Below are 45,500 nucleotides of genomic sequence, written 5' to 3'. Positions count from 1 at the left end.
GGGTGATTTGCCCCTGGTTGCACCTGGCAACACGCCCATGCCACCGCCACCCGTGTGCAAGGAATGCCTCGCCCGGGCCAAACGTAACAGCCAAGCCCTGGCGGCACGCTAAAGGACCCTGACATGTACGCAAGCAATCCGCAGTGGCACGAGCTGTTATGGGACGAAACCCAACGACTGGGCCAGGAGCATATCGACCTGCTGATCGACGCCACCAGCCTCGACTACCCGTTGCTGGAGGAACTGGCGAACCAGCCGGACGCACCGGTATTGGCCAAGCTGTTCGACAACACCCCGGAAGTGGCGATCGCCGATTTCGGCCCGCTGCTGCTGCGGGTGAACAAGGCGCAGAAGCCCTGGTTGAAAACCTTTATCAGCGCCGTTGACTGCAATCAGCATGTGCTGGCGCTGTTCAGCCCCTGGAGCTTCGAAGCCCTGGCCGGGCACCTGTGCAGCTGCACCCAGGCGCGCTGGAACCAGGGCCGTTCCGAAGGCGTGCTGCGCTACTACGACCCGCGCATGTTCGTGCCGGTGTGCGAAACCCTGACTCCGGCTCAAGGCCAGGCCTTCCACACCCCGGTCATCGTCTGGCATTGGCTCGACCGCGACCAGCAGGCCCAGAGCCTGCCCGGCAACTACGTGCGCCACGCCCCGCCACCGGTTATCGAGCCCTTCATGTTCGACCACCCGCAAGTGGCCAACCTGCTGGCCTGGACCGAGGCCGACAACTACCGCATCGAACGCTGCGCCACCCCGCAGGACTACGGCATGAGCCGCAAGGAAGGCCTGATCCGCCACCTGTTCCACAGCCAGTTGGCCGCCAATAAAAAAGGCCTCAAGGAGCCGGAAGAGCGCCAGCCTTTTATCCAGGAATGGCTGCTGGATAACTCGCCTTTCGTCATCGACGAGCCAGCGAGGCCGTTGATATGAACCGATCTTTCAAGGGGGATGCCAGCAGCCTGGTGCTACGGCTGTTGTTGGGTGTCAGCAGTGTGCTGATGATCTCGGCCTGCCAGAGCCAACCCAAGATGTTGGGCGCGCCGGTGACGGGCTATAACCACACTTCTGCGGCGATCAATCGTTTTACGGTCAATGGCGCGGGCGGGCCAAATATCGGTCCCCACCAAGGCGGGGGAAGCGAAGTTTGCTGCGGTTTGGTGCCTCGCGAGTGGGTGCCGGGGCTTCGGGCGATTGTTGAGTGGGAGAAGGATCCGGATCCTGGCGGCTACATCAAACGAGACCAGTATGGTCAGCTTGATACTGAGGACTACAAACGCCACGCCGCCAACTACTTACATCACAAGGTTACGGTTGAGATTCTTCGGTATGTTGTAGCAGGAAGTTTGAAGGTGCATTTTCTTCCGTGCGACCAAGTGCGGGTTTCTGCTGACAATATCAAACCCGGTTCTCCGGGGTATCCGTATAACTACCCGATGAACATGGAGGAGTTGAAGGTATGTCCAAATTCGTAGGTAAAAGAAGTGCGGCACGTACTTTCTTGCTATTTGCCGGTGTCTTGACGTTGAGCGCTTGCCAGGCCGAACCGAAGATGCTGTCTGCACCTGTTACGGGTTATAACCATACCTCGGCAGCTATTAACCGTTTTACCGTAAACGGTGCCGGTGGTCCCAACTTAGGGCCTCACCAAGGCGGGGGGAAGCAGAGCTGCTGTGGTGTTGTTCCTCGTGAGTGGACACCAGGACTGAGGGCAATTGTTGAATGGGAAAAGGATCCTGATCCAAATGGATATGTTAAGCGAGATCAGTATGGTCAGCTTGATAGCAAGGACTATGCACGCCATGCTGCTAATTATTCCCGTCATAAAGTTATTGTAGATATTCCAAAGTACGACGTGGCGGGAACTTTAAAGGTTCACTTTCTTCCCTGTGATCAGGTTCGTGTCTCTGCGGATAACATTAAACCAAGAGATCCGCGCTACCCCTACAACTACCCAATGAACATGGAGGAACCCAAGGTATGTCCGAATCCATGAGCAGTGGAGGAAAAATGCTCCCGAGTGCTGCAATGATCGCGCCCTCTTTTCCTTTAAACAGGCGCCTGCCGAAAGATCCCAAGCAACTTTCGGAAAATATCAGAAGGCAAAAGCGCGACGAGACAGTATTTGCTAATCAGCAGCGAAAGTTGCTCCAGGCGAAGGGTGATACGCACAGTGGTGTGCCGTGCTGTAAAGCTCTACATGTCTCGATGATATTTGATGGAACTAACAACAATAACGATGCAGACAGCGCATCGACTCCCTCTTCATGCAGTAACATGGCGCGTCTCTATCATGCGAGCCTAGGATCGGATGACACTACTCGGGGAGAAGGATACTTCAGTTATTACAGCCCTGGAGTTGGAACTGTATTCCCCGACATACGTGAATTTACACCAAGTAACATGGGCTTGATGGGGGCCAGCGGTGGTGAAAACCGGATCAACTGGGGCCTGACTCGGATGATTGCGGCGTTAAAGGATGCGCTCCCAGGACAAGATCCTCTTTCGCTGGCTGATACTCAGGCGCTGGTGGACGCCATGGCCACTAATTGGTACGGCCATGTATTCTCCGCGGGCCTTCTGGAAAATGGCGAGAAAAAACGCGAGGCCGCCATGCGTCCGTATATGGATGACTTGGAAAAAGTTCTGAAGCAACGTCAGGACTCTGAAGAGAAGCCTCATATTCTGGCCATGCGTCTGTATGTTTACGGATTCTCTCGAGGGGCGGCACAGGCGCGTACCTTCGCCAACTGGCTCCAGGCACTCACGCGCTCCCAGGGCGGTAACGGCAAGGTGGAGTATCGTTTCGCCGGATTGCCGATTTCCATTGAGTTCCTTGGTATTTGCGACACCGTGGCGGCCGTAGGTCTTGCCGACAGTGCCCCCTTTGCCGCCGGGCATATGGACTGGGCTGATGGCACCATGCGTTTGCCTGATGAGGCTGTAGAACAGTGCATGGATACATCGCTGCCGGAAGACTGCCACTTTCTAAAGCGCTGCGTGCACTTGGCGTCCGCACATGAGCAGCGTGCCAGTTTTCCACTGGACTCGATTCGTCGTCGGCCCAAAAACGCCAGCGGTCAGCGGGATACAAGCAAACCGTCCAGCTACCGCAGCGGCACCGTCGAATATCTCTATCCGGGTGTTCACTCGGATGTTGGTGGTGGGTACCCGCCAGGTGATCAAGGCAAAGCGATGGCTGGTACGGATCATCTGTTGTCGCAGATCCCTTTACAGCATCTGTACGCAGAAGCATTTATGGCAGGAGCACCTTTACAAGTTCCAGAAGCAGCACTGGAGGTCGGTGTCCATGAAGATTGGCGCAAGATGACTCTTGATACTGAAATGGAGTTCGCAGTCTCCGAGGAACTCATCCAGCGCTTCAACGCCTGGCAGTCCGAGGCAGCAGGCCAGGTTGGCCCGCTCGAAGACATGATCAAGCGCCAGCAAGCATTGATTACCGCCTGGCGTATCGACCGCTACGCGGGTGGCCTGGCACAGCGTGACTTTTTCAAAAACGTGTCTCCCGATATGCCTCAGGCCAAGATCGATGCCTGGGAGGCATTGGAGAAACGCCACAAGGCCGAAGCCACTGCGGCTGCGCAGGGCAAACCCGCGCCGACTTATTCCGAGAGCGACGAAAGAGAGCATCAGCTCAACATACAAATCGTTGGCAAGGACAAGTACGAAAGCGCCCGTTGGGAAAAAGCCTTCGAGCCTTCGCTCGATACCCGTCAGTTACTCGGTGCGGCAGCCGAGTTCCGTCATGACTATCGGCGCGAGTGGGGTTTGGTCGGCGACGGTCACACGAGTGTGGCAGTAATCGACATGCTGCTCGGCGGCACGGTGTACCTGATCAACGAAGAGGACGAAGCCGAGGAGTACGCCTACCTCCATAAAGAAGGTACGGCCCGTTACGAAAAAATGTTCAGCGCGCCCAACAAGCCGGCAGCAGGCCAGGAAGCGCTGGTGGCGCTGTTCGATGATCAGGTGCACGACTCCCGCGCCTGGTTCATGAACAGTTCCGGGGTCGTGCCTCGTGAACCCTTCACCGATTACTTCCGTATTCGTCTGGTGCATTTCGACAACGAGTCGAACAAGCAGCTGTCGTTGTTGGCCACCGCTGGCCGGGTCATCGGGCTCGGTATTGCCGTGGCCAGCGTTGGCCTGAGCATCAAGAAAAAGGACCCGCGCATGCTGCTGGGGTTGTTCTTGCCGTCCCTGGCGCTGCCAGTGCTCAGTGGCAAAGTCGGCCTGCCGGAGCTGCCGGAAATCAGCGCCTTCGATCCGCTCACCAATATTGCCCTGCCAATGATGAGCAACTTGGATTCGCTGCGGGCGTTCACCAAGGCGCCGGGAGATCTCACCGCTAAAGTCGCGGCATTGCCGCCACTGTTGCCATTGAACGAAGCGACCGCCAACACGCCAGCGTTGCAGAAAATCCTGGTGGCGCACCAGGCGCTGGAGGCTGTAGAGGCCGCGCGGAACAAGGACGCGGGATCATTGGCCGGAATGCTGGCGAAAGCTGCCAACGATGAGGACAAGCCCGGTGGCTGGAAAGACATGCTGGCGAATCAGGTTGGCAATCTGAAATTGTCCGAGAAGAAGGTGTAGCTGTAAGGCAGTAAAGGGCGGCTGTCATTGAGCCGCCCTTTACGTGCTGATTTAGATGCGCTCTTGAGCGGTAGTTGTGTCGGAGAGCATCGCAGTAGAAAGGTCATCCACCACAGCTTTGCCCATTTCGCACAGATAAAAAGCCGGCCAAGCGTAGCGCTCACCTTGTTCCTCCATTGCCGCATCGAGCATGAGCTTTTTGGCGTAGTAGAACAGGTTGGAAGCATGCTCCAAGGCTTCCCGTGCTGGGATATCTGGATTGACGCGGAACAGGCTTTGTTCTTTTTCGCCGCAGTCGGCGAAGGTAACGATGCCGATGGTTTTGATAGAGGTGCTCATTGCGCACCTCCTGCTGCTTGCAGATGGTGTGGTTGGTATAGGTGGGATGCGTACATTGGCGTAACTCCTTTTACGTTAAAGAAGCTGCCGTTTTCGTTTCCAGGCGAAGGGGTGGCAGCTGTACGCGGGCTGGAAAACCGAGGCAAAAGGAACCCGGCAGACCCGAAGGTCTCCCACGCACAGCCGCCATGACACAGAAATGCAGGCACAAAAAAAGCGCCTGCACTTGATGGTCTGGGCGCTGCTGTTGCGCCTTTTTGCTCTTCGGGTTTCCAGGCCCGGTCGCTGATTTTGCAGCGACGGCGGAAGGATAACGGGGAGGGTTGGCAGCTGCAACGTCACGATTGCCGCATTTTATGACGATGTGGTTTCGGCGTGTTCAGTGGGCTTGGGTGACAGCTTCGGCAGATCTTGAGTCGCGCATCAAATAGGAATCATCTCGCCGCTAAATTGGTGTTTTCCTACATTCGCCAAACGCTCAACTTGGTAGCGTCTTGGTTTTTTGATAAGCAACTCTTCATGGCCTCGTGGACGTAATGGATGGCTATCGACACGGAGTAAGCAATGTTCATCCTCTTCAATGAAAAGTACCCGATCAAGCGTATTTCGAGACGAGGGGAGTAACGACATGTCTCGCTCTTTGATTGACCCAATAACCCACGCCTCATTTGAAGGCACTCACCGGACCTTGGTCCTTGTGAGCTTGATGCTTTTGAGTGCGTGCAATGGCGCACCATCGAAGATGCTGGCTGCGCCTGTGATGGGCTATAACCACACTTCAGCCGCAATCAATCGTTTTACGGTCAACGATGCAGGTGGCCCCAATTTGGGGGCACATCAGGGTGGAGGAAAGCAATCCTGTTGCGGTTCCGTTCCTCGTACGTGGATGCCGGGGCTTACGGCAGTGGTTGTATGGGAAAAAGACCCCGATCCCTATTCGTATAGTGAATGGACTGAACGCCCCTATTCGGATGCCTGGGCCAAGCGTATGGAGGAGCATAAGCAACACTACTCTCGCCATAAGGCTGTGGTCGATATTCCGAAGTACGACATAGCAGGAACCCTGAAAGTCCATTTCCTCCCCTGCAATCAAGTGCGTGTCTCCGCGGATAACATGAAGCCGGGTGACCCACGTTACCCCTACAACTACCCAATCAGTATGCCGGAGCCCAACGTATGTCCGGAGTGATAAGGAGTGCCATGACGCTGTCGCGAGTTCTGTTCTTTGAAGGTAAAGCCTCCACAAGGTTTGCTATTCAGCATCCTGTCCTTGAAATATCGAAAGGCGCGTTTTCTGTAAGGCGCTTGGGAGGGCTCGGTGCTGGAGTGCTGCTCGGCGCGCTGCTGCCGATCACGATGTGCTCGGCTGAAGATGGAGCGACGGGAGAAGGCTGCTACGGCTATCTCACCGAGTTGCTCAGGAGCAGCAATTTTCCTTTTCGGGAGGTGGCCAAAGAGAAGGCCAATCTGCTGATCGATGAGGACGATGGCGAGACGATCCGGGCCAAGGTGTTTTTCGATACGCAGGGGACGGGCACGCTTGGGTGGGTGAGGTATGGCGTGAACGATGGGTTCTTGCTGGATATCACGGTGGATCCCGAGGAGCCGGTGGTGTTGAGGTATGACGAGCGTTTTGCTCGGGCTTACAGCAGTTGCCTTGAGCAACGATAGTGCTGGGTCCACATCCCTTTGCGAGTGCTGCGCACTCGATCGCAGCCTGCGGCAGCGGCTACAGGGAGTTTGAAGTGACTTGGTGGTCATTTTCGCTAAAAAGACAGTCATCTTTCTCTAACGCTGCATAACTGTGGCGTTCCCCCCTGAAGCCGCTACACTGCGCCAGCCGTTCATTTTTCCTTTGGGGCTTTGCGCATGAAACTTCGTTTTCTTCTGTGGATGCTGGGGCTGTTGATGGGCAAGGCCAGCCGGACCAATCCGGCGTTCCAGCAGCAGTTGGGTGACAAGGAACTGGTGTTCCAGCTGCAGACGCTGGATGGCAAGGTGGCGCGGCATTTTCGGGTGAAGGATCAGCGGATTACCAGTAAGTCCGGGGTGTACCCCGAGCCAGCATTCGCCATTGCCTTCAAGGATGCGGCCTATGGTTTTGCCACGATGCAGGCGAAGAACAAGCAATTGGCCTTTATGACCGGGATTCAGGACAAGTCGATCCAGATCAAGGGCAACCCGGCGCTGGTGATCTGGTTCCAGGGGCTGACCAAGTACCTGAAGCCGAGGAAGGCCAAGCCGAAGGCTTGAAGGCGAGCGGTATACCAGCTGGAAGATGATCGCGGGCAAGCCTCGCTCCTACGGGAACGGGGCTTTTTTCTGGGGTCAGTGCTGGCTGAACTGCGAGGCCAGTTCGCGCAGCAGCACTTCGGCTTCCAGGACTTTGCTGACCACGTCTTCGGCTTTGTCGCGGGACAGGCCGAGGCGTTCGAGCAGGGCGTCAGGGATGTCTTCGACAGGGCCGGAGCCGATGCCTCGGCTGCGTAGCAGACGCACGGCCAGGCACACCAGGTTCGGGTATTCGGCGTAGGCGCCGTCGTAGCTCGGGTCGTGCTGGAAGCGCAGGGCGGTGGACAACTCGTCCGGCATGTCCCAGTAGCGCATCAGCCAGGCGCCGATCTGTTCGCGGCTGATGCCCAGCAGGTGCTGTTCGACGTAGCTGTGGCACAGGTGCGGGTTGACCTCCAGGTGGCGGCAGATCAGCGAGAAGTGCGGCGGGAAGACGTGGGCCAGCAGCAGGTAGCCGAAGTTGTGCAGCAGGCCGGCGAGGTAGGTCAGGCCGGCTTCCGGGCGCTGGGCACGCGGCATGGCGCGGGTCAGGCCTTCGATGACGGCGGCGGTATAGATCGACTGCTGCCAGTACGGCGTGCTGTGTTGCGGGTGGTCCTTGGGCAGGCTCAGGGTCTTGCCCAGGGCCAGGCCCAGCGCCAGGTTGATCACCAGGTCGAAGCCCAGCACGCGGACGATGGCGTCTTCCACCGAGCGGATCTTGCCTGGCGAGGCGTAGTAGGGCGAAGCCGCCCAGCTCACCACTTGCGCGGCCAGGGCCGGGTCGGTTTCCACCACGCCGGTGATGTCGTCGATGGTGGCGTTGGGGTCGACCCGCAGCTTGATGATCTTCTGCGCGGTTTCGGCCAGCGGCGGAATCTCGATGGTCGCTTCCAGGCGTTGCTGGATGCGTCGGGCAGTGAAGGCCTGCATGGCCTGGGTGATTTCCTCGCGGTCGTCGTCCGGGCGGTCGAGGTTCGGGCGGATGCTGCTCAGGGCCTCGCCGAAATTGCCGGCGCTGGCCTTGCTCAGCATGCTCTTGAAGGCGTCGCTGGTGATTTCCAGCAGCAGGCCCGGCTCGCCGGAGTTGATCAGCAGGGTCGGCTCGCGCAGCAGGCTTTCTTCATACAGGCAGGGCGAGCTGGTGAGCGCCGGCAGGCCGGGCAGCAGGCTCAGGTTGTGTTTGCCGAGCATGCGCTCCAGGCGTTCCGTAGAGACGGCGGTCAGGCGGCGGCCGGTCAGTTCGGCGAGGCGATTGAGGTCCAGCAACTGGCTCTGTGGGAACAGCACCATCAGCGCGCCGACGGCGTCGTCCAGCAGGACGGCCTGTACCTTGCGCGCGGCCGGCAGGCCAGGATGGTCGAGGACTTCCGTGAAGCCGATGTCCAGCTTGCCGAGCAGCAGCCGGATTACAGACGGAGCGTGCGGGGCTGCGGTGGCGAGGGCAACTTCTGTCATGGTCTGTATCCGTTTTCAAACAATTTCAGGAGTATAACCAGCTTGATCGGGGCATTCGCCCCTTAACTGAGACGCTGCTCACACTTGGCCGTATTGCTGCCCGTGGCGCAGCCAGCGCTCCAGCAGCGGGCTGACGTGGTGCGGCCAGCGCTCGAGCAAGGCCTGGGCGGCATCGCGCACGGCCGGCAGCAGGTCGGCATCGCGCATCAGGTCGGCGACCTTGAATTGCAGCAGGCCGGTCTGGCGGGTGCCGAGCATCTCGCCGGGGCCGCGCAGTTCCAGGTCCTTTTCGGCGATGACAAAACCGTCGTTGGTTTCGCGCATGATGCCCAGGCGCTGGCGGCCGATCTGCGACAAGGGAGGATGGTAGAGCATGACGCAATGGCTGGCGGCGCTGCCGCGACCAACGCGACCACGCAACTGGTGCAACTGAGCCAGGCCCAAGCGCTCGGGGTTCTCGATGATCATCAGGCTGGCGTTGGACACATCGACGCCGACTTCGATCACGGTGGTGGCCACCAGCAGCTGCAATTCACCGGCTTTGAACCGGCCCATGACCTCGGCCTTTTCCGTCGGCTTCATGCGCCCGTGGATCAAGCCGACCCGCAGTTCGCCCAGGGCGCTGCTCAGGTCTTCGTAAGTGGTTTGCGCGGCCTGGCAGGTCAGCTCTTCGGATTCCTCGATCAGCGTGCACACCCAATAGGCCTGGCGCCCTTCGGCGCAGGCGGCGCGCACCCGCTCGATGACTTCGACCCGCCGCGAGTCGGTGACCAGCACGGTGTTTACCGGCGTACGGCCAGGGGGCAGCTCGTCGAGGATCGAGGTGTCCAGGTCGGCGTAGGCACTCATCGCCAGGGTCCGTGGGATCGGCGTGGCGGTCATGATCAGTTGGTGCGGGCACAGGCGTCCGCCCACGCCTTTCTGGCGCAGGGCCAGGCGCTGCTGCACGCCGAAGCGGTGTTGTTCGTCGATGATCACCAGCGCCAGGTTCTTGAACTGCACTTCGTCCTGGAACAGCGCGTGGGTGCCGACCACCATCGGCGCGCCGGCGGCGATCTGTTCCAGGGCGGCTGTGCGGTTCTTGCCCTTGAGCTTGCCGGCCAGCCAGGCGACTTCCAGCCCCAGCGGCTCGAGCCAGCGCTTGAAGGTGATGAAGTGCTGCTCGGCGAGGATCTCGGTCGGTGCCATCAGCGCCACCTGATAGCCAGCTTCCAACGCCTGGAGGGCGGCGAGGGCGGCGACCACGGTCTTGCCGGCCCCCACGTCGCCCTGGATCAGCCGCAGCATCGGCTCGGGCTGGCTGAGGTCGTAGGCGATCTCGTTGCCGACCCGTTGCTGCGCGCCGGTGGGTGGAAAGCCTAGGTTCTTCAGGTACAGCGCTGGCAGCCGGGTGGCCTTGGGCAGCGCCGGGGCGAGTTGCGAGCGCAGGCTTTCGCGCAGGCGCTGCTGGGACAGCTGATGGGTCAGCAGCTCTTCGAACGCCAGGCGATGCTGGGCCCAATGGTGACCCAGGGCCAGTTCGTCGACATCGGCATCGGCCGGCGGGTGGTGCAGGTAACGAATCGCATCGTCCAGCGGCGCCAGCTGGTAATCCCGCGCCAGCTCTTGCGGCAGCCAGTCCGGCAGGCTGCGCGGGCCGAGCAGGGCCAGGCTCTGCTGGCACAGCATGCGCAGGCGCTGCTGGGTCAGGCCTTCGGTGAGCGGGTAGATGGGGGTCAGGGTCTGGTCCACGGGCGGCGGTTCATCGCCGCTGATGGCGCGGTATTCCGGGTGGTAGATTTCCAGCCCCGACGCGCCTGGGCGGGCTTCGCCATAACAGCGCACGCGGGTGCCGCGCTTGAGGCCTTCTTTCTGCGCGTTGCTGAAATGGTAGAAGCGCAGGCTGAGCCCGCCGGTGCCGTCCTGCAGGCGCACCAGCAGGCTGCGGCGCTTGCCCATCACCACGTCGGCGCCGCTGACGGTGCCTTCGATCACCGCGTCCTGCCCAGGGCGCAGCGCGCCGATCGGCACCACGCGGGTGCGGTCCTGATAGCGCAGGGGCAGGTGGAACAGCACGTCCTGCAGGTTCTCCAGGCCGACCTTGGCCAGCTTTTCGGCCATGGCTTCGCCGACGCCCTTGAGTGCCGTGACCGGCACGTTCGACAGCTCAGTCATCGCGACGGCTTAGCTCGCGGCAGGCGGCTTGGCCACCGAACACAGGCGGATCGAGTCGGCGAGGATTTCGATGGCTTTCGGCCGCGGGAAGCTGGCACGCCAGGCGATCGCCACGGTGCGGAACGGCACGGGCGCGGTCAGCGGCCGCACTTCGATCACGCCCGGGGCGTAGTGATGGCTGTCCACCGCCGAGAGCGGCAGGATCGAGACGCCAAGGCCGGAAGCGACCATATGACGGATGGTTTCCAGGGAACTGGATTCCACCGTGGTGTGCTTGGCGCCGTCGTTGCCCTTGGTCAGGGTCGGGCAGGCTTCCAGGACCTGGTCGCGGAAACAGTGGCCTTCGCCCAGCAGCAACAGGCTCTTGTCGTTGAGCAGGTTGGCGTCGATGGTCTCTTTCTGGGTCCAGGGGTGGGTGCTGGGCATCAGCACGTAGAAGGGTTCGTCGTACAGCGGCAGGGTCAGCACGTCGGCTTCGTTGAACGGCAGGGCGATGATGATCGCGTCCAGTTCGCCGTTGCGCAGCTTGTCGCGCAGCACGTGGGTGAAGTTCTCTTCGATATACAACGGCATCTGCGGGGCGACCCGGTGCAGTTGCGGGATCAGGTGCGGGAACAGGTACGGGCCGACGGTGTAGATCGCGCCGACCTTCAGCGGGGCGGTCAGCTGGTTCTTGCCGGCCTGGGCCAGTTCGCGAATGCCCTGGGCCTGTTCGAGGACCTTCTGCGCCTGGGCGACAATGCCTTCGCCGACCGGCGTCAGACGTACCGCACTCTTGCTGCGCTCGAAAATCAGCACACCGAGTTCGTCTTCAAGCTTCTTCACGCCCACCGACAGGGTCGGCTGGCTGACATGGCAACGCTCGGCCGCGTGGCCGAAGTGCTGCTCTTGGGCGAGGGTAACGATGTAGCGTAATTCAGTAAGAGTCATAGCGGACGTCCATGAGGTTGCGGGCCAAGCATACCGGCTGCAATCGATAGACGCACGTTATCAGACTCAATGCTCGCTGTGACACCGGGCAATGCATGCCGGTCATGCCTGGAAAAGCAAAAAGGCACCTTTGGGTGCCTTTTTGCTGGGGATTGCCTGGGCATCATGCTCAGCGGCGACGTTTCTCCAGGGAGTAGACGAAGGGCGCGACGATCTCGATCGAGCCGTTGTTGAGCATGTCCGCCGGTGGCTTGGGCAGCGGCTGGGCGCGGCGGATCATTTCCAGGGTGGCCCGGTCCAGATCGGCGTTGCCCGAGCGTCCTACCAGTTCATAGGACAGCACGTTGCCTTGCGCGTCGACCACGAAGCGCAGCCGGTTCAGGCCTTCCTTGCCGCGCGCCTGGGCACCCGGCGGGTACTTCTTGTACTTGGCCAGGTGCGCCAGCAGCGTGCCTTGCCAGCTTTCCTTGGCGGCGATCTGCGCCGGCGACGGGCCCGGAGCCGGTGCCGAGGACGGTGCCGCGGTGGGCGTCGGCGGAGCGTCGCTAGGTTTCTCTTCGCTCGGCTTTTCCTTCGGCGGCTCCGGCTTTTTCTCCACCGGCTTGGGCGGTTGCGGCTTGGGCTTGGGTTTGACCGGCTTGGGCACGGAAATCGTCGGTTTCGGCGCTTCCGCGAGTTTGGGCAGCGGCAGCTCTTCGACCGGAGCCGGCGGCTGCGGTGGCGTCACGACCTTGGGCGGCGCGGGAGGAGGCGGTGCCGGAAGCGGCGCCAGCTCGACCATCATCGCCTGCGGTGGCAGCTCGACCGGCATGGGGGAGCTCCAGTTGAGCGCGAGCAGGATCGCGACCGCATGGACCCCCAGTACGATGGCCAGGCTACCGCTGTAACGCGTCAGTTTTTGGCGCGTCGTGATCATTTCTTGGTAGCCGTCTCAAGTCCGACCAGGCCGACCTTCAGGTATCCGGCGGCCCGCAGGGCATCCATCACGCTCATCAGGTCGCCGTAATCCACGCCTTTGTCGGCCTGGAAGAAGATCGTCGTGTCTTTCTTGCCCTGGGTCTTGGCGTCGAGGGTGGCGCCGAGGGCTTCGGCCTTCACTTCGTCGTCGCCGAGGTACAGGCGTTGGTCGGCCTTGACGCTGAGAAACACCGGTTTCTCGGGGCGTGGTGCCGGTTTGGCCGTCGAGGCCGGGAGATCGACCTTGATGTCCACGGTCGCCAGCGGCGCCGCGACCATGAAGATGATCAGCAGTACCAGCATCACGTCGATGAACGGCGTGACGTTGATTTCGTGGTTTTCGGCGAGATCGTCTTCTGCGCCTTCTTTCAAATGCAGGCCCATGGCGGATTACCCTACTTTGGCCACATGAGGTTGCGCAGAGCGCTCGGCGGTCGGCAGGTGATCGAGATCACGGCTGACCAGCAGCAGGACTTCTGCGGAAGCGTCGGAGACCTGGGCCTTGTAGCCGGCGATGGAGCGGGCGAAGACGTTGTAGATGACCACCGCCGGAATGGCCGCGACCAGACCCAGCGCGGTTGCCAGCAGAGCTTCGGCGATGCCGGGGGCGACGACGGCGAGGTTGGTGGTCTGGGTTTTGGCGATGCCGATGAAGCTGTTCATGATGCCCCACACGGTACCGAACAGGCCGACGAAGGGCGCGGTGGAACCGATGGTGGCGAGCACGCCGGTGCCGCTGCTCATGTTGCGGCCGCAGGCGGCTACCAGGCGCTCGAGGCGGAAGCTGACGCGTTCCTTGATGCCTTCTTTCTCGCGGCTGTTGGCCGACAGGCGCATTTCTTCCAGGGCGTCGTGGACCAGCAGGTTGGCCAGGGTGCCTTCTTTGGCGGCGGTGACGCTGGCTTCCTTGAGGGTGGTGGCCTTTTTCAGGTTGAGGATTTCACCGCGCAGGCGACGCTTGGCGCCCATCAGCTCGAAGCCTTTGGCGATCCAGATGGTCCAGGTGATGATCGAGGCGATGGCCAGGCCGATCATCACGAGCTTCACGATGATGTCGGCGTTCTGGTACATGCCCCAGGGAGACAGGTCGTGGGCCATGCCCAGGGAGTTGTCCGCTTCGAGGACTTCAGGTGCATCGACGGCTGCTTCGCCTTCGGCAGGTGCCGGCGCTGCGGCGACCGGAGTGGCTACCGGCGCCGTGGCGTCGGCCGGCGCGTGGGCTGCCGCAGGTGTCGCGGCGCCAGCCGGGGCCTGCTCATCGGCGAAGGCCGCGGTCGGTGCCAGCAGCAGGCTGAACAGCAACGCTGCGGCCGCGCTCATGGCGCGCAGCGGGCTTGGGCGTTGGGTTGGCGAAGCGGAGAATTGATTGCGTGTCATGCTGGCCGGACCTGAGAGGGAAAAGGGTAAGTGTCCTTCTAGGCCTCGCAGGGCCGAGAACAAATGGGCCGTCATTATTGCAACTAATTCTTGTTAACAGAAGTAATAGAGTATCTTTTTTTCTTTGATTGCTAGCCGCTCGTCCATTGCCGACGCTAGTCTGTGCCTTTCTGATAGGAGTTTTCTGATGTCCGCCCCTTCTGTTCTGATCGCTGGCTGCGGTGATGTCGGCAGCCGTCTGGCGAAGCAACTGCTGGCTGAAAACTGGCAGGTCTACGGCCTGCGGCGCACGGTTTCGCAATTGCCGGAAGGGGTGATCGGCGTGGCGGGCGATCTTTTCAGTGAGCAGTGTCCGCCAGCCTGGCCCACCACGTCGCTGGATTACCTGGTGTACAGCGCGGCCGCCACCGAGCATGACGAGGCGGGCTATCGTGCGGCCTATGTCGAGGGGCTGACCCATGTCCTGGGCTGGCTCAAGCAGAACGGGCAGTCGCCGAAACGCTTGCTGTTCGTTTCCAGCAGCAGCGTATACGGGCAGAAAAATGGCGAGTGGATCGACGAGACCTCGTCGGCCCAGGCCGACGGCTATTCCGGGCGGCTGATGCTCGAGGCCGAGCAAGTGGCCTTGCAGAGTGGCATTCCAGCCAGCCTGGTGCGGTTGACCGGGATTTACGGCCCGGGGCGGGAATGGCTGTTGAATCAGGTGCGTCAGGGGTATCGCGTCGCCATCGATCCACCGCTGTATGGCAACCGCATTCATGCCGACGATGCCGCGGGGTTGCTGGCCTTCCTGTTGCAGGCCGATCGGCGCGGCGTGGTGCTTGAGGATTGCTATATCGGGGTCGACGATGCACCGGTGCCTTTGGCCGAGGTGGTGGGCTGGTTGCGGGAGTACCTGGGCGTGACCGAGTGGGCAGACAGCTCGAGCGTGCGGCGTTCCGGCAGCAAGCGCTGCAGCAATGCCCGCGCCAGGGCCCTGGGCTGGGCGCCGCGTTATCCGAGTTTTCGCGAGGGGTATGCGCAGATTATCGAAGGGTAGGGCTGAGCCGCATCATGGATAAAGAAAAAGGAGCCTTTCGGCTCCTTTTTGCTGGATCACTGTTTTTCCAGTAGCCACTGGCGCGTACCCGGGGTGAGGGAAGGTACCTCGTTCGCCTGGGAGGCGTTGATGGGCTGGAAGATCTCCAGTTGCTTGCCGTTGCGCGCAAAGATCCACGGGTTGCCCTGGCCGTTGAGCTGCAGCCACAGGTTGTCGTAGCCGCCGCTCATCGAGGCGCAGTCGCCGGCGAGGCACAGTGCGTAGCGATCGGCACCCGGCAAACCCATGACCTGGCCGTTGGATTGGAACAGCACGGTGCCGCCTTCGCCCGGGCCGTTGACGATTTTCCATTCGCCACCCAGGTAAGCCGAGTACAGGGCGCGCTCGAAGTTGGCGCCCAGTGGCGCGCCTTCCGGGGCCGGGTCCTTGGGACGATCGAAGACCTGCTCCGGCTCGTTGTCGTTGGCTTCTTGCAGCAGCTGTTTGCCGTCGCGTTTCAATTCGCTGGCGGAGCTGCCGTAGAAATCGATTTTCCAGGCGCCGGACTCTTCAGCCAGCACCTTGCCTTCGACGTTTTCGAAGCCGTTGGTGTAGCGCGCCTGGCTGGCCTTGGTGTTGACGTCCCATTCCAGGTTCGGGCCGTAGCCTTGCAGGGCTTCGCGCAGCGGTCCGCCTTTGGCGGCGGCGTCGATGGCGACCTGATTGATCCAGGTGCCACTGATGTCACGGTCGGCGGGATCGCTGGCGCAGCCACCGAGGAACAGGGCGCACAACGAGAGGGCTAGCGCTTTGCGCATGAGAAAATCCTTTCAGAACGGAGACGGCGCGGCCTGGGTAGCCGCGCCGGACGTGTTACTCGATGACCAGGATGGCATCCATTTCAACCTGCGCGCCTTTTGGCAGGGCGGCAACGCCGATGGCGGCGCGGGCAGGGTAAGGCTGCTGGAAGTACTTGCCCATGATCTCGTTGACCTTGGCGAAGTGGCTCAGGTCGGTGAGGAAGATGTTCAGTTTGACGATGTCCTTGAACGAACCACCGGCAGCCTCCGCCACGGACTTGAGGTTCTCGAATACCTGGACGGTCTGGGCTTCGAAGCCTTCCACCAGTTCCATGGTCTTTGGATCGAGCGGGATCTGGCCGGACATGTAGACGGTATTGCCTGCCTTGATCGCCTGGGAGTAGGTGCCGATCGCGGCGGGTGCCTTGTCGCTGGTGATAACGGTCTTGGTCATGAATGACTCCTTGTAATGGGCGGGCTATATAGCGAGCTATGCACGCATGCGAGTGATGCGAATGACGCCGGTCAGGGCGCGCAGTTTCTTGATCACGCGGGCCAGGTGCACGCGGTCGTGCACGCTGACCACCAGTTGGACCACGCTGATGCGACCATCCCGTTCGTCCATGCTGATTTTCTCGATATTGCCGTCGGCCGCGTTGACACTGCTGGCCAGCAGGGCGATCAGGCCGCGCTGGTGCTCCAGCTCGACGCGCAGCTCGACGTTGAATTCGCCGGTGACATCCTTGGCCCACGAAAGCTGGATGCATTTTTCCGGGTTGTGGCGGATTTCGCTGATGTTGCGGCAGTTGTCCAGGTGCACCACCATCCCTTTGCCCGCGGACAGGTGGCCGACAATCGGGTCGCCCGGGATCGGCGTGCAGCACTTGGCGTAGCTCAGGACCAGGCCTTCGGTGCCGCGAATGGCCAGCGGACCTTCCGGGCTTGGCAGCTGTTCGCCTTCGCCAAGCAGGCGGCGGGCGACCACATAAGCCATGCGGTTGCCCAGGCCGATGTCTTCCAGCAGGTCTTCGATCAGCTCCAGGCGGTACTCGGTGAGCATCGCTTGCACGCGTTCGGCGGGGATCTTTTCCAGCGCGCTGTCAAAACCGTTGAGCACCTTGTTCAGCAGGCGTTCGCCCAGGCTGATGGACTCGGAGCGGCGTTGCAGTTTCAGTGCGTGGCGGATATGGGTGCGAGCCTTGCCGGTGACCACGAAGTTGAGCCAGGCCGGGTTGGGGCGTGCGCCCGGGGCGCTGACGATTTCCACGGTGGAGCCGCTTTGCAGCGGTTCGGACAGCGGCGCCAGGCGGCGATTGATCCGACAGGCGATGCAGCTGTTGCCGACGTCGGTGTGTACCGCATAGGCGAAGTCCACCGCCGTGGAGCCTTTGGGCAGCTCCATGATCCGGCCTTTCGGCGTGAACACGTAGACCTCATCCGGGAACAGGTCGATCTTCACGCTTTCGATGAATTCCAGGGAGTTGCCGGCGCGTTGCTGCATCTCCAGCACGCCCTTGACCCATTGACGAGCCCGGGCGTGGGTGCCCTTCGGCTGCTCGTCGCCGCTGGATTTGTACAGCCAGTGGGCGGCGATGCCGTTGTTGGCCATCTCTTCCATTTCGCGGGTGCGGATCTGGATCTCGATCGGCACGCCGTGCATGCCGAACAGCGTGGTATGCAGCGACTGGTAGCCGTTGGCCTTGGGGATCGCGATGTAATCCTTGAAGCGACCCGGCAGCGGCTTGTACAGGTTGTGTACGGCGCCGAGCACGCGGTAGCAGGTGTCGACCTTGTCGACGATGATCCGGAACGCGTAGACGTCCATGATCTCGTTGAAGGCCCGGCGTTTGCCGCGCATCTTTTTATAGATGCCATACAAGTGCTTCTGGCGGCCGCTGACCTCGCCCTGGATACCGTCGATGGCCAGGCAGTGGCTCAGGGATTCTTCGATCTTGTTGACGATTTCCTTGCGGTTGCCCCGGGCGCGCTTGACCGCCTGGTAGATCCGCGCGGAACGCATCGGATGCATGGCCTTGAAACCGAGGTCTTCAAATTCGATGCGGATGCTGTGCATGCCCAGGCGGTTGGCGATGGGTGCATAGATCTCCAGGGTTTCCTTGGCGATCCGCCGGCGTTTTTCGCCGGACAGCACTTCCAGGGTGCGCATGTTGTGCAGGCGGTCGGCCAGCTTGACCAGGATCACGCGAATGTCGCGCGCCATGGCCATGGCCATCTTCTGGAAGTTTTCCGCTTGGGCTTCGGCCTTGGTCTCGAAGTTCATCTGGGTCAGTTTGCTGACCCCGTCGACCAGTTCGGCCACGGTTTCACCAAACTGCGCTTGCAGCGCTTCCTTGGCGATACCGGTGTCTTCGATCACGTCATGCAGCATGGCCGCCATCAGGCTCTGATGGTCCATATGCATGTCGGCGAGAATGTTTGCGACCGCTAACGGGTGCGTGACGTACGCCTCGCCGCTGCGACGGCGCTGACCGTCATGGGCTTGTTCGGCGTAGAAATACGCTCGGCGGACCAGATTGACCTGGTCCGTGCCGAGATAGGTCGATAAGCGATCGGCGAGGGCGTCTATGCTCGGCATGATGACTCCTGCCGTAAGCTGTGATCCCGCGCCGTGCTACGTCGACCAGGCATAGGCTTAGACGGCCTCGTTGGACTCGTCCTCGAATGCAGCAAAAAGCGGTTCATCTTCAACGATTTCGGCTTCGGCGATAGCTGCGTAGTCGATCAGGCCTTCAGCGATTTCGCGCAGGGCGACGACGGTAGGCTTGTCGTTTTCCCATGCTACTTTCGGCTCTTTGCCGCCGGTTGCCAGTTGACGGGCACGCTTGGTAGAGAGCATGACCAGCTCAAAGCGGTTATCCACGTGTTCTAGACAGTCTTCAACGGTTACGCGGGCCATGGTCTTCCTCGTAGCAAATGCAATATGCGCGCTGCCCGGATGGGCGAGCGGACTCAACAGTTTAAAAAATCACCAGCGATTAGGGAAGCGCTGATTTTTTAACCAAGCTTTCCGGCCCGCTACAAGTGCCAATGTAAAGCCCTTGCAGCGGTTTTGGGAAGTGCTATTCAGCCCAGCAATTCGGCGAGCAATTTGCCGAAACGCTGCTGCTGGCGCTTCTGCTGCAGCTGGTTGGTGCGGAAAATCGCCTTCAAGTCGTCCAGCGCATGGGCGAAATCGTCGTTGATGATCAGGTAGTCGTAGTCGACGTAGTGGCTCATCTCGCTGACCGCTTCGCGCATCCGGCCTTCGATGATCTCGTCGCTGTCCTGGCCGCGGTTGGTCAGGCGCTGGCGCAAGGCCTGCTGGGACGGCGGCAGGATGAAGATCGAACGAGCCTGGGGCATCAACTTGCGCACCTGCTCGGCGCCTTGCCAGTCGATCTCCAGGATCAGGTCGTGACCTTCGTCCAGGGTCTGCTGCAAGTGGCTTTGGGAGGTGCCATAGAGATTGCCGAAGACTTCGGCGCGCTCGAGGAAGTCGCCGTGTTCACCCATCTTCACGAACGCTTCGCGCGAGACGAAGTGGTAGTTCACGCCGTCCACTTCGCCCGGGCGCATGGCGCGGGTGGTGTGGGACACGGAAACGCGGATCGACGGATCGGCGTCGATCAGGGCCTTGACCAGGCTGGTCTTGCCCGCGCCCGAAGGGGCGGAAATGATGTAGAGGGTGCCGGTGCTGTGGTTCATGTCGGGGTAGCCTTACTCAATATTCTGTACTTGTTCGCGCATCTGCTCGATCAACACCTTGAGGTTGACCGCAGCCTGGGTGCTGCGCGGGTCGAAGGCCTTGGAGCCCAGTGTGTTGGCTTCGCGGTTGAGTTCCTGCATCAGGAAGTCCAGGCGCCGGCCGGCAGCGCCGCCGGACTTGAGCACGCGGCGAACTTCGATGATGTGGGTGCTCAGGCGGTCCAGTTCTTCGGCGACGTCGCTCTTCTGGGCGAGCAGCACCATTTCCTGTTCCAGGCGCGTGGGGTCCAGTTCGGCCTGCATGTCGGCGAAGCGGTCGAGAACCTTCTGGCGCTGGGTGGCGAGCATCTGCGGGACCAGTTCGCGCAGGGTCACGACGTCTTCCTCGATGGAGGTCAGGCGGTCGTTGATCAGGCGGGCCAGCTCCGCACCTTCGCGCTCGCGGCCGCTCTTCAACTCTTTCAGCCCTTGGTTGAACAGGCTCAGGGCTTCGTTGTTCAGCGCCTGCGGGTCGCTGGCATCGGCCACCAGGACGCCGGGCCAGGCCAGCACTTCCAGTGGGTTCAGCGCTGCCGGCTGCTTGATCAGGCTGGCAACGGACTCGGCTGCCGCCACCAGTTGCGCGGCGCGCTCCCGGTCGACCTGCAGTGGTTTTCCGGTGGTTTCTTCGGTGAAGCGCAAGGTGCATTCGAGCTTGCCGCGCGACAGTCCCTGGCGCAGCGCCTCGCGGACCGCGCCTTCCAGATCGCGAAAGGATTCCGGCAGGCGCAGGTGCGGTTCCAGGTAACGGCTGTTGACCGAGCGCAGTTCCCAACTCAGGGTGCCCTGGGTGCCGGCCCGTTCTACCCGGGCGAAGGCGGTCATGCTGTGCACCATGGAGGTACCTCCGATACAGGTCCGCCGCCAACCGCGGAGGGTTGCACGGGCCCGATATGAATGAATTGAAGCCGACAGGCTGTGAAGGCGCAGGATTGTAGCGCAGTGCGGTGGATGCTCCCAAACTGCGGGTGTGACAAAGCGCTGCGGGGCGACCGGAGGGCCGTTCCAGAGGTGTCGCCGACGGGCCGGGGTTTTTAGAACTGCCCAGGCAGGGCCGTGGGCTCTATAATGATCGGCAGTTTTCCGTCCCCGTACAGGTATTTCCCTATGAAACGTCCAAGTGGTCGCGCTGCCGATCAGCTCCGCTCGATCCGCATCACCCGCAACTACACCAAACACGCCGAGGGATCTGTACTGGTCGAGTTCGGTGATACCAAAGTGATCTGCACGGTCAGCGTCGAGAACGGCGTGCCCCGCTTCCTCAAGGGCCAGGGCCAGGGTTGGTTGACCGCCGAATACGGCATGCTGCCGCGCGCCACCGGCGAGCGTAACCAGCGTGAAGCCAGTCGCGGCAAGCAAGGCGGCCGCACCCTGGAGATCCAGCGTCTGATCGGCCGTTCCCTGCGCGCTGCGCTGGACATGACCAAGCTGGGCGACGTCACCCTGTATGTCGACTGCGATGTGATCCAGGCCGATGGCGGTACCCGTACCGCGTCGATCACCGGTGCCATGGTGGCTCTGGTGGATGCGCTGAAAGTGATCAAGAAGCGGGGCGGCCTGAAGGGCGGCGACCCGATCAAGCAAATGATCGCGGCGGTGTCCGTGGGCATGTACCAGGGCGAGCCGGTGCTGGATCTGGATTATCTGGAAGACTCGGCGGCCGAGACCGACCTCAACGTGGTCATGACCAGCACTGGCGGTTTCATCGAAGTCCAGGGCACTGCCGAAGGCGCGCCGTTCCAGCCGGAAGAACTGAACGCCATGCTGGCGCTGGCCAAGAAAGGCATGAGCGAGATCTTTGAATTGCAACAGGCAGCCCTGGCTGACTGATTGCTCGGTAGCTTTCAGCAAGGAGAGCCGCATGAACGACGACCAGCTTCCTCAACCTGTCCCGAGCCATGAGGTGCGTCAGTGGGCGATGTTCTGTCACCTGTCGGCCTTGCTGGGCATCTGGATTCCGTTCGGCACCCTGATCGGTCCGTTGGTGCTCTGGCAGATGAAGCGCGAGACCGATCCGTTCATCGATGCCCAGGGCAAGGAAGCGCTGAACTTTCAGATCACCGTGGCCCTTGCCTCGCTGGTCTGCTTCCTGCTGATGGTGGTGCTGGTGGGTTTCCTGCTTTTTGGTCTGCTGGCGATCGGCGCCCTGGTGCTGACCATCATCGCCGGGGTCAAGGCCAATGAAGGGGTGGCGTACCGTTACCCGTTCACCTGGCGATTGATCAAATAGGCCGAGCGCCCACAAAAAAGCCGACACTGATGTCGGCTTTTTTGTGGCTGCGAAAAGACGCTTAGATGGTCAGCGTCCAGTCGTAGTCCACGATCAGCGGCGCGTGCTGCGAGAAGCGCGGCTGGCGTGGCAGGCGTGCGCTGCGCACGAAGCGACGCAGGCCTGGGGTCAGCAGCTGATAGTCGAAGCGCCAGCCCAGGTTGAGCATCTCGGCCTGTTCGTTGTCCGGCCACCAGCTGTATTGATCGCCTTCGCGGCTGACTTCGCGCAGGGCGTCGACATAACCCATGTTGCCGACAATCTCGTCCATCCAGGCACGTTCAGGCGCCAGGAAACCCGGAGATTGTTGGCTGTCACGCCAGTTCTTGATATCCAGCTTCTGTTGCGCCACGTACAGCGAGCCACAATAAATGTACTCGCGACGTTTGCGCCGCTGTTTATCCAGGTAACGGGCGAAGTCGTCCATAAGCTTGAACTTCTGGTTCAAGTCTTCATCGCCGTTCTGCCCGGAAGGAAGCAGCAAGGTCGCGATGCTGACCTTGTCGAAATCGGCTTGCAGGTAGCGCCCGTAGCGGTCGGCCGTCTCGAAGCCGAGACCGCTGATGACAGCCTTCGGTTGCAACCGCGAATACAAAGCCACACCGCCTTGGGCGGGAACTTCGGCATCGCAGGCATAAAGGAAGTAGCCATCCAGTTGGAAGGCTGGATCGTCCAGTTCAAAGGCGGAGGCGCGGGTGTCCTGCAGGCAGATGACGTCGGCATTCTGTGCTTGCAGCCAACTGAGCAAACCTCGCTCCACTGCAGCCTGAATACCATTGACGTTCACACTGATGATCCGCATAAATGGCCCCAAAAATCACGTGCGTGTATGATACCCGAGGTCTACCTAATTAGCTAAATCCGTGGTATTTGGGGCTTTTTCATGCAGGCGTATCAGCGCGATTTCATTCGTTTTGCCATCGATCGCGGGGTTTTGCGCTTCGGTGAGTTCACCCTGAAGTCCGGGCGTACCAGTCCTTACTTCTTCAATGCCGGTCTGTTCAACAGCGGCTCGGCCCTGGCGCAGCTGGGGCGTTTTTATGCCGCGGCGATCGTCGACAGCGGCATTTCTTTCGATGTGCTTTTCGGTCCTGCGTACAAAGGCATTCCTTTGGCGGCGGCGACGGCCGTGGCCCTGGCCGAGCATCATCAGCGCGATCTGCCATGGTGCTTCAACCGCAAGGAAGCCAAGGCTCACGGCGAAGGCGGCAGCCTGGTCGGCGCGCCATTGACTGGCGACGTGCTGATCATCGACGACGTAATCACCGCGGGCACGGCGATCCGCGAAGTGATGCAGATCATCGAATCCCAGGAGGGCGCCAAGGCCGCGGGTGTGCTGATCGCCCTGAACCGTCAGGAGCGTGGCAATGGTGAGTTGTCGGCGATCCAGGAAGTCGAGCGCGACTTCGGCATTCCGGTGGTGAGCATTGTTTCCCTGACCCAGGTCCTGCAGTTCCTGGCGGACGATCCGGCGCTCAAGCAGCATCTGCCGGCGGTGGAAGCCTACCGCGCGCAATTCGGCGTCTGAGTATTGTGGGAGCGAGGCTTGCCCGCGATAGCGGTCTGACCTGATACACCGCTATCGCGGGCAAGCTCCGCTCCTACGGAAGGCGCAATAAAAAGCCCCCGCCTGGCTTGCCCAGGCGGGGGCTTTTTATTTGCAGCGCTTAAGGACGCTTGCGATTGCTGATCAGGGTGCCGACACCGGTATCGGTGAAGATCTCCAGCAGAATCGCATTGGGTACCCGACCGTCGATGATCAGCGAGCTGCCCACGCCACCCTGTACCGCTTCCAGCGCGCAGCGGATCTTCGGCAGCATGCCGCCGTAGATGGTGCCGTCTTCGATCAGGGCATCGACCTGCTGGGTGGTCAAGCCGGTCAGCACCTTGCCCGACTTGTCCATCAGGCCGGCGATGTTGGTCAGCAGCATCAGCTTCTCGGCTTTCAGCGCCTCGGCCACCTTGCCGGCCACCAGGTCGGCGTTGATGTTGTACGACTCGCCGTTGGCGCCGACGCCGATCGGGGCGATCACCGGGATGAAATCACCTTTGACCAGCAGATTCAGTAGGTCGGTGTTGATGCCGACCACTTCGCCCACGTGGCCGATGTCGATGATTTCCGGGGTGGTCATTTCCGGCGTCTTGCGGGTGACGGTGAGCTTCTTCGCGCGAATCAGCTCCGCATCCTTGCCGGTCAGGCCGATGGCGCTGCCGCCATGGCGGTTGATCAGGTTAACGATGTCCTTGTTCACCTGGCCGCCGAGGACCATCTCCACCACGTCCATGGTCGCCGCGTCGGTGACACGCATGCCATCGATGAAGTGGCTTTCGATGGACAGGCGCTTGAGCAGGTCACCGATTTGCGGGCCGCCGCCATGCACGACCACCGGGTTGATCCCGACAGCCTTCATCAGCACGATGTCGCGGGCGAAGCCGGTCTTCAGCTCCTCGCTTTCCATCGCGTTGCCGCCGTATTTGATCACCAGGGTCTTGCCGACATAGCGGCGAATATAAGGCAGCGCTTCGGACAGGACCTTGGCGGTATTGGCGGCGGCATCGCGTTCGAGGGTCATTCAGGGCTCCGGCACTTCAATAAAGGCGCTTGAAGAAAATCAAAACGGTAGTTGGAGGTCAGGTGCAACACGTTTCAGCTGGGTGTGGAACACATCCTTGATGCGCTGCAGTTCGGCTTCGTCATCGGCTTCGAAGCGCAGTACCAGCACCGGCGTGGTGTTGGAGGCGCGAACCAGGCCCCAGCCTTTGGGGTAGTCGACTCGTACGCCGTCGATGGTGGTCAGGTCGGCGCCTTCACCCCATTGCGCGTCGTGCAGCGCATCAATGATGCTGAATTTGCTCTCTTCGGTCACATGGATATTGATTTCCGGCGTAGAAATATCGTTCGGGAAGGTGGCAAACAGCTCTTCCGCGTTGGATTTTTCCTTGCTGAGGATCTCCAGCAGCCGCGCGGCGCTGTAGATGCCGTCGTCGAAACCGAACCAGCGTTCCTTGAAGAACACATGTCCGCTCATTTCACCGGCCAGCAACGCACCGGTCTGCTTCATTTTCTTTTTGATCAGCGAGTGACCGGTCTTCCACATGAGTGGGCGACCGCCATATTCCTTGATCAGCGGGATCAGGCGGCGGGTGCATTTGACGTCGAAGATGATCTCCGCGCTCGGGTTGCGCGCTACGACATCCTTGGCGAACAGCATCAACAGGCGATCGGGGAAGACGATGCTGCCGGTGTTGGTCACGACGCCAACGCGGTCGCCGTCACCGTCGAAGGCCAGGCCGATATCGGCGTTGGTCTCGGCGACCTTGGCGATCAGGTCTTCCAGATTCTCGGGCTTGCCCGGGTCCGGGTGGTGGTTGGGGAAGTTGCCGTCCACTTCGCAGAACAGCGGGATGACTTCGCAATTCAGCGCTTCGATCAGCTGAGGCGCGATGACGCCGGCTGCGCCGTTGCCGCAATCGACCACCACTTTCAGGCGACGGGCGAGTTTGACGTCGGCAGTGATTTCCTTGCCGTAGCGATCGAGGATGTCGACCTTGGTGATGCTGCCCTGGCCGCTGCTCAGGTTGTTGGTCTTGAGGCGATCGTGCAGGGCCTGGATCTGTTCGTTGGCCAGGGTGTCGCCGGCAATGACGATCTTGAAGCCGTTGTAGTTCGACGGGTTGTGGCTACCGGTCAGCATCACCCCGGATTTGCCAGCCAGCACATTGGCCGCGTAATACAGCGCCGGTGTCGGTACCAGGCCGACATCGCTGACGTGGCAACCACTGTCGTGCAGGCCCTGGATCAGTTGCGCCACCAGCTCGGGGCCAGACAGGCGACCGTCACGGCCTACGCAAACGTTGGGTTCGCCCTGGGCCAGGCTCTCGGAGCCAATGGCGCGACCGATCCAGTAGGCGGTTTCAGCGTTCAGGGTTTCCGGAACGGTTCCGCGAATGTCGTAAGCGCGAAAGATGCTTTCAGGGAACTTGGGTACGACTTGGGCTGCATTGCTCATCACTGGGGGTGCTCCGTCTAAAAGGGGGCAGGACAGGCCGGAATACTGACCGGAAGGCTCAAACTGAAGGGTATGACGGCGTTTTTGCCCTTGGGTTCATGGTGCAAAAATGCCATCTGATGAGTGTCAGCTCTTTTTCGATCACCTTGTGCCGTGATTCCGGGTGGTCAAGTCCGCGAATAAACTTGCTGAGTTTTCGTGCTGAAACGCAGCCTACCAATCTTAGGCGAGCCGCTGGCGCGGCCCGGATTTTTTGTTCAATGGCTGCCGGAGTGACCGAAACCGCCCGCGCCGCGCTGGCTTTCGTCGAAGGCTTCGACCACTTCGAAGTGCGCCTGGACCACGGGTACCAGTACCAACTGGGCAATGCGTTCGCCCACCGCGATGTTGAAGGCGGTCTGGCCACGGTTCCAGCAGGAGACCATGAGTTCGCCCTGGTAATCGGAGTCGATCAGGCCGACCAGGTTGCCCAGGACGATGCCGTGCTTGTGACCCAGGCCGGAGCGCGGCAGGATCAGCGCGGCGAGGCCTGGGTCGCCGATGTAGACAGACAGGCCGGTAGGAATCAGCAGGGTCTGGCCCGGTTCCAGGAGGGTGTCCTGCTTGAGCATGGCGCGCAGGTCGAGGCCGGCGGAGCCTGGCGTGGCGTACTGCGGCAGGGGGAATTGGTTGCCGATGCGTGGGTCGAGGATCTTGGCTTGTAAAGCGTGCATGCGAGTTAAACCTGGTTCAGCCGTTCGGCGATGAAAGAGATCAGTTGGCGGGCAATCTTGCCCTTGCTGGTCTGGGCGAAGAGAGTTGCGTGCAACTCCCGGTCAATCACGCTGCAGGCGTTTTCCTCGCTGTTGAAGCCAATGCTCGGGTTGGCCACGTCGTTGGCGACGATCAGGTCGAGGTTCTTGTCTTTGAGTTTGCGTGCAGCGTAGTCGAGCAAGTGTTCGGTTTCAGCGGCGAAGCCGACACTGAACGGACGGTCGGGGCGGGTGGCGATGGTGGCCAGGATGTCCGGGTTGCGCACCATCTGCAGCAGCAGGCCGTCGCCGTTCGTAGGGTCTTTCTTCAATTTCTGTGGGGCGACGACTTCCGGGCGGTAGTCCGCGACCGCGGCCGAGGCGATGAACAGGTCGCATGGGATGGCGGCCTCGCAGGCGGCGAGCATGTCGCGGGCACTGACCACGTCGATCCGGGTCACGCGATCCGGGGTCGGCAGGTGCACGGGACCGGTGATCAGGGTGACCCGAGCACCGGCTTCGACCGCTGCTTCGGCCAGGGCAAAGCCCATTTTTCCGGAGCTGTGGTTGGTGATGTAGCGCACCGGGTCGATGTTTTCCTGGGTCGGGCCGGCGGTAATCAGCACGTGTTTGCCGGTCAGCGCCAGATGCTGGAAGCAGTCGGCGGCGCACAGCGCCAGATCGTTGGCCTCGAGCATGCGGCCCAGGCCGACGTCGCCACAGGCCTGGCTGCCGGAAGCCGGGCCGAAGACTTTCAGGCCACGGCTTTGCAGCAGCTGGGTGTTGGCCTGGGTGGCAGGGTCGCGCCACATGGCCTGGTTCATGGCCGGGGCGATGGCGACGGTGGCGTCGGTGGCCAGGACCAGGGTGGTCAGCAGGTCGTCGGCGATGCCTTGGGCCAGGCGGGCGATCAGGTCGGCGGTGGCCGGGGCGATCAGCACCAGGTCGGCCCATTTGGCCAGTTCGATATGGCCCATGGCGGCTTCGGCCGCGGGGTCGAGCAGGTCCAGGTGGACCGGGTGCCCGGACAGGGCCTGCATGGTCAGCGGGGTGATGAATTCACTGCCGCCACGGGTCATGACCACACGCACTTCCGCGCCGTGGTCGAGGAGTCGGCGAACCAGCTCGGCGCTCTTATAGGCAGCGATGCCGCCGCCGACGCCGAGAACGATGCGTTTCCGATACAGCCGCTGCATAGGCCTGCCTTTCAGTTCAATGATTGCTGCGTGTAACACCCCCTCCCCAGGGGAAATTCCACGCAAAAAGATGGGCTAAGATAGCACAGCGACCGCTATGGAACAGCGGCGCCCACACACATGGAGGTGCTATGAGCATTCGCGACTGGCCTGCGGCGGAGCGCCCGCGGGAGAAGCTTCTTGAGCAGGGCGCGCTGGCCCTTTCCGACGCCGAATTGCTGGCGATTTTCCTGCGCACCGGGGTCGCCGGAAAAAGCGCGGTCGACCTGGCGCGGCACCTGTTGCATCAGTTCGGCAGCCTGCGTGGCCTGCTCGAGGCGGACCAATTGACCTTCAGCCGGCAGCTTGGCCTGGGCCCGGCCAAGTTCGCGCAATTGCAGGCGGTGCTGGAAATGGCGCGGCGGCATCTGGCGGAAAAACTCAGTCGCAATTCGGTGCTGGAAAGCCCGGTGGCGGTCCGCGACTACCTCAAGGCGATGTTGCGCCATGAACCGCATGAGGTCTTCGGTTGCCTGTTTCTCGACTCCAAGCACCGGGTGCTGGCGTTCGAGGCGTTGTTCCAGGGTTCCATCAACACCACCAGCGTCTATCCGCGGCAAGTGGTCAAGCGTGCCCTGGCGCACAACGCGGCCGCGCTGATCCTGTGTCACAACCATCCTTCGGGCGTTTCCGAGCCGAGCCAGGCGGATCGGGTGCTGACCCGCAGGCTCACGGAGGCGCTGGACCTGGTGGATGTGCGCGTACTCGACCATTTCATCGTCGGCGAGGGCGAGCCGCTGTCGATGGCCGAGTACGGCTGGATGTAGAGAAGCAGCGACAAGCTTCAAGCGGCAAGCTGCAAGTTAAAGCGGTACGAGGACTGCTCTGAACTTGCAGCTTGTAGCTCGCCGCTTGCCGCTGCTTATCTGAAGCTGACCTTCGAGTAGTCCTGGCGACCGAACGGGCTGACCTGATACCCATGGACATCCTTGCGCGTCAGGGCGAAGGCGGTCGGGTGGGCAAGCGGTAGCCACAGGGCCTGCTGCTGGATCTGGGTTTGCGCCTGCTGGTAAAGCTTGCTGCGCACGCCCTGCTCGGTGGTGGTCTTGCCGGCGGTGATCAGCTTGTCCAGGCCGGGGTCGCAATAGCGGGCGAAGTTGGTCCCGGACTTCACCGCCGCGCAGGTGAACTGCGGGGTGAGGAAGTTATCCGGATCGCCGTTGTCGCCGGCCCAGCCCATGAACAGCAGGTCGTGCTCGCCGGCCTTGGCCCGACGGATCAGTTCGCCCCATTCGATCACACGGATCTCCGCCTGGATCCCGACTTGTGCCAAGTCTGCTTGCAGCTGTTGCGCGCCCAGGCTCGGGTTGGGGTTCAACAAACTGCCGGAAGGGCGGGTCCAGATCGTGGTCTGAAAACCGTCTTTCAGGCCGGCCTTGGCCAGCAATTGGCGGGCCTTCGCCGGATCATGGGCGTAACCCGGCAGCTCCTTGGCGTAGCTCCAGGTGTTGGGCGGGAAGGGGCCGTTGGCGGGTTCGGCGGTATTTTCGAAGACCGCTTTCAGGTAGTTGGCCTTGTCGAAGGCGAGGTTGATGGCCTGGCGCACTTCAGGTTTGTCCAGTGGTGGGTGCTGGCTGTTGATGGCGACGAACGCGGTCATGAAGGCCGCGGTTTTCTCGACCTTGAGCGCAGGCTCCTCAAGCGCGGCGGTCACGTCCAGCGGCTTGGGCGACAGGGCGATCTGGCATTCGTTGCGGCGCAGCTTCTGCAGGCGCACGTTGGCGTCCGGGGTGATGGCGAAGATCAGCGGATCCACCGCCGGCTTGCCGGCAAAATAGTCGGGGTTGGCCTTGTAGCGGATCGATGCGTCCTTCTGGAAACGGCCGAACACGAAGGGGCCGGTGCCGATCGGTTGGCTGTTGAGCTTGTCCTGGGTGCCGGCCTTGAGCAACTGGTCGGCGTATTCGGCGGAGTAGATCGATGCAAACCCCATGCTCAGGGTGGCGAGGAAGGTCGAATCGGCGTGGTCGAGGGTGAAGCGCAGGGTCAGCGGATCCAGGGCGTCGATCTTCTTGATCAGCGCCGGCAGCTGTAGCGACTGGGCATGGGGATAGCCGCTCTGCGCCACTTTATGCCAGGGGTTGGCCGGGTCGAGCATGCGGTCGAAGCTGAACTTCACGTCTTCGGCGGTCAGCTCGCGGCTCGGATTGAAATACGCGGTGCGATGAAACTTCACTTTCGGGTGCAGCTTGAACACATAGGTCAGGCCGTCGGCCGAGACTTCCCAGCTGTCGGCCAGGCTCGGTACCACCTTGCCGCTGCTGGCGTCGAACTCCACCAGGCGATTCATCAGCACGTCGGCCGAGGCGTTGGTGGTGGTCAGCGAGTTGTACTGCACTACGTCGAAACCTTCCGGGCTGGCCTCGGTGCACACGCTTAATGCGGCGGCGTGGGCCAGCGGGCTCAGAATAAGAGGGGCGAACAGGAGCGGGAGGGCAGCGAGGCGCATGTTTGGCTTCCTTTGCAGATCGAAGGCCCATCTGCGAGTGCAGTCTGGAAAAAGGCTTACCCTAGTGGCCCCGTTGAAAAATGACTATCCCCTTTTTTCGCTCGTGGGCCGGATACGTTGGCATTTGTTGCAGCGTCGAGCCTGTTGGCGGCCGGCAGTCATGGCCACATTAGGCATAAATTGACAGAGGTTTTTTCCATATATTGACGTGGAACGAGCGTTGCGGCGGCTGTGCATGGTGATTCTGCCGCTTGTTTCACCCACGCAGAATTTATTCTGCGACGAGCGGTCAGCCATGGCGCCAGCCTTTGGTGCAGGCATCCGGAGCAAGAAAACAGGGACTTTTCGAAATCCAAAGCACACCGGCTGTTGTTGCTACTGGGTCTTTCTGGTATAAAGCAGCGCTCTTTTCTAGGGGCCCGGTTCCTTCGCTTGTAGGTGTAGCCGGTAAGACCCTAAAGAAACGCGGCGCCTGGCGCCAAATGACTGAGAGATTAAGCGGCCAACCCATGCCGGGTTGGGCATGTGGTTTTAGAGGGCTGAGGCATGTCGAGAGTCTGTCAAGTTACCGGTAAGGGTCCGGTGACTGGGAATAACATTTCCCACGCAAACAACAAAACCCGTCGTCGTTTCCTGCCGAACCTGCAGCATCACCGCTTCTGGGTTGAGTCCGAGAAACGTTTTGTGCGTCTGCGCGTATCTGCCAAAGGCATGCGTATCATCGACAAGCGTGGCATTGATGTCGTGCTGGCCGAACTTCGTCGCGATGGCAAGGTTTAAGGGAGCTAATCATGCGTGAATTGATTCGTTTGATTTCGAGCGCCGGTACTGGTCACTTCTACACTACCGACAAGAACAAGCGCACTACTCCGGACAAAATCGAGATCAAGAAATATGATCCGGTTGTTCGTAAGCACGTGATCTACAAGGAAGGCAAAATCAAGTAATTGATTTTTCTTCTGACAAAAAAACCCGCCTTCAAGCGGGTTTTTTTGTGCCTGCGATTCAGGCTTTCGGTTCGAAGATCACATAGATCTTGCGGCACGGTTCCAGCACCTCCCAGGTGCCGCGAAAGCCTGCGGGAATGACGAAGCGATCGCCGGCGCGCAAGGTCTTGGCATTGCCTTCGCCGTCACGCAGGACCGAAACCCCCTGCACGATCTCGCAGTACTCGTGCTCGGTGTAGTTCACCGTCCACTGGCCGATCGCGCCTTCCCATACCCCGGCGTTCATCTGGCCGCACGGACTGTTGTAGTGGTTGAACACGGTTTGCTCAGGGTCGCCCTTGAGGACTTTTTCCTGGGCGGGGCGATACCGCTCGGGCGCAGTGTTGGCCTGATTGAAGTCGACGATGTCCTGGATGCTCATGCTGGTATTCCCCCCTGATTGCGCTGCGAATGGCTGGAAAGCCCGAAGTCTATGTTTATTAAAATGAACATAGCAATGGCGTTTGCCTGGCCTCTGTCAAATATATTGAAACTTCGGGTGCCGCTGGTTTAGGGTGGCGAATGCCATGGGCCGAAGCAGGATGGCCGGGCAGAATTCCTGAAGGTGCCGGCATCGATCGCGTGGCGCCTGTATCCAACAAGAGGAGGACACTCGCATGACCACCCTGACTCGAGCCGATTGGGAACAACGCGCCCGCGAGCTGAAAATCGAAGGCCGCGCCTACATCAATGGCGAATACACCGCCGCCGTTTCCAACGAAACCTTCGAATGCATCAGCCCGGTCGATGGTCGTCTGCTGGCGAGTATTGCCAGCTGTGACGCCGCCGACGCACAACGCGCGGTGGAAAACGCCCGCGCCACTTTCAATTCCGGTGTCTGGTCGCGCCTGGCGCCGGCCAAGCGTAAAGCCACCATGATTCGTTTTGCCGGCCTGCTGAAGAAGCATGCCGAAGAACTGGCCCTGCTCGAAACCCTGGACATGGGCAAGCCGATCAGCGACTCGCTGGGTATCGACGTTCCTGGCGCGGCGCAAGCGCTGAGCTGGAGCGGCGAAGCCATCGACAAGATCTACGACGAAGTCGCCGCCACGCCCCACGACCAACTGGGCCTGGTGACTCGCGAGCCGGTGGGCGTGGTCGGCGCCATCGTGCCGTGGAACTTCCCGTTGATGATGGCCTGCTGGAAACTCGGTCCGGCGCTGTCCACCGGTAACTCGGTGATCCTCAAGCCGTCGGAAAAATCGCCGCTGACCGCTATCCGCATCGCCGCGCTGGCTGTCGAAGCCGGGATCCCGGCGGGCGTGCTCAACGTGCTGCCAGGTTATGGCCACACCGTGGGCAAGGCCCTGGCCCTGCACATGGACGTCGATACCCTGGTGTTCACCGGTTCGACCAAGATCGCCAAGCAACTGATGGTCTACTCCGGCGAATCGAACATGAAGCGCGTCTGGCTGGAGGCGGGCGGCAAGAGCCCGAACATCGTGTTCGCCGATGCCCCGGACCTGCAGGCCGCGGCCGAATCCGCGGCCAGCGCCATTGCCTTCAACCAGGGCGAGGTCTGCACCGCCGGTTCGCGCCTGCTGGTGGAGCGTTCGATCAAGGATAAATTCCTGCCGCTGGTGATCGAGGCCCTCAAGGCCTGGAAACCGGGCAACCCGCTGGACCCGGCCACCAACGTCGGCGCGCTGGTGGATACCCAGCAGATGAACACCGTGCTGTCGTACATCGAGTCCGGTCATGCCGACGGCGCCAAGCTGGTGGTGGGCGGCAAGCGCACCCTGCAGGAAACCGGCGGGACCTACGTTGAGCCGACCATCTTCGATGGCGTCAGCAATGCAATGAAGATCGCCCAGGAAGAGATCTTTGGCCCGGTGCTCTCGGTCATCGCCTTCGACACCGTGGAAGAAGCCATCCAGATTGCCAACGACACGCCTTACGGTCTGGCCGCGGCGGTATGGACGGCCAATATCTCCAAGGCTCACCTGACCGCCAAGGCGCTGCGGGCCGGCAGTGTCTGGGTCAACCAATATGACGGCGGCGACATGACCGCGCCGTTCGGCGGTTTCAAGCAGTCGGGCAACGGTCGTGACAAGTCGCTGCATGCGTTCGACAAGTACACCGAACTGAAGGCGACCTGGATCAAGCTGTAATTCAAGGGGCGCGGATATCGGGCGTCTGAACAGACGCCATCCCGCGCACCGTTAGCCGATCCATATCGCAGCCGGACTTTCCGCAGGGGAGGTCCGGCTGCGTTGTCTCTGTATTAAAAAAACCATCCACAGGAGCGTGGAAATGCGCTGGGCAACTTATTTCGCCGTTTTGGCGGCTGTCCTGAGTGTGGGGCTGGCCTTGGGCGTGAGCATGCCGCTGGTGTCATTTCGCCTGGAGAGCTGGGGGTATGGGCCCTTTGCAATCGGCGTGATGGCCTCGATGCCGGCGATTGGCGTCTTGCTCGGGGCGAAGGTGTCCAGCCGCCTGGCGGCACGCTTCGGCACGGCGGGGCTGATGCGCCTGTGCCTGTGGGGCGGGGCGATCTCCATTGGCCTGCTGGCGCTGTTGCCGAGTTATCCCCTGTGGCTGGTGCTGCGGCTGATGATCGGCGTGGTGCTGACCATCGTCTTCATCCTCGGCGAAAGCTGGATCAACCAGTTGGTGGTGGAGCAGTGGCGCGGTCGCCTGGTGGCGCTGTATGGCAGTAGCTATGCCTTGAGCCAATTGGCTGGCCCGCTGCTGCTGGGCGCCTTGGGCACCGAGCATGACTACGGTTTCTGGGTGGGCGTCGTGCTGCTGGTGGTGTCGCCTCTGTTGCTGATGGGCCGCAGCGGCGCGCCGAGCAGCGAGTCCTGCAGCGTGACTTTCGGTGACCTATGGCGGTTCTGTCGTGGCCTGCCGGCCATTGGCTGGGCGGTGGCGCTGTTCGCCGCGTTCGAGGCGATGATCCTGACCCTGTTGCCGGTCTATTGCCTGCGCCAGGGGTTTACCGAGGACATCGCCCTGGCGATGGTCAGCACCGTGGTGGTGGGCGATGCCTTGTTGCAGTTGCCCATCGGTGCCCTGGCCGATCGCGTATCGCGGCGCGCCTTGTTTGCCGGCTGCGCGGTGATCCTGCTGCTGTCGAGCCTGGCCATTCCATTGCTGCTCGACACCCTGCTGATCTGGCCGCTGTGGGTGCTGTTCGGCGCCAGCGCCGGGGGCCTGTTCACCTTGTCGCTGATTCTGATCGGCGAGCGCTACCGCGACGATGCGCTGGTGCGCGCCAATGCCCACGTCGCCCAGCTGTGGGGCATCGGCTGCCTGATCGGGCCGCTGGTGGCGGGGGCGGGCAGCCAGTGGGTCAGCGGGCATGCCTTGCTGTTGCTGATGGCGGCCGGGGCCCTGGGGCTGATTGTGCTGTTGTTGCGCGAAGGCGCGTTTGGCGCGGCCCAGCCACAAACCCTGTAGGAGTGAGGCTTGCCCGCGATAAGGGGCTGACAGTCAACATCTTGATTGAATGTAGTTCCGCTATCGCGGGCAAGCCTCGCTCCTGCAAGGGCTGGGCTCAGAGCATCCGTTCGAGGCCGATGGTATTGCTCATCCAGGCATTGAAGCGCCGCCACCAGCTGCCAGGCTCGCGGGTCAGGGTGTGCAGTTGCTGGTTGTCTTCGGTGACCCAGACCAGCTTGCCGTCCTGCAGCTTCGCCTCGTAGCTCAGGGCCGGCGCCATGCCTTGCAGCGCCAGGCCGCGAACGCGTTCGGCCAGCTCGGGGCTGTCCACCAGCACCCCGACTTCGGTGTTCCACAGCACCGAGCGCGGGTCGAAATTGAAGGAGCCGATAAAGGATTTCTGGCGGTCGAAAATCATCGCCTTGCTGTGCAGGCTGGAGTCCGAGCCAGGATACGACGCGCTATAGAACAGATGAGGACCGCTGCCGCCGCCGTTACCGGGTTGGCGTCGCAGTTCATAGAGTTTCACGCCGTGTTGCAGCAGCGCCTTGCGATACGGCGCGTAGCCGCCGTGGACCGCCGGCACGTCGGTGGCTTCCAGGGAGTTGGTCAGCAGGCTCACCGCAACCCCGGCGTCGGCACGTCCGGTGAGGTAGACCAGGCCTGGCTGGCCGGGGACGAAATAGGCCGAAACCATCATCAACTCTTTACTGACGCTCTGTAGCTCCGGCGCCAGCTGGGTGGTCAACAGCAGGTGCGGGTCGGGCTCGCCGTTGGACAGGACCTTGCTGGGGGCATCCCACAGCGCCTGGTTCCAGGCCCAGATCAGCTCTTTGCGCCAGACGTCCATGCGTGGCTGGGTCCGATAGGCCTTGAGTTCCTGGAACAGGGCATGCTCCTGCTGCTGGGCGTCGTCCAGCGATTGCTGCAGGCGCAGCCGGGTGTTGGCCAACTCCCGGGCCGATGGCAGGCGCGACAGAAACTCGCCGATGGGTTTGCTCAGGGCGCTGTTCCAGTACTGGTCGAAGCTGTGCCCGAGCTGTTCGGCCACCGGGCCGAAACCGAGGATGTCGATGTCGGTGAAGTTCAGGTTGGGTTCGGCGTCGAAGTACTCGTCCCCCAGGTTGCGCCCGCCGACGATGGCCGCGCTGTTGTCCGCCAGCCACAGCTTGTTGTGCATGCGTCGATGTTGCAGCGACAGGTTGAACAGGCGCCCCATGGCACGGGTCACGCCGGTACTGCGCCCCAGGTGCAGGGGGTTGAACAGGCGGATCTGTATCCGCGGATGGGCGGCGAGGGTGGCCATGATCTGGTCCAGGCCGTCGCTGGTGGTGTCGTCCAGCAGAATGCGGATGCGCACGCCGCGGTCGGCGGCCTTGAGCAGTTCGTCCACCAGCATCCGGGTGCTGATGCCGTCATGGACGATGTAGTACTGCAGGTCGAGGCTGCTTTGGGCGTTGCGGATCAGCTCGGCGCGGGCCATGAAGGCTTCGCTGCTGTCGGACAGCAGGCGAAAGCCCGAGCGTCCCTGATAGGGGGCGGCCTGGGCCTGGATCGAGCGACCGAAGGCCGAGTCGGTGGCCGGCAGTGCCTGGCTGGGCTCGTGAGGCACATCGAGGCTGACGCAGCCGCTCAGGCACAGCGCGATCAGCATAAGGAAGGCCAGGGCCTGTCTGGATCTCAAGTCAGCTCATCTCGAATCGCTGCGATGGTCTAGCTGTGACGCCGGTTTCACAGGAAAAGGTCAGTCCGTGGCGCAATCTTCAGCCAGCAGCTTGATGGCGGCTGCGCCGACTTTGCGCACGGCTTCCTCGATCTGTGCCGTTGGCTTGGCAGCGTAGTTCATCCGCAGGCAGTTGCGGTACTTGCCCGAGGCCGAAAAGATGCTGCCCACGGCAATCTGCACGCCCTGGCCGAGCAGCGCGCGGTTCAGGCGCAGGGTATCGAAACCTTCCGGCAGTTCGACCCACAGCATGAACCCGCCCTGCGGCCGGCTGGCGCGGGTACCCGTGGGGAAATAGCGGCTGACCCAGTCGATCATCAGGTCGCGATTGCGCTGGTACTGGGTGCGCATGCGCCGCAGGTGCGGCTCGAAATTGCCGCTCTTGAGGAACTCGGCGATGGCGATCTGCGGCTGCGGCGCGGTGGAGCCGGTGCTGATGTATTTCATGTGCAGCACTCGTTCCAGATAGCGCCCGGGGGCGACCCAGCCGATGCGCAGGCCCGGCGCCAGGGTCTTGGAAAAGGAACTGCACAGCAGCACCCGGCCATCGTCGTCGAACGACTTGATGGTCCGCGGGCGCGGGTAGGTGTAGGACAGCTCGCCATACACATCGTCTTCGATGATCGCCACATCGAAGCGCTGGGCCAGGGTCAGCAGGGCCCGCTTGCGCGACTCCGGCATGATATAGCCCAGCGGGTTGTTGCAGTTGGGGGTCAACTGTATGGCCTTGATCGGCCATTGCTCCAGGGCCAGTTCCAGGGCGTCGAGGCTGATGCCGGTGAGTGGGTCGGTGGGGATTTCCAGGGCCTTCATGCCCAGGCCCTTGAGGGTCTGCATGGCGCCATGGAAGCTCGGCGAGTCGACGGCGACTATATCCCCGGGCTCGCAGGTGGCACGGATGCTGGTGGACAAGGCTTCATGGCAGCCGGTGGTGATCACCAGGTCGTTGGCGCCGAGCTGGCAACCGGAATCGAGCATCAGCCGTGCCAGCTGTTCACGCAGTTCGTGCACGCCGTAGATGGTGTCGTAATACAGACCGGGCATGTCCTGGCGCCGGCTGATGCGGGCGAGCCCGCGCAGCAGGGGCTTGAGGGTCGGGCTGGTGACGTCGGGCATGCCGCGACCCAGCTGGACGATGTCCTTGCGCGGCACGCTGCGGATCAGTTCCAGCACCTGGTCCCACTGCGAAATCTCCACCGGCCGCTGCGCCGGGCGACCCACCGCGGGCAGTGCCGGCAGCTCGCGGCTGACCGGCACGAAGTAGCCGGACTTGGGCTTGGGCGTCGCCAGGCCGCTGTCTTCCAGAACCCGATAAGCCTGCTGCACGGTGCTCAGGCTGACCCCGTGTTCCACACTCAAGGCCCGTACCGACGGCAGTCGGTCGCCGGGGCGATAGAAGCCTTGTTCGATACGTGTGCCCAGCAGTTCGGCGAGATTGACATACAGGGTCATGGCGCAGCCTCGGGGTGATTGAATCGGGTAACCAGTACAGATGGCGCAAAATTACAGGATTCAGCCCGGATAGGGGAAATTCTGTATGGAGATAATAGCGGTGCTTTGAATCTGTAATGGTTTTTGGCTCCCGCGCATGATGTCTGCTCATAGCGACCCAAGTAAACAGGAGCAGCAAAAATGAACGGCTTGAGCGATGTACGTCTGTCGTTACACAGTCAGGAACTGGCGGCTGGGCAGGAGCGGGCAGCAGGGGCGACGTCCGTCCACAATGCGCCGTCCGGCCTCGGTCTCTGGGGCCTGTACTGGCATCGACTGCGTACACGCAAGGCACTGCTTGAGCTGACCACCGAACAGTTGCGCGATATCGGCCTGAGTCGCGAACAGGCTCGGCAGGAAGGGCTCAAGCCGTTCTGGCGGCTTTGAAGGCCCTCGCTGATCGGTAGCCGCTGGCGCAGCCTGCGATCGGTTGCGCAGCGACCGAAAAGGCCGCATCCGATTTCCCCGGATGCGGCCTTTTTCATGCCTGTCGTGTGGTGGCTACAAATGCCTTCAGACCAGTTCTTTCAGCCGATGCCAGAGCATCCCCAGCGCCAGCAGCGGCGAACGCAGGTGCTTGCCGCCCGGGAAGGTGATGTGCGGGACCTGGGCGAACAGATCGAAACCACCGCCCTGCTGGCCGCTGATGGCTTCGGCCAGCAACTTGCCGGCCAGGTGCGTGGCATTCACGCCGTGGCCCGAGTAGGCCTGGGCGTAATACACATTGGGCTGGTCTTTTAGACGGCCGATCTGCGGCAGGCGGTTGGCGCTGATGCCGATCATGCCGCCCCATTGATAGTCGATCTTCACCGCCGCCAGTTGCGGGAACACCTGCAGCATCTTCGGCCGCATATAAGCGGCAATGTCCCGCGGGTCGCGGCCGGAATAGTGGCAGGCGCCGCCGAACAGCAAGCGCCGGTCGGCTGAAAGGCGGTAATAGTCCAGGGCCACCCGCTGGTCGCAGACCGCCATATTCTGCGGCAACAGGGCGTGGGCCAGCTCTTCGCTCAAGGGTTCGGTGGCGATGATGTAACTGCCGGCGGGCAGCACCTTGCCACCCAGTTGCGGGTTGAGATCGTTGAGGTAGGCGTTGCAGCCCAGCACCAGGGTGTTGGCGCGCACCGAGCCCTGGGCGGTATGGACTTTGACCTGCGGCCCGTAATCGATGCGGGTCACGGCCGAGTGTTCGAACAGGCGCACGCCCAGTTGCTGCGCGACCGCGGCTTCGCCCAGGGCCAGGTTCAGCGGGTGCAGGTGCCCCGAGCCCATGTCGATCAGGCCGCCGACGTAACGGTCGGAACCCACCACGCTGTGCATCTCGTTGGCTTGCAGCAGGCGGGTTGCATGGCGATAGCCCAGGTCGCGCAGCTCTTGGGCGTCTTCGGCGAAACCTTCGAGGTCGCGCGGTTTGTTGGCCAGGTCGCAATAACCCCAGGTCAGGTCGCAGGGAATCTGGAAACGCTCGATACGCTGGCGGACGATTTCCACCGCTTCCAGGCCCATCAGTTTCATCTGGCGTACGCCGTCTTCGCCGATGACTGGGGCGAACTGCTCGAGGCCGTGACCCACTCCGCGAATCAGTTGCCCGCCGTTGCGCCCGCTGGCGCCCCAGCCGATTTTGCGCGCTTCCAGCAGAATGACGCTGAGCCCGCGCTCGGCCAGCTCGATCGCGGTGTTGAGCCCGGAGAAGCCGCCGCCGACCACGCATACGTCCGCCTGATGCTCGCCGGCCAGCGCCGGATAATCGGGCTGGGGTAGGCTGCTGGCGGCGTAGTAGGAGGCGGGGTGCGAATGGCCTGGCCCCGACGGCTGAGCACGGGTGTTCATGTGGATCATCCTGATTCGTGTGTTTGGAAAATTTGACGGAGCATAAGCCGGACCTTTCCGGCGCGGCAACATTGGTCGGCCAGTGCTGTCTGCCACAAGGCTTTTAGGGCAAAATCGCGGCCTCCCCAGACTCCCGGTAAACGCTTCGATGAGCTGCAACAGCCAGAAAGTCCGCACGCTCCGACAGCAGATCCCCTCGTTCGAGTGCGTGCCTGGCTGTCACGACTGCTGTGGTCCGGTCACCACTTCGACCGAAGAGATGTCGCGCCTGCCGCGCAAGACCCGGGCCGAGCAGGACGCGGCGATGGAAGAGCTGAACTGTGTGCACCTGGGGCCCAATGGCTGCACGGTGTATGACGAGCGGCCGCTGATCTGTCGCCTGTTCGGCACCACGCCGAGCCTGCCATGCCCCAATGGTCGGCGCCCGGTGGAGCTGATCCACCCGCGGGTGGAGAAGCAGATCCATGAATACATGGCGAGCACCCGGCAGGTGCTGGTCTGACCCAAAGCCATCGCGGGCAAGCCTCGCTCCTACAGGTTGCACAGATCCCGTAGGAGCGGCCGGTCGACGCTCGATTGCCCGCGATAGCGATTACCCTGACAACACTGGTCCCGGCTCGTTGCAATCAATCCGGAATCGGCAGGCTCAGGCTCTCTTTCACCTCTTCCATCACGATATAGCTCTTGGATTCGCGCACGTGGGGCAGCTTGAGCAGGATGTCGCCCAGCAGTTTGCGGTACGAGGCCATTTCGGAAATCCGCGCCTTCACCAGGTAGTCGAAGTCCCCCGACACCAGGTGGCATTCCAGTACGTGCGGCAGTTTCAGCACGGCGCGGCGGAACTCCTCGAAGGTGTCGCCGGACTTGTAGTCCAGGCTGATTTCGACAAACACCAGCAGGCTACCCTTGAGGTGCTGCGGGTTGAGCCGGGCGTTGTAGCCCATGATGATGCCTTCGCGCTCCAGGCGGCGGACCCGCTCGGTGCATGGCGTGGTCGACAGCCCGACCTTTTCCCCCAGCTCGGTAAAGGAGATGCGCCCATCGGCCTGCAGGATGCGCAGGATATTGCGATCTATCTTGTCCAGCTCACGCTTTGTCTGGTGGTTGGTACGCATAGGGGATGCGCCTCCGTGAAAAGGGTTTTTGCCGAGAATTCTCGCCAAATATAGGCGTTTATATAGTGAAAAGCACTGGCCGTTGCTTTTTATACTGCGCGCATCTTCGCTCTGAATAACAAACGTCAGCGGTTATCCGCGATGAGGGATATGAAAATGCGCGTTCTGGTCTTGGGTAGCGGCGTGATCGGTACCACCAGTGCCTACTATCTGGCCCGTGCCGGTTTCGAAGTGACCGTCGTCGACCGTCAGCCGGCCGTTGCCATGGAAACCAGCTTCGCCAACGCCGGCCAGGTTTCGCCGGGTTATGCCTCGCCCTGGGCCGCGCCGGGCGTTCCGCTCAAGGCCATCAAGTGGTTGCTGCAGCGCCACGCGCCGCTGGCGATCAAGGCCACCGCCGACATCGATCAATACCTGTGGATGGCGCAGATGCTGCGCAACTGCACTGCTGCCCGCTATGCGGTGAACAAGGAGCGCATGGTCCGCCTGTCCGAGTACAGCCGCGACTGCCTCGACGAACTGCGCGCGGAAACCGGCATCGCCTATGAAGGCCGCAGCCTGGGGACCACCCAGCTGTTCCGCACCCAGGCGCAACTGGATGGCGCGGCCAAGGATATCGCCGTGCTCAAGGAGTCCGGCGTGCCTTTCGAACTGCTGGACCGTGAAGGCATCGCCCGCGTCGAGCCGGCCCTGGCCAGCGTCACCGACATCCTGGCCGGCGCCCTGCGCCTGCCGAACGACCAGACTGGCGACTGCCAGATGTTCACCACGCGCCTGGCGCAAATGTGCACCAAGCTGGGTGTGGAGTTCCGCTTCGACCAGGACATCCAGCGCCTGGACTTCGCCGGCGACCGCATCAACGGTGTCTGGATCGACGGCAAGCTGGAAACCGCCGACCGCTACGTGCTGGCCCTCGGCAGCTACTCGCCACAACTGCTCAAGCCACTGGGTATCAAGGCCCCGGTGTATCCGCTCAAGGGTTACTCGCTGACCGTGCCGATCACCAACCCGGCCATGGCCCCGACTTCGACCATTCTCGACGAAACCTACAAGGTGGCGATCACCCGTTTCGACAACCGTATTCGCGTTGGCGGCATGGCGGAAATCGCCGGTTTTGACCTCTCGCTGAACCCGCGTCGGCGCGAAACGCTGGAGATGATCGTCAACGATCTTTATCCTCAGGGCGGTGATCTGTCCCAGGCCAGTTTCTGGACCGGCCTGCGTCCCACCACCCCGGACGGCACGCCGATCGTTGGCGCCACGCCCATGCGCAACCTGTTCTTGAACACCGGTCATGGCACGCTTGGCTGGACCATGGCCTGTGGTTCCGGTCGTCTGCTGGCCGATCTGATGGCGAAGAAAAAGCCGCAGATCAGCGCCGAAGGTCTCGATATTTCTCGTTACGGTAATCCTCAGGAGCCTGCAAAACATGTCAATCCAGCGCCAGCTCACCAATGAGCGCATGAGCCAGATCGTCGTCCACAGCGGTACCGTGTATCTGGCTGGGCAAGTCGGCGACGACCTGAACGCGGGGATTGAGCAGCAGACCCGTGAAACCCTCGCCAACATCGAGCGTTTGCTGGACCTGGCCGGCACCGACAAGTCGCGCCTGCTGTCGGTGACCATCTACCTGAAGGACATCGATGCGCACTTCGCCGGGATGAACAGCGTATGGGACCAGTGGCTGCCGAAAGGCGTCGCCCCGGCCCGCGCAACCGTCGAAGCCAAGCTCTGCGAACCGGAAATCCTGGTCGAGTTGTCCGTCGTGGCCGCTCTGCCTTAAGCAAGATCCCTCTCCCGGTGCTGTTAATGGATGGCTCACGCCATCCGCCAGCGCCGGTTTTTTCTTCCCACATGACCGCCTAGAAGTCTGCCGCCATGCGTCCTGCCCGTGCCCTGATCGATCTTCAAGCCCTGCGTCACAACTACCAACTGGCCCGCGAAGCCTCGCCGGGCGCCCGTGCGCTCGCGGTGATCAAGGCCGATGCCTATGGCCATGGCGCGGTGCGCTGTGCCCAGGCACTGGAAGCCGAGGCCGACGGCTTTGCCGTGGCCTGTATTGAAGAAGCCCTGGAGCTGCGTGCGGCGGGGATTCGCGCGCCGATATTGCTGCTTGAAGGTTTTTTCGAGGCCGATGAGCTGGACCTGATCGTCGAACATGATTTCTGGTGCGTGGTGCATTCGCTGTGGCAGCTGGAGGCCATCGAGCAGGCCACCGTCGCCAAGCCGCTGACGGTATGGCTTAAGCTGGATTCGGGCATGCACCGCGTCGGCCTGCATCCCAAGGATTACCAGCCGGCCTATCAGCGGCTGCTGGCCAGCGGCAAGGTGGCGAAGATCGTATTGATGAGCCATTTCGCCCGCGCCGACGAGCTCAGCTGCAGCAGCAGCGACGAGCAGGTCGCGGTGTTCGAGGCGGCGCGCCAGGGCTTGTCCGCCGAGATCAGCCTGCGCAACTCGCCAGCCGTGCTCGGCTGGCCGCACATCCCCAGCGACTGGGTGCGTCCCGGCATCATGCTGTATGGCTCGACCCCGTTCGAAGAACCGCACCCACTGGCCGCGCGCCTGCAACCGGTGATGACCCTGGAGTCGAAGGTGATCTGTGTGCGCGAACTGCCGGCCGGCGAGCCGGTGGGGTACGGCGCCAAATTCGTCACACCACGGCCGATGCGGATCGGCGTGGTGGCCATGGGGTACGCCGACGGTTATCCGCGGCATGCGCCGACCGGTGCGCCGGTGCTGGTGGCGGGGCAGCGTACCCAGCTGCTCGGCCGGGTTTCCATGGACATGCTGTGCATCGACCTGACCGACGTGCCAGAGGCCGGGCTGGGTTCTACCGTCGAGTTGTGGGGCAAGAACATCCTTGCCAGCGAGCTGGCGGCCGCCGCCGATACCATTCCTTACCAGCTGTTCTGCAACCTGCGCCGGGTGCCACGCGTCTATTCCGGGGACTGAGCGGCACAGCGCATTGCCGAAAGTCGCCTTGCCCCCTGGGATTGGGGCCCAAGTGTTGTAAATACTGAACGCTATCGCCATGATAACGCTCAACTACAACAACGCCTGATCCCTAGGAGGCTGCCGCATTGGACGTCGGTGAACGACTGCAATCCATCCGTAAACTCAAAGGCCTTTCCCAGCGTGAACTCGCCAAGCGCGCGGGCGTCACCAACAGCACCATTTCGATGATCGAGAAGAACAGCGTCAGCCCCTCGATCAGTTCGCTGAGAAAGGTTCTTGGCGGCATTCCCATGTCGATGGTCGAGTTTTTCTCGGAAGAAATCCTCCAGGAAAAACCCACCCAGATCGTCTACAAAGCCAACGAGTTGATCGATATTTCCGATGGTGCGGTGACCATGAAGTTGGTGGGCCGGGCACATCCGAGCCGGGCGATCGCTTTTCTCAACGAGATCTATCCGCCGGGCGCCGATACCGGTGAAGAGATGCTCACCCATGAAGGCGAAGAAACCGGGATTCTCGTGGAAGGACGCCTGGAGCTGGTGGTGGGTCTTGAGACATTCGTGCTCGAAGCCGGTGACAGCTACTATTTCGAAAGCACCAAGCCGCACCGTTTCCGTAATCCTTTCGATGCACCCGCGCGACTAATCAGCGCAGCCACGCCCGCGAACTTCTAATAGAAGAGGCGTCCTGCAAGGATTGCAGCGGTGCCCGAAGCAGCATTTCGCCTCTCTCTAATCCCCCTTTGAATCTAGGGTTGTTTCAGAGTGGCGGGCTAACCGCTATACTTGCGCCCGCCCGCGAAACCGTGGCCGTGGGCGTGACTAGCCACCATTGAGGGTGTACGCGTGAACCTAATTATGAAAATGCTGGCTGCACCAGCAACCGTATTGGCCCTCTGGGCTGTCAGCGCTCAAGCTGCGACTAACGACGACATTGCCAAGCGCCTTGAGCCGGTTGGCCAGGTCTGCGTCCAGGGTCAGGAATGCAAGGGTATGGAAGTCGCTGTTGCCGCCGGTGGCGGTGGTGCGAAGACTCCAGACGAAGTGATTGCCAAGCATTGCAATGCTTGCCACGGCTCCGGCCTGCTGGGCGCGCCGAAAATCGGCGACGCCGCTGCCTGGAAAGAGCGCGCGGATCACCAGGGTGGCCTCGACGGCATCCTGGCCAAGGCCATTACCGGTATCAACGCGATGCCGCCTAAAGGCACCTGCGCCGACTGCTCCGATGAAGAGCTCAAAGGCGCCATCCAGAAGATGTCCGGTTTGAAATAAGCACGGATCTTGCGCAAAAAAGCCGCTCACGAGCGGCTTTTTTCATGCCTGCGATTCGGCCGCTACTGTTCATTGCAGCAAAGACCCGGCAAGCTCGGTCCAACCTCAAATTCATGGAAGGTACTGGAGGATCGGATGGTGCAGTCATGTTCTATCGAGCGGGCGATCGATGAGGTCCTGGCACGCTTGCCGGCGCATATTCACATGGGCATGCCCCTGGGGCTGGGCAAACCCAACCGCTTCGCCAATGCCCTGTATCGTCGCATCGCGCAACTGCCCGAGCGCCAACTGACCATTTACACCGCCCTGAGCCTGGGCCGCCCGCCGCTGGGCGATGGCCTGCAACGGCGCTTCCTCGAGCCTTTCATCGAGCAGGTCTTCGGCGACTACCC

Annotated in this window: 48 protein-coding genes and 1 pseudogene (1 of these 49 cut by a window edge); 24 read left to right on the top strand and 25 right to left on the bottom strand. The window is 61.7% G+C overall.

What is annotated here, in order from left to right; translation table 11 throughout:
• The first annotated feature begins 123 nt into the window (after positions 1 to 123).
• The 4 genes from J4E58_RS21430 to J4E58_RS21415 are packed head-to-tail and all read left to right on the top strand — an operon-like array spanning position 124 to position 4,611.
• Positions 124 to 930 carry a DUF4123 domain-containing protein gene (locus J4E58_RS21430; RefSeq protein WP_087087517.1) on the top strand — a complete coding sequence of 269 codons (807 nt, stop codon included), beginning with the start codon at positions 124 to 126 and terminating at the stop codon, positions 928 to 930.
• Positions 927 to 1,472, top strand: coding sequence for a DUF3304 domain-containing protein (locus J4E58_RS21425; RefSeq protein WP_087087519.1), 546 nt, complete (start codon positions 927 to 929; stop codon positions 1,470 to 1,472). Before J4E58_RS21430 ends, J4E58_RS21425 begins: the two co-directional genes overlap by 4 nt.
• Positions 1,457 to 1,993 (top strand): DUF3304 domain-containing protein, encoded by a 537-nt coding sequence (locus tag J4E58_RS21420; RefSeq protein WP_087087521.1) that lies wholly within the window; start codon positions 1,457 to 1,459, stop codon positions 1,991 to 1,993. Before J4E58_RS21425 ends, J4E58_RS21420 begins: the two co-directional genes overlap by 16 nt.
• Positions 1,978 to 4,611, top strand: a complete 2,634-nt coding sequence (locus J4E58_RS21415) for a DUF2235 domain-containing protein (protein ID WP_087087524.1) — start codon at positions 1,978 to 1,980, stop codon at positions 4,609 to 4,611. The genes J4E58_RS21420 and J4E58_RS21415 overlap by 16 nt, the downstream gene beginning before the upstream one ends.
• 51 nt (positions 4,612 to 4,662) lie before the next feature.
• Here J4E58_RS21415 and J4E58_RS21410 read toward each other — a convergent pair whose 3' ends face one another.
• Together J4E58_RS21410 and J4E58_RS21400 are read right to left on the bottom strand one after the other, a co-directional pair.
• Positions 4,663 to 4,950: a DUF3077 domain-containing protein gene (locus J4E58_RS21410; protein WP_087087526.1), complete on the bottom strand. Its 288-nt coding sequence runs from the start codon at positions 4,948 to 4,950 to the stop codon at positions 4,663 to 4,665.
• Between the two features lie 423 nt (positions 4,951 to 5,373).
• Positions 5,374 to 5,580, bottom strand: a complete 207-nt coding sequence (locus J4E58_RS21400; protein WP_143481860.1) for a hypothetical protein — start codon at positions 5,578 to 5,580, stop codon at positions 5,374 to 5,376.
• Between J4E58_RS21400 and J4E58_RS21395 the strand changes: the two genes are divergently transcribed.
• The 3 genes from J4E58_RS21395 (at position 5,579) to J4E58_RS21385 (ending at position 7,203) form a co-directional block, all read left to right on the top strand.
• The gene (locus J4E58_RS21395; protein ID WP_087087528.1) at positions 5,579 to 6,139 is read left to right on the top strand and encodes a DUF3304 domain-containing protein; all 561 of its coding nucleotides are present in this window, start codon (positions 5,579 to 5,581) and stop codon (positions 6,137 to 6,139) included. The genes J4E58_RS21400 and J4E58_RS21395 overlap by 2 nt on opposite strands.
• Before the next feature lie 11 nt (positions 6,140 to 6,150).
• Entirely contained in the window at positions 6,151 to 6,621 is a 471-nt protein-coding gene (locus J4E58_RS21390; RefSeq protein WP_087087530.1) for a hypothetical protein, read from the top strand.
• A gap of 198 nt (positions 6,622 to 6,819) precedes the next feature.
• Positions 6,820 to 7,203 carry a helicase gene (locus J4E58_RS21385; protein WP_087087532.1) on the top strand — a complete coding sequence of 128 codons (384 nt, stop codon included), beginning with the start codon at positions 6,820 to 6,822 and terminating at the stop codon, positions 7,201 to 7,203.
• A gap of 75 nt (positions 7,204 to 7,278) precedes the next feature.
• On the opposite strand, the gene J4E58_RS21380 is transcribed toward J4E58_RS21385, so the two are convergent.
• The 6 genes from J4E58_RS21380 to exbB all read right to left on the bottom strand — a co-directional run bounded on the left by J4E58_RS21380 (position 7,279) and on the right by exbB (position 14,097).
• On the bottom strand, positions 7,279 to 8,679 hold the full coding sequence (locus J4E58_RS21380) for an aminoacyl-tRNA deacylase and HDOD domain-containing protein (RefSeq protein ID WP_085532825.1): 1,401 nt from the start codon (positions 8,677 to 8,679) through the stop codon (positions 7,279 to 7,281).
• A 78-nt stretch (positions 8,680 to 8,757) separates the two neighbouring features.
• Positions 8,758 to 10,833, bottom strand: a complete 2,076-nt coding sequence (gene recG / locus J4E58_RS21375; RefSeq protein WP_087087534.1) for an ATP-dependent DNA helicase RecG — start codon at positions 10,831 to 10,833, stop codon at positions 8,758 to 8,760.
• 9 nt (positions 10,834 to 10,842) lie between these two features.
• Complete coding sequence (locus J4E58_RS21370) at positions 10,843 to 11,763, bottom strand: hydrogen peroxide-inducible genes activator (RefSeq protein ID WP_007921147.1); 921 nt, start codon at positions 11,761 to 11,763, stop codon at positions 10,843 to 10,845.
• Between the two features lie 169 nt (positions 11,764 to 11,932).
• Positions 11,933 to 12,679 carry an energy transducer TonB gene (locus J4E58_RS21365; RefSeq protein WP_007921144.1) on the bottom strand — a complete coding sequence of 249 codons (747 nt, stop codon included), beginning with the start codon at positions 12,677 to 12,679 and terminating at the stop codon, positions 11,933 to 11,935.
• Complete coding sequence (gene exbD, locus J4E58_RS21360; protein WP_007921142.1) at positions 12,676 to 13,104, bottom strand: TonB system transport protein ExbD; 429 nt, start codon at positions 13,102 to 13,104, stop codon at positions 12,676 to 12,678. The genes J4E58_RS21365 and exbD overlap by 4 nt, the downstream gene beginning before the upstream one ends.
• Positions 13,105 to 13,110: 6 nt before the next feature.
• Complete coding sequence (gene exbB / locus J4E58_RS21355; protein WP_087087536.1) at positions 13,111 to 14,097, bottom strand: tonB-system energizer ExbB; 987 nt, start codon at positions 14,095 to 14,097, stop codon at positions 13,111 to 13,113.
• A gap of 187 nt (positions 14,098 to 14,284) precedes the next feature.
• Between exbB and J4E58_RS21350 the strand changes: the two genes are divergently transcribed.
• The gene (locus J4E58_RS21350; RefSeq protein ID WP_087087538.1) at positions 14,285 to 15,136 is read left to right on the top strand and encodes an SDR family oxidoreductase; all 852 of its coding nucleotides are present in this window, start codon (positions 14,285 to 14,287) and stop codon (positions 15,134 to 15,136) included.
• 56 nt (positions 15,137 to 15,192) lie between these two features.
• Here the strand turns inward: J4E58_RS21350 and J4E58_RS21345 are convergent, their stop codons facing one another.
• From J4E58_RS21345 to J4E58_RS21320, 6 genes are all read right to left on the bottom strand, one after another.
• Entirely contained in the window at positions 15,193 to 15,933 is a 741-nt protein-coding gene (locus J4E58_RS21345; protein WP_007921135.1) for a hypothetical protein, read from the bottom strand.
• A gap of 55 nt (positions 15,934 to 15,988) precedes the next feature.
• Positions 15,989 to 16,369: a RidA family protein gene (locus J4E58_RS21340; protein ID WP_007921133.1), complete on the bottom strand. Its 381-nt coding sequence runs from the start codon at positions 16,367 to 16,369 to the stop codon at positions 15,989 to 15,991.
• A gap of 36 nt (positions 16,370 to 16,405) precedes the next feature.
• Positions 16,406 to 18,511, bottom strand: coding sequence for a bifunctional GTP diphosphokinase/guanosine-3',5'-bis pyrophosphate 3'-pyrophosphohydrolase (gene spoT, locus J4E58_RS21335; protein ID WP_007921131.1), 2,106 nt, complete (start codon positions 18,509 to 18,511; stop codon positions 16,406 to 16,408).
• Positions 18,512 to 18,568: 57 nt separating this feature from the next.
• Complete coding sequence (rpoZ, locus tag J4E58_RS21330) at positions 18,569 to 18,832, bottom strand: DNA-directed RNA polymerase subunit omega (RefSeq protein ID WP_007921129.1); 264 nt, start codon at positions 18,830 to 18,832, stop codon at positions 18,569 to 18,571.
• A 167-nt stretch (positions 18,833 to 18,999) separates the two neighbouring features.
• The gene (gmk, locus tag J4E58_RS21325; RefSeq protein WP_053263107.1) at positions 19,000 to 19,620 is read right to left on the bottom strand and encodes a guanylate kinase; all 621 of its coding nucleotides are present in this window, start codon (positions 19,618 to 19,620) and stop codon (positions 19,000 to 19,002) included.
• A gap of 12 nt (positions 19,621 to 19,632) precedes the next feature.
• Positions 19,633 to 20,496: a YicC/YloC family endoribonuclease gene (locus J4E58_RS21320; protein ID WP_009046187.1), complete on the bottom strand. Its 864-nt coding sequence runs from the start codon at positions 20,494 to 20,496 to the stop codon at positions 19,633 to 19,635.
• A 270-nt stretch (positions 20,497 to 20,766) separates the two neighbouring features.
• Here J4E58_RS21320 and rph point away from each other — a divergent pair, with 270 nt between their 5' ends.
• Positions 20,767 to 21,489 (top strand): ribonuclease PH, encoded by a 723-nt coding sequence (gene rph, locus J4E58_RS21315; RefSeq protein ID WP_007921124.1) that lies wholly within the window; start codon positions 20,767 to 20,769, stop codon positions 21,487 to 21,489.
• Positions 21,490 to 21,520: 31 nt separating this feature from the next.
• Positions 21,521 to 21,889: a DUF4870 domain-containing protein gene (locus J4E58_RS21310; RefSeq protein WP_007921123.1), complete on the top strand. Its 369-nt coding sequence runs from the start codon at positions 21,521 to 21,523 to the stop codon at positions 21,887 to 21,889.
• Between the two features lie 61 nt (positions 21,890 to 21,950).
• On the opposite strand, the gene J4E58_RS21305 is transcribed toward J4E58_RS21310, so the two are convergent.
• A complete protein-coding gene (locus J4E58_RS21305; protein ID WP_003176915.1) occupies positions 21,951 to 22,730 on the bottom strand; it encodes an exodeoxyribonuclease III in 780 nt (259 codons plus the stop codon).
• An 81-nt stretch (positions 22,731 to 22,811) separates the two neighbouring features.
• Here J4E58_RS21305 and pyrE point away from each other — a divergent pair, with 81 nt between their 5' ends.
• Entirely contained in the window at positions 22,812 to 23,456 is a 645-nt protein-coding gene (gene pyrE / locus J4E58_RS21300) for an orotate phosphoribosyltransferase (RefSeq protein WP_007921122.1), read from the top strand.
• A gap of 139 nt (positions 23,457 to 23,595) precedes the next feature.
• Here pyrE and argB read toward each other — a convergent pair whose 3' ends face one another.
• The 4 genes and pseudogenes from argB to coaBC all read right to left on the bottom strand — a co-directional run bounded on the left by argB (position 23,596) and on the right by coaBC (position 27,865).
• Entirely contained in the window at positions 23,596 to 24,501 is a 906-nt protein-coding gene (gene argB / locus J4E58_RS21295) for an acetylglutamate kinase (RefSeq protein WP_007921120.1), read from the bottom strand.
• 39 nt (positions 24,502 to 24,540) lie between these two features.
• Positions 24,541 to 25,944: pseudogene (locus tag J4E58_RS21290) on the bottom strand (phosphomannomutase/phosphoglucomutase); the annotation flags it as partial.
• Positions 25,945 to 26,195: 251 nt separating this feature from the next.
• A complete protein-coding gene (gene dut / locus J4E58_RS21285; RefSeq protein WP_087087542.1) occupies positions 26,196 to 26,651 on the bottom strand; it encodes a dUTP diphosphatase in 456 nt (151 codons plus the stop codon).
• Positions 26,652 to 26,656: 5 nt separating this feature from the next.
• A complete protein-coding gene (gene coaBC / locus J4E58_RS21280; RefSeq protein WP_007921117.1) occupies positions 26,657 to 27,865 on the bottom strand; it encodes a bifunctional phosphopantothenoylcysteine decarboxylase/phosphopantothenate--cysteine ligase CoaBC in 1,209 nt (402 codons plus the stop codon).
• Positions 27,866 to 27,996: 131 nt separating this feature from the next.
• On the opposite strand from coaBC, the gene radC reads away from it, so the two are divergent.
• On the top strand, positions 27,997 to 28,671 hold the full coding sequence (radC, locus tag J4E58_RS21275) for a DNA repair protein RadC (protein WP_007921116.1): 675 nt from the start codon (positions 27,997 to 27,999) through the stop codon (positions 28,669 to 28,671).
• 95 nt (positions 28,672 to 28,766) lie between these two features.
• On the opposite strand, the gene J4E58_RS21270 is transcribed toward radC, so the two are convergent.
• Positions 28,767 to 30,353 (bottom strand): ABC transporter substrate-binding protein, encoded by a 1,587-nt coding sequence (locus J4E58_RS21270; RefSeq protein WP_087087544.1) that lies wholly within the window; start codon positions 30,351 to 30,353, stop codon positions 28,767 to 28,769.
• Between the two features lie 546 nt (positions 30,354 to 30,899).
• Between J4E58_RS21270 and rpmB the strand changes: the two genes are divergently transcribed.
• The gene (rpmB, locus tag J4E58_RS21265) at positions 30,900 to 31,133 is read left to right on the top strand and encodes a 50S ribosomal protein L28 (RefSeq protein ID WP_007921114.1); all 234 of its coding nucleotides are present in this window, start codon (positions 30,900 to 30,902) and stop codon (positions 31,131 to 31,133) included.
• An 11-nt stretch (positions 31,134 to 31,144) separates the two neighbouring features.
• Positions 31,145 to 31,300: a 50S ribosomal protein L33 gene (gene rpmG, locus J4E58_RS21260; protein ID WP_003177274.1), complete on the top strand. Its 156-nt coding sequence runs from the start codon at positions 31,145 to 31,147 to the stop codon at positions 31,298 to 31,300.
• A gap of 58 nt (positions 31,301 to 31,358) precedes the next feature.
• Here rpmG and J4E58_RS21255 read toward each other — a convergent pair whose 3' ends face one another.
• On the bottom strand, positions 31,359 to 31,721 hold the full coding sequence (locus J4E58_RS21255) for a cupin domain-containing protein (protein WP_038574716.1): 363 nt from the start codon (positions 31,719 to 31,721) through the stop codon (positions 31,359 to 31,361).
• Between the two features lie 235 nt (positions 31,722 to 31,956).
• Between J4E58_RS21255 and J4E58_RS21250 the strand changes: the two genes are divergently transcribed.
• Together J4E58_RS21250 and J4E58_RS21245 are read left to right on the top strand one after the other, a co-directional pair.
• Positions 31,957 to 33,450 carry an aldehyde dehydrogenase gene (locus J4E58_RS21250; protein ID WP_007921100.1) on the top strand — a complete coding sequence of 498 codons (1,494 nt, stop codon included), beginning with the start codon at positions 31,957 to 31,959 and terminating at the stop codon, positions 33,448 to 33,450.
• A 142-nt stretch (positions 33,451 to 33,592) separates the two neighbouring features.
• Positions 33,593 to 34,741, top strand: a complete 1,149-nt coding sequence (locus tag J4E58_RS21245) for an MFS transporter (protein ID WP_053263102.1) — start codon at positions 33,593 to 33,595, stop codon at positions 34,739 to 34,741.
• A 97-nt stretch (positions 34,742 to 34,838) separates the two neighbouring features.
• On the opposite strand, the gene J4E58_RS21240 is transcribed toward J4E58_RS21245, so the two are convergent.
• Entirely contained in the window at positions 34,839 to 36,377 is a 1,539-nt protein-coding gene (locus J4E58_RS21240; RefSeq protein WP_370686801.1) for a phospholipase D family protein, read from the bottom strand.
• Positions 36,378 to 36,467: 90 nt separating this feature from the next.
• Positions 36,468 to 37,898 carry a PLP-dependent aminotransferase family protein gene (locus J4E58_RS21235; protein ID WP_007921095.1) on the bottom strand — a complete coding sequence of 477 codons (1,431 nt, stop codon included), beginning with the start codon at positions 37,896 to 37,898 and terminating at the stop codon, positions 36,468 to 36,470.
• A 180-nt stretch (positions 37,899 to 38,078) separates the two neighbouring features.
• On the opposite strand from J4E58_RS21235, the gene J4E58_RS21230 reads away from it, so the two are divergent.
• The gene (locus J4E58_RS21230) at positions 38,079 to 38,324 is read left to right on the top strand and encodes a DUF1127 domain-containing protein (RefSeq protein WP_007921094.1); all 246 of its coding nucleotides are present in this window, start codon (positions 38,079 to 38,081) and stop codon (positions 38,322 to 38,324) included.
• A 126-nt stretch (positions 38,325 to 38,450) separates the two neighbouring features.
• On the opposite strand, the gene J4E58_RS21225 is transcribed toward J4E58_RS21230, so the two are convergent.
• A complete protein-coding gene (locus tag J4E58_RS21225; RefSeq protein ID WP_087087548.1) occupies positions 38,451 to 39,764 on the bottom strand; it encodes an FAD-binding oxidoreductase in 1,314 nt (437 codons plus the stop codon).
• 148 nt (positions 39,765 to 39,912) lie between these two features.
• On the opposite strand from J4E58_RS21225, the gene J4E58_RS21220 reads away from it, so the two are divergent.
• A complete protein-coding gene (locus tag J4E58_RS21220; RefSeq protein WP_087087550.1) occupies positions 39,913 to 40,266 on the top strand; it encodes a YkgJ family cysteine cluster protein in 354 nt (117 codons plus the stop codon).
• Positions 40,267 to 40,390: 124 nt separating this feature from the next.
• Here J4E58_RS21220 and J4E58_RS21215 read toward each other — a convergent pair whose 3' ends face one another.
• On the bottom strand, positions 40,391 to 40,879 hold the full coding sequence (locus J4E58_RS21215) for an Lrp/AsnC ligand binding domain-containing protein (RefSeq protein ID WP_007932443.1): 489 nt from the start codon (positions 40,877 to 40,879) through the stop codon (positions 40,391 to 40,393).
• A gap of 156 nt (positions 40,880 to 41,035) precedes the next feature.
• On the opposite strand from J4E58_RS21215, the gene dadA reads away from it, so the two are divergent.
• From dadA to J4E58_RS21185, 6 genes are all read left to right on the top strand, one after another.
• Entirely contained in the window at positions 41,036 to 42,337 is a 1,302-nt protein-coding gene (dadA, locus tag J4E58_RS21210; RefSeq protein ID WP_053263273.1) for a D-amino acid dehydrogenase, read from the top strand.
• Positions 42,309 to 42,662, top strand: coding sequence for a RidA family protein (locus tag J4E58_RS21205; RefSeq protein ID WP_009046176.1), 354 nt, complete (start codon positions 42,309 to 42,311; stop codon positions 42,660 to 42,662). The genes dadA and J4E58_RS21205 overlap by 29 nt, the downstream gene beginning before the upstream one ends.
• A 95-nt stretch (positions 42,663 to 42,757) precedes the next feature.
• The gene (gene alr, locus J4E58_RS21200; RefSeq protein WP_053263099.1) at positions 42,758 to 43,834 is read left to right on the top strand and encodes an alanine racemase; all 1,077 of its coding nucleotides are present in this window, start codon (positions 42,758 to 42,760) and stop codon (positions 43,832 to 43,834) included.
• 128 nt (positions 43,835 to 43,962) lie between these two features.
• On the top strand, positions 43,963 to 44,511 hold the full coding sequence (locus J4E58_RS21195) for a cupin domain-containing protein (protein WP_007932420.1): 549 nt from the start codon (positions 43,963 to 43,965) through the stop codon (positions 44,509 to 44,511).
• A gap of 183 nt (positions 44,512 to 44,694) precedes the next feature.
• Positions 44,695 to 45,108 carry a cytochrome c5 family protein gene (locus J4E58_RS21190; RefSeq protein WP_009046174.1) on the top strand — a complete coding sequence of 138 codons (414 nt, stop codon included), beginning with the start codon at positions 44,695 to 44,697 and terminating at the stop codon, positions 45,106 to 45,108.
• Between the two features lie 135 nt (positions 45,109 to 45,243).
• Positions 45,244 to 45,500, top strand: the beginning of a protein-coding gene (locus J4E58_RS21185; protein ID WP_087087552.1) for an acetyl-CoA hydrolase/transferase C-terminal domain-containing protein. Its footprint extends 1,669 nt past the window's final position; the window shows 257 of its 1,926 coding nt (coding positions 1-257); the start codon lies at positions 45,244 to 45,246; its stop codon lies beyond the right edge, outside the window.

The organism is Pseudomonas sp. FW305-25 (assembly GCF_017351415.1).
Lineage (GTDB): Bacteria > Pseudomonadota > Gammaproteobacteria > Pseudomonadales > Pseudomonadaceae > Aquipseudomonas > Aquipseudomonas chlororaphis.
The sequence above is the reverse complement of the archived record's forward strand: the minus strand, read 5'-3'. Positions and strand labels throughout refer to the sequence as shown.

Bases quoted from the DNA above. Each gene is read 5' to 3' on its own strand.
- J4E58_RS21270 (WP_087087544.1), bottom strand. From the start codon at position 30,353: ATGCGCCTCGCTGCCCTCCCGCTCCTGTTCGCCCCTCTTATTCTGAGC.
- J4E58_RS21190 (WP_009046174.1), top strand. From the start codon at position 44,695: ATGAAAATGCTGGCTGCACCAGCAACCGTATTGGCCCTCTGGGCTGTC.
- J4E58_RS21245 (WP_053263102.1), top strand. From the start codon at position 33,593: ATGCGCTGGGCAACTTATTTCGCCGTTTTGGCGGCTGTCCTGAGTGTG.
- J4E58_RS21350 (WP_087087538.1), top strand. From the start codon at position 14,285: ATGTCCGCCCCTTCTGTTCTGATCGCTGGCTGCGGTGATGTCGGCAGC.
- J4E58_RS21345 (WP_007921135.1), bottom strand. From the start codon at position 15,933: ATGCGCAAAGCGCTAGCCCTCTCGTTGTGCGCCCTGTTCCTCGGTGGC.
- J4E58_RS21425 (WP_087087519.1), top strand. From the start codon at position 927: ATGAACCGATCTTTCAAGGGGGATGCCAGCAGCCTGGTGCTACGGCTG.
- J4E58_RS21410 (WP_087087526.1), bottom strand. From the start codon at position 4,950: ATGAGCACCTCTATCAAAACCATCGGCATCGTTACCTTCGCCGACTGC.
- rpmB (WP_007921114.1), top strand. From the start codon at position 30,900: ATGTCGAGAGTCTGTCAAGTTACCGGTAAGGGTCCGGTGACTGGGAAT.
- J4E58_RS21255 (WP_038574716.1), bottom strand. From the start codon at position 31,721: ATGAGCATCCAGGACATCGTCGACTTCAATCAGGCCAACACTGCGCCC.
- J4E58_RS21430 (WP_087087517.1), top strand. From the start codon at position 124: ATGTACGCAAGCAATCCGCAGTGGCACGAGCTGTTATGGGACGAAACC.
- J4E58_RS21380 (WP_085532825.1), bottom strand. From the start codon at position 8,679: ATGACAGAAGTTGCCCTCGCCACCGCAGCCCCGCACGCTCCGTCTGTA.
- J4E58_RS21220 (WP_087087550.1), top strand. From the start codon at position 39,913: ATGAGCTGCAACAGCCAGAAAGTCCGCACGCTCCGACAGCAGATCCCC.
- argB (WP_007921120.1), bottom strand. From the start codon at position 24,501: ATGACCCTCGAACGCGATGCCGCCGCCAATACCGCCAAGGTCCTGTCC.
- J4E58_RS21395 (WP_087087528.1), top strand. From the start codon at position 5,579: ATGTCTCGCTCTTTGATTGACCCAATAACCCACGCCTCATTTGAAGGC.
- radC (WP_007921116.1), top strand. From the start codon at position 27,997: ATGAGCATTCGCGACTGGCCTGCGGCGGAGCGCCCGCGGGAGAAGCTT.
- J4E58_RS21305 (WP_003176915.1), bottom strand. From the start codon at position 22,730: ATGCGGATCATCAGTGTGAACGTCAATGGTATTCAGGCTGCAGTGGAG.
- rpmG (WP_003177274.1), top strand. From the start codon at position 31,145: ATGCGTGAATTGATTCGTTTGATTTCGAGCGCCGGTACTGGTCACTTC.
- J4E58_RS21205 (WP_009046176.1), top strand. From the start codon at position 42,309: ATGTCAATCCAGCGCCAGCTCACCAATGAGCGCATGAGCCAGATCGTC.
- J4E58_RS21415 (WP_087087524.1), top strand. From the start codon at position 1,978: ATGTCCGAATCCATGAGCAGTGGAGGAAAAATGCTCCCGAGTGCTGCA.
- J4E58_RS21235 (WP_007921095.1), bottom strand. From the start codon at position 37,898: ATGACCCTGTATGTCAATCTCGCCGAACTGCTGGGCACACGTATCGAA.
- J4E58_RS21310 (WP_007921123.1), top strand. From the start codon at position 21,521: ATGAACGACGACCAGCTTCCTCAACCTGTCCCGAGCCATGAGGTGCGT.
- J4E58_RS21370 (WP_007921147.1), bottom strand. From the start codon at position 11,763: ATGACTCTTACTGAATTACGCTACATCGTTACCCTCGCCCAAGAGCAG.
- J4E58_RS21320 (WP_009046187.1), bottom strand. From the start codon at position 20,496: ATGGTGCACAGCATGACCGCCTTCGCCCGGGTAGAACGGGCCGGCACC.
- rph (WP_007921124.1), top strand. From the start codon at position 20,767: ATGAAACGTCCAAGTGGTCGCGCTGCCGATCAGCTCCGCTCGATCCGC.
- J4E58_RS21390 (WP_087087530.1), top strand. From the start codon at position 6,151: ATGACGCTGTCGCGAGTTCTGTTCTTTGAAGGTAAAGCCTCCACAAGG.
- J4E58_RS21340 (WP_007921133.1), bottom strand. From the start codon at position 16,369: ATGACCAAGACCGTTATCACCAGCGACAAGGCACCCGCCGCGATCGGC.
- dadA (WP_053263273.1), top strand. From the start codon at position 41,036: ATGCGCGTTCTGGTCTTGGGTAGCGGCGTGATCGGTACCACCAGTGCC.
- gmk (WP_053263107.1), bottom strand. From the start codon at position 19,620: ATGAACCACAGCACCGGCACCCTCTACATCATTTCCGCCCCTTCGGGC.
- J4E58_RS21385 (WP_087087532.1), top strand. From the start codon at position 6,820: ATGAAACTTCGTTTTCTTCTGTGGATGCTGGGGCTGTTGATGGGCAAG.
- J4E58_RS21225 (WP_087087548.1), bottom strand. From the start codon at position 39,764: ATGAACACCCGTGCTCAGCCGTCGGGGCCAGGCCATTCGCACCCCGCC.
- rpoZ (WP_007921129.1), bottom strand. From the start codon at position 18,832: ATGGCCCGCGTAACCGTTGAAGACTGTCTAGAACACGTGGATAACCGC.
- exbB (WP_087087536.1), bottom strand. From the start codon at position 14,097: ATGACACGCAATCAATTCTCCGCTTCGCCAACCCAACGCCCAAGCCCG.
- J4E58_RS21240 (WP_370686801.1), bottom strand. From the start codon at position 36,377: ATGCTGATCGCGCTGTGCCTGAGCGGCTGCGTCAGCCTCGATGTGCCT.
- coaBC (WP_007921117.1), bottom strand. From the start codon at position 27,865: ATGCAGCGGCTGTATCGGAAACGCATCGTTCTCGGCGTCGGCGGCGGC.
- J4E58_RS21420 (WP_087087521.1), top strand. From the start codon at position 1,457: ATGTCCAAATTCGTAGGTAAAAGAAGTGCGGCACGTACTTTCTTGCTA.
- dut (WP_087087542.1), bottom strand. From the start codon at position 26,651: ATGCACGCTTTACAAGCCAAGATCCTCGACCCACGCATCGGCAACCAA.
- exbD (WP_007921142.1), bottom strand. From the start codon at position 13,104: ATGGGCCTGCATTTGAAAGAAGGCGCAGAAGACGATCTCGCCGAAAAC.
- J4E58_RS21365 (WP_007921144.1), bottom strand. From the start codon at position 12,679: ATGATCACGACGCGCCAAAAACTGACGCGTTACAGCGGTAGCCTGGCC.
- J4E58_RS21215 (WP_007932443.1), bottom strand. From the start codon at position 40,879: ATGCGTACCAACCACCAGACAAAGCGTGAGCTGGACAAGATAGATCGC.
- spoT (WP_007921131.1), bottom strand. From the start codon at position 18,511: ATGCCGAGCATAGACGCCCTCGCCGATCGCTTATCGACCTATCTCGGC.
- J4E58_RS21230 (WP_007921094.1), top strand. From the start codon at position 38,079: ATGAACGGCTTGAGCGATGTACGTCTGTCGTTACACAGTCAGGAACTG.
- recG (WP_087087534.1), bottom strand. From the start codon at position 10,833: ATGACTGAGCTGTCGAACGTGCCGGTCACGGCACTCAAGGGCGTCGGC.
- pyrE (WP_007921122.1), top strand. From the start codon at position 22,812: ATGCAGGCGTATCAGCGCGATTTCATTCGTTTTGCCATCGATCGCGGG.
- alr (WP_053263099.1), top strand. From the start codon at position 42,758: ATGCGTCCTGCCCGTGCCCTGATCGATCTTCAAGCCCTGCGTCACAAC.
- J4E58_RS21400 (WP_143481860.1), bottom strand. From the start codon at position 5,580: ATGTCGTTACTCCCCTCGTCTCGAAATACGCTTGATCGGGTACTTTTC.
- J4E58_RS21250 (WP_007921100.1), top strand. From the start codon at position 31,957: ATGACCACCCTGACTCGAGCCGATTGGGAACAACGCGCCCGCGAGCTG.